Source organism: Siminovitchia sediminis (assembly GCF_042680885.1).
GTDB classification, from domain to species: Bacteria; Bacillota; Bacilli; order Bacillales; family Bacillaceae_C; genus Siminovitchia; species Siminovitchia sediminis.
Genome location: NZ_JBHUEO010000013.1, coordinates 57,672 through 115,342, shown reverse-complemented (window position 1 = coordinate 115,342; position 57,671 = coordinate 57,672). Strand labels below are relative to the sequence as shown.

The following is a 57,671-nucleotide window of genomic DNA, read 5'->3' as shown; positions in this document are numbered from 1 at the left end:
GTGGCGTGTCAGGGGGACCGAGGGTTGCGGAGTGGTTGTTATTCGAAGAGGCCGTCAAAACTACGTGTAGTATTTCGTCCTTTCTTTTTTCAGAAAAAGGGTTACATCCGTGTCCACTTGCAGACAGGTTCAGCGCGGGAGCTGAACCTTGTATGCTTGGATCTATACTCTGCCACGGGAGTATTGCTAGACCGAAGGCAGGATTTCAGAATTCAAATCTTAACAGTATTCCCACCGTGATCAGTATTGCTATGCCAGTGGGCAGTATTTCGACAATCCGGAAAGTATTTCCCTTTCTGCGGACAGTATTTCGGGAATCTGAATAGTATTCCCTTCTGTGGACAGTATTTCAAAATTCCAGACAGTATTCTCGAAAGTTGGACAGTAGGCGCCGCCGCTTGGACAGTATTATAAAATGGCGGACAGTGTTTTAAATTCTTGACAGAATTTCCCTATCGCAATAAGTATTGGTATACCAGAGGTCAGTCTTTCGTAAATAAGGACAGTGTTTTATAAAGGTGGACAATTCCTAGGAATTGGACTGCAAACGTTACAGCTCCGACAGTATCCCCCAGTATTTCGTCAGCTCGGACAGTAGGCATCCCTCGTGGTATAGTATCCGTTAGTTTTTTAATCGTAAGAGATCCGCATCCCACTAAATCCTCCGCGCCTTCAGCACTCCATTCGCCTTATTGATCGTTTCCTTATACTCCAGTTCCACTTTTGAATCCTGAACAATTCCTGCACCTGCCTGCAGGTAGGCACGCCCATCTTTTATCACCAGCGAACGGATGGCCAAGGCGAAGTCGACGTCTCCATTGGCGTTGATGTAGCCCAGTGCGCCGGAGTAAACGCCGCGCTTGACGTCCTCGAGCTCGTTGATGATTTGCATGGCACGCTCTTTCGGTGCACCGGAAACCGTACCTGCCGGGAGGCACGCAATCAAAGCATCCAGCCCGGTTTTTCCTTCCGCCAAGGTTCCCTCCAATTCAGAGACAATGTGCATGACATGCCGGAAGTATTCAATGTTCATATTTTTGATCAGCCGGATCGTGTCCGGGTCGCAGACTTTTGCCATATCCTCAAGGCTGAGATCAATCAGCATCCGATGTTCGGACAGTTCTTTTTCATCTGCCAAAAGCTCTTCGGCCAGCGCCCTGTCTTCTTCTTCCGTACGGCCCCTTCGTCGTGTGCCTGCGATCGGATTGGTATTGACTTGCCTTCCGTTCGACTTAATAAAGCTTTCCGGTGATGCACCGAGCACAACGTATTCTCCAAAATCGACGTAGAACATGTACGGTGATGGATTGGAGTTTCTCAGCACTCTGTAAAAATGAAACGGATCACTCTTCACTTCCCCGCTCATACGCTGTGACAGGACGACCTGCTCCACCTCGCCTGCATCTACGTAATCTTTTGCTTTTTGAATGCGCGTCATGAACTCTTTTTTCTCTAAATGAGGTTTAAAGTCAATCTCACAATCCGGCAGGCTTTCATCCACTTGGCCTTGAAAAATTTGTCCTTCAATCTCTGCTGCTCTATTTTCCAGCTGTTCTTCTGAGCGGCTGCCGTCCAGATCAATTGCCAAAATATAGATGGACTGCGCCAAATGGTCAAAAATAATAACATCTTCGCAGAGTAAAAAATGAATGTCCGGCATGCCGATTTCGTCTTCCGGAATAGTACCGATATCCGCATATGGACGAATGGCGTCATAGCCGACATATCCGACGGCACCGCCGTAAAAGGGAAAAGGAAGATTTGCTTCGATTTTTGGGAGCACTTGATCTAATATTTGAAGAGGCAACCCGGACTCCTCCTGCAGTATGTCTCCATCTGCGGAAATAATGGTTGTCAACCTCCCCTGCCCTTTCACTTCCTTCACCGGGTTGGCCCCTATAAAGGAGTAACGCCCCTGCTCATCATGCTTCAACGAGCTTTCCAACAGAAATTTTTTTACACCTTGAAGCCGTAAAAACACTGTAATCGGCGTTAACACGTCTCCATTTAATTTGGTCATTTTGATGTTTGTCGTTTTTGTAGTCATGATCCTATTCCTTTCTATATTTTTTAAGGGCGGGCCCTGCTGCCACGTCCGTTATACACGCTGCCTGGACCTTATTGTTGGGCAGCGGACAGTATTCGGTTCGTGCTTGGACAGTAAGTTTGATTTGTGGACAGTATCGCACGGGGGTTGGAAAGTATTTATGAATCTTGGACAGCACCACTCAACCCCCGGACAGTACTCTCGAAGCTCGGACAGTATGAGATGGAGAGCCGACAAATATTCTTGATTCCCGGGTACGAACCGTATCCTTGAATCCTGGGCACAGTATCCACTGACTCGAACAGTATTCTCGCTGCTTATTGGAAGAAATCAATCTATCTACTTTATATGATATAACTCTTTATCTAAGACAGTACCACTCAACCCACGGACAGTATTCTCGAATCTTTGACAGTACCACTCAACCCACGGACAGTACTCCCGCACGCTCGGACAGTATCAGCCGGGGAGCAGACAATATTCTTGAATCCCGACAGTACGGGCAGTTCTTCGAATTTTGGGCAGTATCCAACGCCCCCGGACAGTAATACGCGACTCCAGCAGTATCCCCGCACGCTTGTATATCCTGACAGTTTTACAGCCCTTCTTCACCACATTGCCTCAATGAAAAAACCCCCGAACAAGCAGATTTTGCCTGTTCGAGGGCGATCGTAACCGCGGTGCCACCTCGTATTGGAGAATGAATTCTCTCCATCTTATTCTGACACAGGAAAATTGCCCATCCTTTTTCCGATGTCCTATCCAGTTAACGTTGGAATCCCCGTATTTCCCTACTTTCTTCAGGAAACAGCTCGCAAGCCCATTCCGCCCGGCTTTTCGCACCGGATTTCCACCAACACCGGTTCTCTGCAGCGAAAAGATTCGAACGTACTCCTCTTGCTCATCACGATTGCTGTATGAAATTTTTCATGAGAGTATGTAACTTTTTTCCCTGTCATCCTCCACAGCAAGAACTCTCCCTCTCATCTGCTGTTTTGGATCTGAACGCTATTCTCGCAAGCTTCTTCGCCAGGCCTCCATCTGGCAGGTCAGCATACGACAAATAATTTTTTTCCGGCTGGCAGATGAAGCTTTAGGCCGGCTGCCCGAAACATCATGTTTTTCGATAGAAAAACCAAAAAGGCCCCCCATCCGGAAAAGGACGAGGGACCGCGGTGCCACCTTTTTTAGCTAAAAGCTCTCTCTAAACGCACGAAATTGCCATGCGTATTCCCTTTGTAACGGCGGGAGGTGTCCGTCAAAGCCTACTGCCGGGATTCCCGGGTTCGGTTTGATAGCTCGGAAGCCCATTCCCCTGCCGATCCACACTGGTTCGCACCAACCACCAGCTCTCTTTCGTTTCACGACGGGTACTCTTCTTCGTCAGCGCCAAAGTTTCATATTGTTAAACTTGATAATATGAAAAATCGGCGGCGCTGTCAATATTTTTTTACAAAATCCATTATTCTTTCTCGGGAATGTCGCAGCTCCCGTCTGCACAGGCTGCTCCGTTGTCCGTGCCAAGATCCTGCAGTTTCGGCTCAGCCTGTTCTTCTTCCCACACTTTTTGAAGTGCTGCCAAGAAAGTTTCCGTTGGCTGCGCGCCGGATACTCCGTATTTTCGATTCAGCACGAAGAACGGAACGCCCCTGACGCCCATGAGCTGGGAGGCCTGTTCATCGTTGCGAACTTCATCCGCAAACGCATTTTCATCAGCCAACACAGCCAAAACTTCATCGCGGTCCAAGCCGGCTTCTGCGGCAATGTCTGCCAATGTTTCATGGTCACCCAAGTGCCTGGACTCCGTAAAATAAGCATGCAGCAGTTTTTCATGAACGTCTTTTGCTTTATTTTTGGTTTTGGCAAAATGCGCCAGGCGGTGCGCATCAAATGTGTTGGTCGGAATCATCGTATCAAAATTAAACGTCAAGCCGGCTTCCGCTGCCTGCTGGCGAACGCCATCGTTCATTTTCTTTGCTTCCTCCACACTCATGCCATATTTGCCTGCGAGCTGTTCATACATGCTCTTGTCCGTATCGCGCGGAGCATCCGGCTCCAGTTCAAATGCTTTGTATTCCACCTCTACCTGATCGCGGTGATCAAACTTCTTTAAAGCTTCCTCCAAGCGGCGCTTGCCGATATAACAAAACGGGCAGGCATAATCTGACCAAATTTCAATTTTCATAAGGGACACCTCTTTTTTATTATTTCCGTGGCGAAACAATCTTCTATGTAAAGGGTAACTTAAGTACTGGGAACCTACAATTTTTTCGTACTGAACAGCAGAAGGAAAATTTTACAGGTGGGGTGTTATTTCGACAAAGAATGAAAGCAAATTCCATGAGGTCCTTTGATAGGGATGGAGTCGAAGTTGGCAGGTAAGATTTACAGGAAATTTTCTACAAGGATTCCTTGGGAGATTAGGTCCCTCTCCATTTTTTAAAAAAATTAATACCTTCATATGGGATACAGCGCTTTCCGCCCATTTCAAAAACAAAAAAGGGCCCAGTAACGGAACCCTTTTTACCTTTTATAATTTTGTCTCATCAAAGCTGCCAAGTACACGCACGTCGTGTCCATACGTTCGCAAGATGGAGACGGCTTTTTGCATGTTGACTTCCTGGATGCCCATTTCCGCCTGGACGAAAAAGCGGTACGTACCGAGTTTTTTCTTTGTTGGACGGGATTCGATCCAGGTCAGGTTAATATCCAGCGATGAAAAGATGTTCAAGATGATCGCAAGCAAACCCGGGCGATCTTCGCCGGGTGTAATGAGCAGCATCGATTTCGATGCCTGAATGACTTCCGGCTTTTCATTGGTTACAATGAGGAACCGGGTGGAATTGCCTTCGAAATCCTGAATGTTTCTTTTCGCAATTTCGAGTCCAAATGTTTTGGCTGCCAGTTCTGACGCAATGGCACCCGCGTTTTTATTATTTGATTTTACGAGTGATTCAGCGGCGTTTGCCGTACTGCTGTAATGCTTCGTTTTCACTTGCAGTTTTCTAGTAAAATCGCGGCATTGAGCGAGTGCAGGCCCGATGGACCAAACCTCACGGATATGGTCTGCCTCCGCACCTTCGACTGTCAAGAGATGCAGGGCGATGGGCAGCACCGCCTCCCCTTCCACCCACACATCATAGTTGATCAAGCCGTCCGTTGTCATCGTGATCGTGCCTTCGATTGCATTTTCGATCGGCACAATCCCTTTATTCACTTCTCGTTCGGCGACCGCCTCGAGCACATCAACGATTCCGTCGTACATCACAAGCTCTCTGTTTTCCGGCGGGAAAAAGCGCAGCGCTGCTTCTTCGGAAAACGTACCCTTTGGTCCTAAATACGCAACTTTCAAAATGACATACTCCTTTAAATAAAATTGAGGACTCTCTTTCTAAGTTTGACTCTGCTGAAACCGTGTTATCTTGGCTAATGATTAAAATACTGGTCCGCTATATTTAACTGGCCAAAATACTTGCCGTTTTTGAGGATATAATCCAGGGCGCGGAACTGGCCGGCTCCGGGGAAAAACTAGCCAATGTTTTCAAATCCTTGCTGAGCCGGCACTAATTCGAGCCCATTTTTTCAGATACTCGCCAAACCGGAGCTAATACTAGCCAATTTTCTTTAATACTCGCCAGCGAGGAACTATTACTAGCCAATTTTTCCATTTACTCGTCAAGCCAGTGCTAATACTAGCCAATTTTCCAAAATTCTGTCCGGCACCGGCGCCAACACACTGGCCAAGGCTTTTTCGACATAATTCGGGGCGTGCCAGGCACCTGTCGAAATGCACCCCAAAAGGAAGTTCCGGCCCACGGCCGGAACTTTCCGCTTCCCCTTATTTGCTTAGGGCTTCTGTCAGGCTGGGGACGATTTGCTTTTTACGGGAGACGACGCCTTTAAGCACACATTGGTTTTGGTTCAAAGATACGTTAAAGGCACGCTCGACGCTTTCAGCCGCTTTTCCGTGAGCAATCGCCGTAGAGTCGTTTGTTAGGATATCTGTGATGACAAAGAGGAAAAGGTCTAACCCTTTTTCTTCCACAGCACGGGCCAATGCAGCTTCGATTTCCTCTTTACGCGCAAGAATATCGTCGACACCGATGGCGTTCACCTGCGCAATTTCCACTTTAGCCTGTCCCATTTCAAATGGCTTGGCATCGAGTTTGATCAACTCATCCGCAGTTTTATCGCTGACATCCGCTCCGGCTTTCAGCATGTTCATTCCGTATTCTTCCGCATCCACCCCGGCAATTTCCGCAAGCTCACGGGCCGCCTGGACATCGCGGTCTGTGCAAGTCGGCGATTTAAATAAAAGCGAATCAGAAATAATCGCTGACAAGGCAAGCCCCGCGATTTCTTTTTCCATTTCCACGCCGCTTTCTTCGTACATTTTTTTCAAAATCGTCGCTGTGCAGCCGACAGGTTCCGCGCGGAAATACAGCGGATCACTTGTTTCAAAGTTGGCGATGCGGTGATGGTCAATCACTTCCACCACTTGGACTTTCTCAATATCATCCGCGCTTTGCTGACGTTCGTTATGGTCTACCAAAATGACTTTGTCCGCTTCATTCGCGACCGTGCTCACTTGGCGCGGCGCTTCAATGTTAAAATGTTTGAGTGCGTATTCTGTTTCTCTGTTGATTTCCCCCAGGCGGACAGCTTCTACGTTTTCACCCAATTTTGTTTTTAAATCAGTATAGATCAGTGCCGAACAAATTGAATCGGTATCAGGGTTTTTATGACCAAAAATGAGAACTTTTTCCATGATCCTACTCCTTGTTATCTGATGATTTTTTATGATAACTATTTTAACATAACCACTGGCTCTAATGATACAATGACAGGATAAGGGGGATGTTACATGAAAAAATGGATCGGATGGCTGAGCGTGCTGCTGATTGCTGTTGTGGCCGCCGGCTGCAGCAATCAGCCTGCACCTGAAGAGCGTTTCACTGCTTATGTAAAAGAGTGGAATGAACGGAATTTCGATGAAATGTACAAGTATCTGTCCAAAGAGGCACAGGAAAAAGTGTCGAAGGATGAATTTACTGAACGCTACGAAAAAATTTATAATGATTTAGAAGTTAAAAATTTAAAAGTGGATTTTACAACGCCTGAAGAAACGGAAGAAAAAGAAGGTTCCATCGAGCTGCCATTCAGCGTAACCATGGATACCATCGCAGGCGAAATTACCTTTGATCATACGGCCGTTTTACAGGAAGAAGAACGGGAAGAAGCAAAAAACTGGTTTGTCAGCTGGGATACGACATATATTTTTCCAGAGCTTGAAGAAGGAGATACCATCGGCATTTCAACTGCACCGGCCAAGCGCGGTGATATTCTCGACCAACATGGAAAGCCGCTGGCGACCATGGGCAAAGTGACCGAAATCGGGATCATCCCCGCTGAAATGGGCGAGGATAAAGAAAAAATCATCAAGCAGGTTTCAGAGGTGCTCGGACTGAGCGAGGAGCAGATCGAAAATGCATTGTCGGCTTCCTGGGTACAGCCGGAACACTTTGTTCCGATTAAAAAAATTCCGGGCGATACAAACGACGTGCTCGAACAAGCGACAGAGATCCCCTCTGTGAACAACCGAACGGTCGAATCGAGAGTCTACCCTCTCGGTGAAGCGGCGGCGCACCTGATCGGTTACGTCGGACCGATTACAGCTGAGGAGTTGGAAAAAGCCGGAGGCGGATACCAAAGTTCGGACGTGATCGGAAAAAGAGGTCTGGAGCAAGTGTTTGAAGAGAAATTAAAAGGCCAAAACGGTGTTAAAATTGTCATCAACAAAAAAGACGGCACTGAGAAAGTCCTTGCGGAAACAGCTGTCAAGGACGGCGAAAACGTTCAATTAACGATTGATGCAGGTATTCAAAATGAAGTGTTTAATGAATTAAAAGACGAGGCGGGTACAGCAGCAGCGATCCACCCGGTGAGCGGCGAAACCCTTGCACTCGTAAGCAGTCCAAGCTTTGACCCGAACGTTTTATCCTTGGGAGCGACAGCAAAAGATTGGGAACAGCTGGAAAGTGACAAGAAAGAACCGCTGGTGACCAGGTTTAAAAACGGCTATGCACCGGGGTCGGTGATCAAACCGATTACGGCAGCGGCTGCACTGGAAGCCGGTGCGATAGATTGGAAGAAAACGTACGATATCCAGGGTTTGTCCTGGAAAAAAGATTCATCCTGGGGCGGCTATTCCGTTACGAGGGTAACAGAGAAGAACGGGCCGATTGACTTGGAAACTGCGCTTGTGCTTTCGGATAATATTTATTTCGCTCAAGCAGCGCTCGACCTTGGCAAGGATGAGTTTGTGAAGGGATTGAAAGCCTTCGGATTCGAAGAAGACATGCCTGATTTTGCTTACCCGCTGGATCAGTCGACGATCGGCGAGATTGACTCGGATATTGCGTTGGCGGACTCCGCCTACGGACAGGGGCAGGTCCAGATGAACATCGTCCATTTGGCAGCAACCTACACACCTTTAATAAATAAAGGAAACATGATTCAGCCTGTGTTGGTAAGTGGTGAAGATACAGGCAACGTTTGGAAAGAAGGCGTCATGAGCGAAAAAACAGCGGCGGATCTCGAGAAGGCTTTGTTAAAAGTTGTGGAAGATCCGAGTGGAACTGCGCGCAGTGCCCGGATCGAGGGCAAGCGTGTTGCCGGTAAAACCGGAACAGCAGAGTTGAAAGCAAGGCAAGGAGAAAAAGGAAAAGAGAACGGCTTTTTCGTCGGCTATGATACGGAAAATCCGGAGCTGCTTGTGGCCATGATGATTGAAGACGTCCAGGGACGCGGAGGATCGGAGTTGGCCGTTGAGAAAGTTAGAAACATACTGGAATAAGAGAAGGCAGTCCCGGGCGGACTGCTTTCCTTGGCCCATAAATTCCTGAAGGTGGCGGGCATCCGCCAGCTGCTTTCAGGGAGAAAACCCGCAAATACAAAATCAGGAGGAGAAAAACGATTCGATTTTCTCCTCCTGATTTATTTTAGGAGCTTTTTAGACAGCCCCTTTTATGTGCCGGGGTGCTATGGATTCCACTGCTTGCGGATCATAGATCCGGCGCATACCGACTAGACACGGCCAAGCGACAGCCTTTAAAGGTTGGGAGAGCGGATCCAGTGGCCACTTTAGAAAACGCGTACTCGGATTACCTCCAGGACGTTTCATTGTGAAAACATAAAGTTGCAATAAATACACACTTTTACAGTTAGCTTACTTTTTCGGTATACACATGAACTCTTTCTTAGACTCATCCTTGCGAATGAACACCATGTTTTTCGGGCAGCTAAATCCGTCCTCAATAAGCACGGCACCCGGCCTTTTTTAGGACAACTCCAACATCCGATTCAGCGCTAGTTTGGCATACTCGGCAGTCTGGTCGTCAACGGAAATCACATTATGCTCTTCGCCTTTAGCGATGGTTACGAGGCACCACACGAGATGCGGAAGATCAATCCGGTTCATCGTCAAGCACGGACACATATGCGGGTTCAGTGAAATGATGTGCTTGTCCGGGTGTTGTTGAATCAGACGGTTGACCAGATTCATTTCTGTTCCAATCGCCCAAGCCGATCCCGGCTCTGCTTTTTCGATGACATCAATGATATAACTGGTTGAGCCGGCCAGATCGGATTGTGCCACGACTTCACGCGAACATTCCGGATGAACGAGCACTTTCATATTTGGATACTGGCTGCGCACATCTTCAATATTTTTTACAGTAAAATTTTCATGAACAGAGCAATGCCCTTTCCAGAGCAGGACTTTCACTTTTTCAACCGGGCCCTCAAACTCTAATTCATCCGTAATAGGGTTCCAGACGGCCATTTCATCGAGCCCTACGCCCAAATTAAAGGCGGTATTTCTTCCTAAATGCTGATCCGGCAAAAATAGAATGCGTTCCTTTTGTTCGAACGCCCACTGAACCATTTTTTCAGCATTGGACGAAGTGACTGTAGCTCCGCCGTTTTCTCCAACGAAAGACTTAATCGCAGCCGTCGAGTTGACGTAGGTGAGCGGGAGGATCGTGTCTCCGAAGATGGACGTCAGCTTCTCCCAGGCACGCTCCGTCTGATAAATGTCAGCCATATCGGCCATCGAACAGCCCGCCCTCATGTCCGGCAAGTAGACTTTTTGCTCCTTTGTCGTCAAAATATCGGCAGTCTCTGCCATAAAATGGACGCCGCAAAAAACGATATGCTCCGCTTCCTCATTTTGTTCGCATAGCTGCGCAAGCTGCAGGGAATCTCCGGTCGCATCCGCAAATTGGATAATTTCATCCTTTTGGTAATGGTGGCCGGGAATAAAAAGCTTGTTCCCGAGCGCAGCTTTTACAGCACGCACTCTTTCTTCCAGCTCTTCTGCAGACATGTGGCGATACTGATCAGGCAGTACGTTTGTCTGCTTTTCCAACGTTTGAAAAATACTCATGTTCCTGAACTCCTCCCTAAATGAAAATGTTACAGGGCGGCGGCAGCCCTTTTTGTATCCGGCCTGCGGGGTCTAAGAAAGCTGCAGCGCCGCTCCGACAGTTACTTTTGCGCTAATATCCAGTGCAGAAACGGAATGCGTCAAACATCCCAATGAAATATAGTCGACTCCGGTATCCCGATAGGAAGCCAAGTTGTCCATCGTAATGCCGCCGGAAGCTTCCGTAATGATGCCCTCCGGTACGAGCTGGATCCATTCCCTGATTTCTTCAGGCTTCCGATTATCGAACATGATGACATCAGCTTTGGCAGCGACAGCTTCAAGGACCATGTCCTTCGTTTCTGTTTCAACTTCCACCTTGACCATATGCCCTGTATTCGCGCGAACCGCTGCCACCGCTTCGGCAATCGATCCGGCGAAAGCAATGTGATTGTCTTTCAGCATGACACCATCGTACAATCCATAGCGATGATTCAGCCCGCCCCCGCAGCGAACAGCATATTTTTCAAGCATCCGCAAACCCGGTGTTGTTTTTCTTGTATCGCAAATTTTTGTATGCCCGCTTCCCAGCGTCTCTACCGCCTGACGTGTTTTTGTCGCAATCGCACTCATTCTTTGCACGAGGTTTAAAATAACACGCTCCCCTTTCAACAGGCTGGCCACCGGCCCGCGGACGGTTGCAAGCGTCTGTCCTCTGTCAATGGTCTCTCCGTCATGGACAGCCATGTCACACCAAAGCTCAGGATCCAGAACGGCATACCCTGTCTGAATGATGTCTTCCCCGCAAAACACGCCGCTTTCTTTTGCGATAAAATGAACTTCACCGTATCGGCTGTTTCCAAATATCAGGCTGCTGACATCGCGGTCTCCGATGTCTTCCAGGAAAAATTGTTCAAGTTGCAGCCGCAGTTTCAATTTGTTCATCAATCTCATTCCTTTTATGGATAATATGCTTGCCCAACCAAAGGTTATTGTTTTCACAAGGATAGTCGCTTCGAAAGTGGCCTCCCCTGCTTTCGGTCCTTTTCCATGCCCCCTCTGTAATCAGCCGGGAGGTCATAAGCATAAACGCTCTTGTCATTTCCTCGAAGGTGAAAAAACCCATATCAGCCTGCAACAGATCATTGATTTGAAATTTTTCAAGCCATTGTTTTTGTGTAAATAATCCTTCTTCTGAACGGACAATTCCCACGTGATCCATCATTGTCTGCTGGATCTCCTTGATATCCGGCAATCGACATTCCCGCTGGTTTGTCCGGGTGAACCAATGGACTTCCTCCTGTTTTTCCACAGGTTGTTCTGCCCGGGTACCGGTGAATGAATGAACATCCTGTCTTTCATCCTCGACGATGGATTCCATGATCTGTTCCGCCAATTTTTTCCCCATAAAAAGTCCTTCCAGAAGCGAGTTGCTTGCCAAACGGTTAGCTCCATGGAGACCGGTGCAGGCGGTTTCCCCGATGGCATACAATCCTTTAATGCTTGTCCGCCCGGCCAGGTCGGTTTTCACACCGCCCATTAAAAAGTGGCTTCCGGGTGCAACAGGAATCCTGCGTCTCCAATCTACGTGATTTTTTTCACATAGAGCGGTAATAGTCGGGAACCGCTGATTAAAATTCTTTATCGCGGAGACATCCAAATATACTTGCGTTCCCTTGCTCAAGTAATCGTATATCGTCTGGGCTACAACATGACGCGGTGCCAGGTCGCCCAGCGGATGGATTCCATCCATGATCGGTTCACCTGCATCCGTAACAAGTCGGCCGCCATCTCCGCGAACGGCTTCCGAAATTAAGCCGTGGGTTTGGCCATTCAGATATAGAAGAGTCGGATGAAACTGGATAAACTCCATATCTGCGATTTCCGCGCCGGCTTTGTATGCGAGCGCAATCCCGTCGCCGGTGACCGTCTCTGCATTGGAGGTATGGCTGTACAGCCGGCCGCACCCGCCTGTAGCCAACACCACATGAACCGCGTAATAAGTGGTGATAGTTCCATCGGTGCTTTTCCCCTTAGCTCCGATGCATCGACCATTGAAATCCTTTATTAAATCAAAGATATACATATTTTCAATAACGGTACATGTGCTGGCTGCTATGGGTGCAAGATGCTCCATGAGCCGGCGTCCCGTCGCATCTCCCCCGCCATGGACGATGCGCTGTTCACTGTGTGCTCCTTCCATTCCGAGTAAAAGCCTGCCTTTTGCATCTGTGTCAAACTGACAACCTTCGGTCCACAGCTCCTCAATCAATCCGGGCGCTGCCCTTGTCACTTCCCGCACAATCTTGCGGTCATTGTGAAATCTGCCGGCTTCCAGCGTATCAGTGAAATGGCGGTCGGGGTGATCCTGCTCTCCGATTGCCGCGGCTACACCTCCCTGAGCCAAGTTTGAATTTCCATTTGCTATAAAAGACTTTGTGATAATAATCACATTCATATCGTCATGAAGACGCTTCGCCAATTGCAATGCGGCCACGCCGCTTCCAATGATTAGGACATCAGCTTTTTCCATGATGCGCCTCCTAGTGTTTACATCTGTCTTGACACTTATATTTACACACAATTAAACTTATGACAAGAGTTTTTTTAAAAATCACAGAAAGCAGGTTGGCCAAGTGAAATATTTTGATTATGCAGCCTCCTGTCCGCTCGACCGGGAAGCGGCGGAAGTTTATATACAAGCAGCGTCTTCTTATTACGGAAATGCAAGCAGCCTCCATGATGCCGGCGATCGGGCAAACGGGCTTTTAGCATACAGCCGGGAGCAGATGGCCGGTTTTATTGGTGTTTCAAAAGACGGTATATACTTTACAGGAAGTGGTTCCGAAGGAAATTATTTGGCCATTCAGGCGTTATTAACTGGCAGGAAAAAGAAGGGGAAGCATATAATTTCAGGAATGGCTGAACATTCCTCGGTTAGTAATACTATCGAAAAACTGCGTCAGGCCGGCTGGGACATTACATTGCTACCCTTTCATGAGGACGGTCGGATTGACTTGGAGGATTTCCAAAATGCCATTCGGGAAGACACGGTTCTTGCGAGCATTCAGCACACAAATCCGGAAATCGGAACATTGCAGCCCATTGAAGAAATAGGAAAGTTATGCCGGGAAAATCAAATTCTTTTGCACAGTGATTGTGTACAATCTTTTGGAAAAGTGGACATGTCGCCCATCGCTCCATTCGTGGACAGCCTAACGGTATCCGGACATAAATTTTACGGTCCAAAAGGGGTTGGCGCGGTTTACTTGAATCCGGAAGTACGGTGGGATCCTTATGTACCGGGCACCTCGCACGAACACGGATTCCGCGCCGGCACTGTAAATGTTCCCGGAATTGCAGCGATGGCTGTGGCTGCGGAAAAAGCAGTTCGCGGGTTAGAAGAAAACAAAAAGCAGTTCCGGTTGCTGCGGGAAATGTTTTTAACTTCCCTGGAGCCTATACGGGAAATGTGTACTGTGTACCGCGCTGACCTGCCGTCTACGATCGGCATGAGAATCCCGGGACTGGAGGGACAGCTCATCATGAACGAGGCCAACCGCTATGGATTCGCGATTTCCACAGGGAGCGCATGTCAGGTAAGCATGCAGGCTCCGTCGAAAACAATGGTGGCGCTTGGTGTAGAAGGAAAGACCGCGAAAGAATTCATTCGGATCACGCTTGGCCGTGAAACTCAGCCGGAGGATGTTCGAGAGCTTGGAAAGACATTAGTAAAAATTGCAAGGGAAAATCGCTATTAGTTGAAAGCAGGAATGGGGCGCGGGGAGAGCATTATAGATCTGAATGTTGGAACCAGGAGATTCCAGTAATTTTATTTCCCCTATTAGATTTTCTCCATTTATATTTAATGGGCCATCATCAGGTCCTTTATTTAAAATGTCATGGTGATGGTCTTTTTTTGACAAAATATATGGACTTTATACTCATGAAGGGCATGACCTTTGTTTTGGAATCTTGGACCACTCTTGAAGACCTTTCTCGTGACGTCCTCGCTTATTCGGGAGGATTGAATCATGCTAGGCGATCGATCCCAGAGCTGCAGCGCCTCATCGGGAGCATCGGGCCAACCCAGGAGACCTTTCTCCGGTGGCCCATGCATATTCGGGAGCCACGACAGCACCCAACAACCAAAATTCCAGTACTCTCCACTTGGTTAGGTTCATTCATCAAGCCATCCTGTTCCCTGTCGAATGTCCTCTCATAAAAACATCAAACCGGACGCCACGCGTCCGGCCCCACTCTAGGATTTTTTAATATAGACCTTCCAATCCACACCTGTACCGATTTTATATTTTTTCGCAAACGACTGCTGGTTGATCGCCACTGCGACGTTATCCAGTGAGTTGATGTAAATCAGGGTTTCTCCCTTTTCGGTGGCGGCGAAGGAACGTCCGTAAATCATTTCCCTTTCAAATACGATGGCTGCCTCGTGTTCGATGGTGACTTTGACAGAATCGCCGTATTGCACCTGAAGATCAAGCAGCTGGGAGCGGCTGATGTTGGTCCAGATGTTTCCATAGCGGATATCGAGTACATCGATGATCCCGTGCAGCATGTCTTCTTTCAGGGTGGCATCCATCGTTGGGAGCATGACGAGTTTTTCTGTATCGATTTTCGGTCCCACCTGTTCAAAAGAGATGATCCCCGCAGCCAGACGTGCACCCGTGTAAGCGTAAATATCCCGTCCGTGGAAAGTGTGGGATGCTCCCGAATTCGGCAGGCGGTTCACGGTTTCATCGATTTCTCTCATCTCTGCAATCCCGATGTCTTTGTTTACATGTGTCAGCGTTCCATTGTCAGGCGTCACAATGAAATGGTTGGAAACAGTCCGGGCGACGACACTCCGGCGGTCGGTACCCACTCCGGGATCCACGACAGAAACGAAGACCGATTGTTCCGGCCAGTAAGTGATCGTCTGCAGCAGGCGATAGGAGCCTTCCCAAATATCAAATGGAGGTATGTCATGGGTCAGGTTATAAATTTTAATGTCCGGATCCACTCCATTTGCCACCCCGTACATCGCGCTGACTGCCCCATCACTTAAGCCAAAATCCGATTGAAGTATTAAAGGGTTACCCACCGTCTTCTTCCTCTCTCTATTAAAAATTTTCACAAGACATTTTTACGAATAATACGCTATCTTAATATACCCCAAGCCCTTTGTCAAAACACTCTATTAGTTTTACCCGATTCCTTGCCGGGAAGAACATTGGTAAACAACAAGCTTGAGATGGTGACTTAGATGAAATATGGAATGTACCTCTTATTTATGATGATTGCCATGTTGTTTCCTTCTTCAGCTTCAGCTGAAACACAGATCGTGATTTCATTTGACGGGATGCGGCATGACTTTCTGCAGGAATATATGAAAAAAGGTTTCATGCCACACTTTGAAAAGGTCAGAAACAGGGGAATGTTTGCGAAACATATTGAGACGGTGAATCCCTCCCTAACGTCCACTTCTCATGCTGCCATCGCAACCGGTGCCCCCAGTTCCCAAACCGGGATGGTCAGCAACAACATCCATCAGCCCGACAAAAAATTGACCAACGGGGACATTGCGTTCTTTGAGCCGCTGGATGCCGAGCCTATATGGTCGAAGGCGCGCGAACAAGGAAAGACGACAGCCACCATTTTGTTTCCGGGGTCCAACCCCGCCTATGGTCATGAAGCCGATTATGCTGTCTACTACGGGAAAACCTGGGCAGAAAGCAACCTGGTTCCACTGGATTTAACGGATAAGAAAAGCAAATTCCCCTTGCTGAAAGATGTACATGTATATATCCGGGCAGCGGATTCACATACTTTTTATGCTGCCTTTCATCCGGATATGAAAGATGCAGTAAAAGTGGGATTGGGCGAATGGGAATCCCTTTCTTTTGAGACGGACAGCGGCGATGCCGTTGGTTTTTCTTTTATAATCAAAGCATCCCAGCCTGATCTTTCCGATGTCAGGCTGTACCACACCGCCGTAACATCGGCCATTATTCAAGGCCCCCCCGGTTTTAAGCAGGAGATAAATAAAAAGTTCGGATTTTTCCCCGTGCAGGATGATGACAGGGCCTTATCGAAACATTGGATTACCCGTAAAGAATATGAGGAAATCAGCGGGCGCTTTGCCCAGTGGACAACGGACGTGTCGCTGTTTATTAAAGAGCGGTATGCACCGGATGTATTGTTTTTCTATTATCCGCAAGCCGACCATGAGTCGCATAAATATTTGCTTGTTGATCCCCGGCAGCCCGGTTATTCAAAGGAAAGGTCCAAGCAATATATGAAATATGTACGCTGGTCTTATCAATTGGCCGATGACATGCTTGGACAAGTGCTGCAGCATGTGAAGGAAGATGACCGGCTCTTTTTGGTATCCGATCACGGCATGGAACCCGTGCATTCGCAGCTGTCTCCCAATGAAGAGCTGGAAAAGGCGGGATTGCTTGTAAAAGACGAGAAAGGCCGGGTCGATGAAAAAAACTCGCAGGCTTTTGCTGTAGCAAGCGGGTCAATCGCACATATCTATATCAATGTGCAAGGCCGGGAAAAAGGAGGGGTTGTCAGCAAAGCAAATTATAAGCCGATAAAACAGAAAATTGTCGAGACTTTTCATGCCGCAAAAGTTGAGAAAAAGCATGTTCCGAAAAAGGATTATATGTTTTACGGCTTTGCCAAGTGGTGGCATCACCTCATTCATCAAAAAGGAGATGTGTCTGGAGCAATAAAGGGAATGAAAAGTGCAATCCGCCTTGCCTTTGAAAAGTCGGAAAAACCATACGTTGAAGTCATTCCCACGAAACCCGGACAAGCCCATGAAAACGCCGGGGATGTTGTATTAGTTGCCAAAAAAGGCTACTACATGGCGCAGGAGGATCAAGACGAGGTCATGCAGTCCGATGTACTCGGAAACCACGGGGGCGACCCTTCCAGACCCGAACTTCATCCGATTTTTCTGGCAGCAGGCAATGGCATTCGAAAAGGAACCATCGACACTCAGATTTCCACTTTGGATATTGCACCAACTTTATATGGACTGCTCGAGATAGAGCCGCCTGACTTTGTCGAAGGACAGCCCATTCCTGGGGTGGTGGACACAGAATAGCAATTGAAGACGCAAATAATTTCTGTACAGCGTCTCACCGAGATAATATATGCGCCGCAGGATCTCTTTGAGTATCCCTTTTCAAATTTTTTCTTCTATGGTAGGGTAAGTATACAACTGCATATTCATATTTTCACTAGGGGAACCCTTGATAAGGGCTGAGAGAAAAGTAGTATACTTTGAAACCCTCATAACCTGAACAGGCTTGCACCTGCGTAGGGATGTGGCAGAGTTATTTTTTCATGGAATTGTTTAACCAAACCACTTTCCTGCTTGGGAGAGTGGTTATTTTTTTGTATAAACCTTCAGTGAGGTGATGATGTGTGAACAAGCAGTATGAAGCAGCAGTCATTGGCGGCGGGATTATTGGAAGTGCCATTGCCTATTATTTAGCAAAAGAGAAGATTGATACAGCCGTATTTGATGGAGGGCGGATAGGTGAAAAAACAACAAGTGCTGCTGCCGGGATGCTTGGCGCCCATTCGGAAAGCATTGGGGACTTCTCTGTCTTTTTCCCGTTTGCCCGAACCAGCCAGCGGGCTTATGCCGCATTAAAAGATGAGCTCTATGAGCAGAGCGGTGTGGATATCGGATACAAAAAAGGCGGGATTTTAAAGCTGGCTTACACAGAGGAGGATCAAAAAAACCTGGAACCTCTGCTTGTACAGCCCACCGTACAATGGCTGGAATCTGAAGATGTTATTTACATGGAAAAAGAAGTTTCACCGGACGCATTGGGTGCAGCGTATATCCCGGATGATGTCAGTGTCCTGCCGAATCGCACATGCGAAAGTTTTGCAAAAAGTGCTCAAGCTCTGGGTGCATCCATTTTTGAAAATCACCCTGTATACAGCATTGAAAAACAAGCCGGGAATTATATCATTCATACAGCTCAAGGCGATGTAGAAGCCAAGTATGTTGTGGTGGCGACAGGGGTTCTCAGCAACAGCCTATTTAAACATTTGGTACTCTCAGAAAGGCTCTCGCCGGTAAAAGGGGAAAGCTTAATTGTTCGGGCAGACAAGCCGTTGTTAAAGCATACACTGTTTCACGACAGCTGCTATATCGTGCCAAGAAACAACGGAACACTGGTGATCGGTGCCACCATGGTGGAGAATGACTGGAGTGATACTGTCAGCCTTGAAGGCATCCAGTTTTTAATTGAAAAGGCAAAAACAATGATGCCGGCTGCGGCGCAATTAACAATTGATCGTGTGATCGCCGGTTTACGGCCGGGAACCTTTGATGGGCGGCCTTTTATTGGAAGACACCCTGAGGATAAACATATACTGGTGGCTTGCGGCCATTACCGCAACGGCATTCTTCTTGCTCCGGCCACAGGGCAAATGATCCGTGATTTTATTCTTGAAAAAGACATCCCATCCGAATGGATTGAAGCCTTTCGAGTGGACCGCCGGCAGCTGGTGATGGCTTAACCGGTGAACAGCAAACGCCCCTGGCAAAAAGGGGCGCTGACTGTTTATGTGGGGAGCAGTCATTGGAATATGAGCTGTTGTGTTCCGAGCATGTGATCGGAAACCGGAGCAGTCCTCCTCTCAGGGGAGCCGTCGGTCTGTTTGAGATCTCAATAACCGCCAGAATATTGGGGGTAGCCGTGAAACCTATATTGATGGTTAAAACAAAGACGAACAATCGGATACATTACTCTAGGAAAATGCGGCGACCCCTGCGGGAAGAAAGGTATCGATGAGAACTCGGATTGCAACAGCATGAGGGCGACTAGTCGGGCATGAAGACCCAATTGCTTCACTTTGATTGATATCGGGCGCGCTGAGTCTTCCTTGGAGACCATTTTCTGAACTTTAGTCATTGTTCGGGCGACTTGATGGCTCCTTGACGACCATCTCTGATCTTTTTTCGTTCATGGGGCGACTTGGTCAACCTTGAAGACCCATTTTTCAGTTTGAGCATTTTTTGGTTGATTTGAATCCTTTGTGGCCATTCTCTAAGTTTAATCATTGTTCGGACGCGCTGAATCTCCCTTGGACACCATTTTTTTTCGTTCAACGGTCATTGGTCGCGTTGGATCACAAAGACCATATACAGCCATGGTTTACCCGTAACGCAGGATAAGGATAGGTGCCCTCTTCATCAGCAGCCATTCTGCCGATAAGAGGGACACGTCCAAAAAAATTTTTAACTTCTGGTTCCGCGTGCGTTCGATTTGCCTTTCTTTTGTTGCTGCTCCTCCGGACGCTTCTCTTTGCCATGTCTGGGTTCCCGGTGTGTTTCTGAGTCTTTTACCATTTTTGTCCCTCCAAAAGCTGAATTGATCAAGTTCTATCATGACCCAAAGCGGTTCAATTATGCGGGGTACCGGGATGTGATACAAGAGAGGTATGGCTGGTTGTTCGGTATTGTGTGCCGCGAAAACCAAATGGTTCCCTTTATAACAAAATTGGGGATTACTGATGTACAATTTATTCCTGAAGACAATTGGCTGCCGATAAAAAATCATCGGCGACATATGTGTAGTCCAACACTGCCCTGGCTTAACTCCCCCGCATGTTTTACACTTTCCGGCAAACGGAGCACACTTTTTAAAAAAGCAATTCTCCCAGGATTTCATTGAACTTTGCCTACGATACGGCACGATCACCTTTGTTCACTTTTTCACAAAAACTCTCACCAACTCTTCACACCTTTTCGCATCTTCTGCATCAGGACCAAGGTCCGCAATGACACAATCATCGACCAGAACAGCTCCCACTTCCTGAAAACGCGCAGCCATCGTATCCACTGCCTTCCCAAATTCCGGATAAAAGCTGTCACCCGAGCCGAACACAGCAACCCTTTTTCCAGTCAAGTCTATCTTAAGCAGGTCTTCGTAAAAATCCTCTACTTCCCATGGAAGGTCTCCATCATCATACGTGTAGGTCCCAAACATGATACCATCATACTCTGTCAGCTCTTCGGCCTGAATATTATCGGCATCAAAGCACTTTCTTGTTACCGGAATCCCCTGCTCCTCCAGATATTTTCCCGCGATGTTTGCCATCTCCTCCGTGTTTCCGGTCATGCTTGCATAGAGCAAAAGTATACGTTTCATACCCCCGCCTCCATCTGATCTCTTTGTTTTTATCATAAGGGAGGAAGGCTTTTCCTTACCTTGATGCTCATCAAGTTTAATGAAAAAAACGCCCGCCGGCGTTTTTAAATTGAAAATTTTTATATGTTTTAGACCAAAACGGCTGCGTCCACGTTTACCTTTGCACTAATATCAAGGGCGGAAACAGAGTGAGTCAAAAATCCGAGAGAAATGTAATCCACCCCGGTATCCCTGTATGTGGCCAGGTTTTTCATAGTGATCCCACCGGAAGCCTCCGTCACAATCCCTTCCGGCACAAAACGAATCCATTCCCTGATTTCCTCCGGTGTCCGATTGTCAAACATAATGACATCTGCTTTGGCAGCAACGGCTTCCAGTACTTGTTCTTTCGTTTCGGTTTCCACTTCCACCTTGACCATGTGCCCCACTTTTTCACGGACAGCTGCCACAGCGCCAGCTATGGATCCTGCGAACGCAATGTGGTTGTCCTTCAGCATAACACCGTCATACAATCCGTATCGATGATTACTGCCGCCGCCACATCGAACAGCATATTTTTCAAGCATCCGCAAACCTGGCGTCGTTTTGCGTGTATCACAAATTTTTGTATTTGTGCTGCCGAGCACTTCCACTGCTTCCCGCGTCTTTGTCGCAATCCCGCTCATCCGTTGGACGAGATTCAAAATAACCCGCTCACCTTTCAGAAGACTGGCCACTGCTCCCCGTACGGTGGCCAGCAATTTACCGGCTTCCACTTTTTCACCGTCACGGACGAAAAGATCGCAAGTGAGTGCAGGATCGAGAACCAGATAGCCCATTTGTATCATATCTGCCCCGCAAAATACGCCGCTTTCTTTGGCAATAAAATGGACTTCACCCTGCTGGCTGCTCCCAAAAATCTGGCTGCTGACATCACGGTCGCCAATGTCTTCAAGGAAAAATTGCTCCAGCTGCAGCCGGAGTTTCAATGTATTCATCTTTCTCATTCCTTTGTATAGATTTTCCTGTCGTGATTTATATCACAAGTTAAACGGATAATTCCTGCGAAACGTTGTTTCAATATTGCTTGTTAACTTTGTGATCAAAATCACATGGTATTCATCGCTTGCATAAGGTTACAGGTGTTTTGACACTAATATTTACATAGAATGTCGTTCATGACAAGCACTTTTTATAATTTACAGAAAAGTAGAAGCTGTGCTGCTCTCTGCCAGATTTCGATTTTAAGCCGTGGTTATATTTTTACTTATGGTGTGTAGGTTTGACGACGCGGCTTTCCGCTGAAACATACTCCTCACCTTATGTTGTTTTTGTGGCTTTGAAAATTGTCTTTAAGTCCTTTAGGGTAACATGCCCGGGTGGGAGCTTTACTGTTCAATTACAAAATTTAAAGTCCATGCCAACATTTACTGTCCATGTTTGAGCATAAATGGGCAGATTAAAAGAATTACGATCCTAGTCTGGACCTTTATTCAAGTACAGGATGGACTGTATCCAAGTCAAGTCCATAATATCGTTAAAAGTATTCGGCTTTTTGTTTCGGGCAGATGTGCTGTACTCTCCATCGAAGTACAGCTACAGCGGAGCTGCTTGGCATTGACCGCAGCGCGAATTCTGATTGACTCCTCCAACATGGGCACACGAGAAAGAAAGTCCCCCAAGTTCTTCCCTATCATGCGATAAATCCGTTCGTTCGGCAGGGTTTCGATTACAAATTCCACCGAGTATGGAGAAAGGGCAGTTGTTCGGGAAGATTCTGAAGAAAAATACCACCGAGTATAAAGAAAGGGCAGATGTTCAGGAGGAATACGCTTAGAAACAAAAACACTACCGTGTTTTCAGTTTGACGCTTTATTTAGGAGGATTTCCACGCCTAGCTTTTAAGTACTACTGTCCGGATGCGTACTTGTACTTTCAGGATTTACTATCCACGTCTGAACCTTTACAAAATAAAAGCCGCGGCCAGGCATTTGCTGCCCGAATCTCATAATGACTGTCCCCTCTAAGCAAGCAGCTGTCAAACTGTTCGACATTCTGTTATATATCACGTTTGCCATTGGGATCAACAGCGCTCTTTTCCAATAAAAATAATCTGCCTTTGCTTCATTGCGAAACAGGCAGATTATGGAGGGATTTCGTTCAGTTTTTTCAATGGTTTGTTACTCCTCTGTTTTGCTTAAACAGCGTTCACACTCGTTGAAATAGCACTCATGCATTTCGTGCATTTCCTCTCCGCATTCGCAGCATTGTTTACGGGGAATATTCCGGTAAAATTCAATTGGCATCATGGTGGATGGCCTCCTTTTGATTGTTTACTATATTGTATTATAACAGATTAATATTGTCAATAACTGTTATATATCTCTTTTATATATATTTCATTTAATAAATTAATATTTGTGTAAAACCTCCTATTCAGGAAGCTTCTGATCGAATATAATTGGAAGGTATTTTATAAATTTTCAGGGGGAATCGTATGTGAAACGTTTGTTGTCTGCTGTTCCTGCAGCGATCCTTGTTATTTGGATGCTGCCCTTATCCACTTTTGCAGCAGTAAATCCGCAAGATTCAGAGTTTCAACGTTTTTTACTGGATATTGGAATGAATGAAGAAGAGTTCATTACATATTTTGAGGGTTACCACGGTTATACGCTGGAGGATTTTGATTCTGTTCAGGAAATGATCAATTATTTGGGTGACACCATCAACGAACAAAACTTGAAGGCCTTGCTGGACGAATATGGCCTGACACAGGAAGAGCTTGAACAGCTTTTTGCAGAAAATGGCTTGTCTCTGGATGATTTTATTTTTATCGATGACCTGGATGTGGAAGTTTACTATTTAACATCTGATGATACGGTCAGTATGGATGAAGAGATTGCTCTGGCTCTGCTTAGCGAATTCGGGGTAACAGAGGAAGAAGGACAAAGACTGGCCGATCACCTGATGAAAGTGATGGAGAATGCTGATTCGGAAGCATTTTTGACGAAATTGCTTGACCTTGAAGCCCGGCTGTCTGCTTTCCCTGAATTTGACAGCTCCTCGGATCTCACACCAGCACAAATGGTGGAACTTCTTGATATATGGGAAGAGCTATTGGAACTTTTTGAAGTGAAGGTGGATTATTATTTAGTAAAGAATGGCGTTGAAACACCTGTTTCAATTTCTGCCTTACTTCAAATGGATACTGTGGACGAAGCCGATTTACTTATAAAAATTTATTCAAAAGACGGTCAATTTCTTGCTGATTTGCTGATCACCAAAGAAATGTTTGGGTCTGATTTCATCCATCATGCCGGTCAAAAAGCTGAAAAGGCCGTGAAGTCTGCTGCAGCAAATCCTGAAGCTGAAAACGGTGCAAAACCGGTTGTCAAAACTGTCAATGGGGGGAAGCTGCCGGATACAGCCGCAGGCTATCTTCCACAAGCAGCAGCAGGATTTGCACTGATTATTCTCGGAGCTTTTTTATTCCGTAAACATAAAGTAAAAGGTGCCTGATGAAACGCTATATTTTTCTGACAGCTTCCGTTGTCTTAATGGGGCTCGGCAGCTGGCTCGCCGCAACGAATGGTTTGAAGTTCGTGTCAGGTCATACGGTTTCTGCACCCCTCCCTACGGAGGAAAGATCCGATAAAGAGAAAATGGCACCGCCTGTCCCCGAGAAAACCGTTGTTTATGAAGAACGCCCAGTAGAAGGAGATATGATCGGTCAGTTGATCATTCCCAAGCTGGATGCGGTACTGCCCATCTATCATGGAACGGATGAAGATGAGCTGGAAAAAGGGGTGGGCCATTACGCCGGCAGTGTTCTCCCCGGAGAAAAAGACCATACCGTCCTATCCGGACACCGGGATACTGTATTCAGAAGGCTCGGTGAAGTCGGCAAAGGAGATATCTTGATCGTCACCACTTCAAAGGATGAATTCACTTATAAAATTCGGAAGGTCCGCATTGTGGATGCTGATGACCGTACGGTTATTGTTCCAAAGCCGCGCGCTGCGTTGTCTGTAACAACGTGCTATCCATTTACTTATATCGGAGATGCACCGGAACGCTACATTTTAACCGGGGATCTAATCAAAACCAAAATAATGACAGATTAAAAACAGCTGCCCTGGAAAGGTGTAAGAACTTTTCCGGCAGCTGTTTTTTATTTTGGATTGTGTCAAGCCAATTTGGGGTATATGTTTATGACTATTTCGTTGTCCCGGGGGCAAAATACATGTACTTTTTTAAATAAGAAGAGTTCATATATGGTTTCATCAAGGGATTTGAATAAAAACATGAAGATTGTTATGGTTAGGTATGTTGAAAACGGCCCTCCAATCAAGGAAGGAGAGAATAGATCTTGTTGGGTAAAGTTTCAAATGTCTTTTGGATTTCTGCCATCATTCTGCTGATTGCTGTTATGTTTGGTGTTGTTGCACCCAATCAGTTTGAAAAAGCTACTTCGAATATTGAGTCTCTGATAACTTCGGGCTTCGGCTGGTATTATTTAATTTTGGTAACCGTGATCGTTGCCTTTTGCCTGTTCATTATTTTTAGCCCGGTAGGAACGATCAAGCTGGGGAAACCCGATGACAAACCGGAATACTCCAAACCGTCGTGGTTCGCCATGCTGTTTTCAGCAGGGATGGGCATCGGCCTCGTGTTTTGGGGAACGGCCGAACCGATTTCCCATTATGCAGTTTCTCCGCCCATCTCGGAGCCGGGGACGGATGCCGCCATTAAAGAAGCGATGCGGTTTACATTCTTTCATTGGGGGATTCATGCCTGGTCCGTTTATGCCCTTGTCGGGCTTTGCCTCGCCTATTTCAATTTCCGAAAAGAACAGCCGGGATTGATCAGTGCTACACTCGGTCCATTGCTCGGAAAACATTCGAACGGGAAGCTGGCTTTGGTCGTCGATGTGATTGCTGTCACAGCCACCGTTGTCGGGATAGCTACAACCTTGGGATTTGGAGCCGCTCAAATTAATGGCGGCCTGGCCTTTCTGCTGGGAATTCCAAACAATTTTCTCATCCAACTCATGATTATTATCATCGCTACTGTTTTATTTTTAATGTCGGCTTGGTCAGGTTTAAGCAAAGGAATTAAATTTTTAAGCAATACCAATATGGTGCTGGCAGTTGTCTTATTGGTTCTTGTGTTCATTCTCGGCCCCAGTTTATTCATCTTGAATATGCTGACGGATACGATTGGAGCCTATGTGCAAAATATTATTCAGATGAGCTTCAGGATTGCACCCCTGGATGCCGGACAGCGGGAATGGATCAACGGTTGGACGATCTTTTACTGGGCCTGGTGGATTTCATGGTCGCCGTTTGTCGGAATTTTTATTGCCCGCGTATCAAAGGGAAGGACGATACGGGAATTTATGGTGGGCGTCCTCCTGCTTCCTGTGATCGTCAGCTTTATTTGGTTCGCTGTATTCGGATCAACTGCGATCAACATTCAGGCAACAGGTGCGGTGGACCTAACACAGTTTGTGACAGAGGAAGTCCTGTTTGCAGTATTTCATGAAATGCCATTTTCGGCAATTTTATCAGTAATTGCTGTACTGCTGACTTTAATATTCTTCGTCACCTCTGCGGATTCTGCTACATTCGTGCTCGGCATGCAGACATCCTACGGATCCCTGACACCTCCCAATAGCGGAAAAATTGTATGGGGAATCATTATTGCCGCCATGTCGGCCATCCTGCTGTACAGCGGCGGGCTGCCGGCCTTACAAAATGCACTTATCATAGCGGCCCTCCCATTCTCATTGATTATGATTATGATGATGGTGTCCATCTACAAGGCCCTTCGCCAGGAACGGCGTGAAATGGGACTTCAAAGAAGAAAACGCAAATGATCGGCAGCAGGCTTCTGAGAGCCGGTATAAGAGCGGGAACGGTCCCGCTCTTTTTTGTGTTCTAATGTATAAAATCACGATGGACAAGGACGTCCTCGTGCTGGATGTGGCGGCCAGGAAGTCCCTGGCGTCCTGAGCAGGCGTCTTCATTATTTCTGCACAGTTTGCAGGTTAAGTTTTTCTTGTAATTTGCGCATGTTTTTTCCATTTCCGTTCATATTAACGGTAAAGCAGGCAAGGCATGGGGGTGTGGAAAGTGAATCTCTTCAAAAATAAACGGAGAAAATTTGGCAAAAATATTATGCATGTACAGAAAGAGGAAAAGCAGGAGGAGCCGAAATCTCAGAATAATGACCAATTTTCAAAGGTAGCTGCTCATAATTTACAGCGTTTTGAAGAGTTGTTTCATTATCCCACAAATGATTCGTTAAAATCACGAAAGTTGTTCTCGCCTTCGATTAACCGTAGCGTCATCCTACTCTTTATCGGGGGTGCCGCCAATACGGATGTGATTCGCGAGAACATTATTAAGCCTTTGATAAAACGACAGAACCATACGGTCGATGAAAAAAACATCATCGACAAGGTCAGACAAAATATCCTCACCGTTGCCAGCGGAAAGATTGTATGCACGTTTGATATAGCCGTACAGGGATTGCTGAACGGAAATACACTTATTTTGATTGACGGAGAGCGCGATGCCCTTTTGGTCGATACGACCGGATTCGAGGAAAGAGCCATTTCTGAACCGACAGCGGAAACCGTTGTAAGGGGACCGAGATCCGCCTTCGTGGAATCTGCCGATGTCAACCTTTCTTTAATTCGGAGGCAGTTAAAAGACCATCAGTTGATCAAGGAACCGATTCATGTCGGATCCAGAGCCCCTCAGGAAGTATCTGTTTTATATTTGGCCGATGTCGCCGATGAGAAGTTAGTCAACAATGTCAAAGATCGACTGGCAAATGTAGATCATGAAGCTATCTTAACCTTAAATATACTGGAAGAGCTGATTGAAGAGCGCCCTTACTCCCTATTTCCGTCTTTATTGACAACAGAACGGCCGGACCGGACATGTTCCTTTTTAATGGAGGGCCATGTCGTCATGCTGATGGATAATTCACCAGATGCATTGGTTGCGCCCGTTACTTTTTGGCAGCTTTTTCATACGGCAGAAGATACTTTTTTGCGCTGGGCGTACGGGAATTTTTCCCGGATCACCCGCCTCCTTTGCTTGATTATTGCTATGCTCATGCCGTCTGTTTTTTTGGCGGTTACGACTTTTCATCCGGAAATGATACCGACGGATTTAATGCTGGCGATCAGCGGATCCAGGGAAAGAATTCCCTTTCCTACCTTATGGGAAATTCTTCTCATGGAGATCACCTTTGAGATTCTAAGGGAAGCAGGCATCCGTGTGCCCAATCCGCTCGGAGCCACCATCGGGATTGTAGGAGCTTTGATTCTCGGCCAGGCGGCGGTGGAAGCGAATCTCGTCAGTTCCATTATGATTATTATTGTCGCAATTACGGGGCTTGCCTCCTTTGCAATTCCGGATCTGGGCTTGAGTGTCATCGTCCGGATTTTGCGGTTTGGTTTCTTATTTGCGGCCAACTTCTTTGGATTTATCGGGATTGCTCTTGGTATGGCAGCGCTTTTGACCTATGCGGCTTCCCTAAAATCATTTGGGGTGCCTTTTTTCGCACCCTTGGCTCCTTACTATCCTTCCTCCCATGATATGTTTTGGAGAACGATTATCAAGAAAATGCGGGTTCGCCCATTATCGTTGCATCCCAAGCAGAAATATCGGATGGATAAGGGAGGAAAGAACTCTTGATACGGGTATCGGACCGAAAGATCGGTACCAGGGAAATGTTCGCCATTGTCTATATCAGTATTGGAATTAAAGTGACCGATTCTACTCCCAACCTCCTGTTAGAAGTGGGTTCAACAGCTTCTTGGTCCATGCCGCTTATTACGGGGACGGCACTGATCGTTCCCTTTTTCATCCTGCTTCCGTTCATCTTGTGGGGATTGGACCGTGTAAAAGGGAGGAAGAAAAAATGAGGGTTTTTATGGGAATGGTCTGGATTTTGATTCCCCTCATGCTGATATCCGGCTGCGGGCAAAAAGAAGAACTGGAAAGACAGGCATTTGTTGTAGCACTTGGTCTCGATAAAGGGGAGAAGGATCATATGATAGAAGTCACATTCCAAATTGCCAATCCCCAGGTTAATACTTCTCAATTGGCAGAGGCCCAGAATGAACCCCCTTCTGATATCGTGACTGTCACGGCGCCTGATATTTTATCTGCTAAAGAATTGGTGCACACCTCACATTCCAGACGAGTTCGTTTTTCACATTTGAAGACGATTATCATCGGTGAAGAGCTCGCAAGGTCGGAGGTTTTTTCCAATATTATCGAGTCAGCGATTGTTGACCCGGAAGTCAGGAGAGAATCGATGATGATTGTTTCCAAAGAAAAGGCGAGTGAGTTTATCCATAAAAATAAACCCATAATGGAAACCCGGCCGCATAAGTATTATGAATTTATGCAAAAAATATGGAAGCAGACCGGCTTGGTTCCCCCCTCTAACCTCAATACGCTTTTTCAAAGAATACAGGGAGAATTATTCTTAGTCATATATGCAACCGCTGAAAGGGAGGAAGTTGGGGAGCACCAAAATGAAGACACCTACTTGGCAGGACAAGTCCCCCAAAAAGCAGGAGATCCTGTCCAAATGATCGGATCAGCCGTTTTGAGAAATAGAAAGATGATCGGTACACTGACTGGCGAAGAAACGAGGATAGCTATGCTGTTGCGGGAAGAGCCGGTATTTGATGCCATCATCACTTCTTTCCCGGATCCCGTTAAAGAGGGTTCCCGTATTTCCGTCCGATTAATAGAAACCAGCCCTACTAGAGTCAAGGTGGACACAAAGCAGGAGCCTGCAAAAGTGAACGTACAGGTGCCGGTCGTACTGCAAATCCACTCAAATCCCGCCAATGTCAGTTATACGACAAACCAGCATAATCAGAACCTGCTGAAAAAATCTATTAAAAAGCGCCTGGAAGAGAGATCTGCCCGCTTAGTTGAGAAAATGCAGAACGAATTCAAAGGCGAAGCGTTCGTCTGGTATGTACCCGCACGCAAGCAGTTTTGGACTGTCAAGCAATACGAGGATTATAACTGGGAAAAGAAGTTCCAACAGGCAGATGTTGATATCAATTATGAGGTCAAAATTGAAAACTTCGGTGAGCAAATCAAGCCCCCTTCAAATAAGGATTAGAGGAAGGACTGCTGATACGTGAAAACCTATCTAGTGATCGCCCTTGCCGCTTATTTAACATGGTATACTGGACGGCTGACATGGGATATTTGGAAAGATGACAGACGAATGGCTGCTGTCATTGTTGGAATAATGGCAGCTGCCTTCCCTGTTCTGGCATATTGGATTGAAAAGGTAAACCCGTAGATGATCATGGAATGGGACATCAGTCCATTTGGCTGCCGATTCTGGAATGGAAGCTGGGATGTGCAGCAAACCTTTCGTTCAGGTAATTTCCATCGCCCTGAAGGGATAGGAACAAACTGTCAAGAGGATAAGCGGACAGAACCGGCGCCCTAATCGAAAAAGAATTTGCAAAAGCGGCATACAGGCTTCGAACACTTACAAACATAAACCGCTTCAGAAAATTTTTAGCAAAGCCAGGCACAGACAGACCGAAAGGAGGAAGACCATTTCGTGATACGGGTAGAAGACCGGAAGATCGGCACAAGGGAAATGTTTGCCATCATCTACTTGGGAATCGGCATTAATATAACAGATGCCACGCCCAATCTTCTTTTTGATATCGGATCGACCGCCACCTGGATGATGCCCATCTTTTCCGGAATAGCAATGGGAGTTCCTTTCCTCCTCTTACTCCCTCTATTGAAAAAATATAATATCGGTCTGATTGAGATTTCACAACAGCTGACCGGAAAATTTCTGAGCGGCATTTTAACATTTGTTATGTTTGCATCCGTTTTTGTCTCTATGGTTATCAATAGCCGAACTTACGTAGATATTGTCATTACGATGTATTATCCGAATTCTCCAACCCCTGCTCTCATGTTCGTATTTATTGTAGTAACTGTCTTATATATTGCGCGGCAGGGCCTCGATATCATCAGCAGAGCGGGATGGATTTTTTCTCCGATCATGTTGTCTCTGTCTATTCTGCTGATTATTTTGGTTGCAAGCGCCCTGAACCCCAGCCTGATCTTTCCCTTTGCAGGGCCCGGGATGCTCCCCGTTTTGAAAGGGAGCATTGGGTATAGCTCCTTTTTCAGCGATGTCATTTTGGTTTGTGCCCTATTTTCTTATGTTCGTTCCTATGAAAGTTTTCGAACCGGTGTTTTATTGGGATTCGGCTTATCCATTATAAAAATGTCCGTATATATAGCTGCTTTTATCATGATGTTTGATTATTCCTCAGTGGAAAATATCGCCTTCCCTTATCATCATTTTACGAGGATGGCTATGCTGACCACACTGGCCAATCATATTGAAGCGGTTTTCTTAGCCGCATGGTTTATGGGGGCTGCCTTTCATTTTGGAATATATTTGTTTGTCACAGCCTTCTTACTGGGAAGGCTCATTCAAATTAAAAACTTTGAGCGGCTGCTGCTTCCCCTGGCAGGGCTCACCATGTTTCTGGGCCTTTTGCAAGAAAATCTCTACCAGGAAATCCTGGCCCGAGAAATCTTTCTTCAATCGATCTCTGGCTTCTTTATCTTATATCCGTTCGTTCTTTGGGGCGTAGACCTGGTGAAAAGCAGGAAGAAAAAGAAGAAGTAAGCGGTGAGCCGGGCGGCGGGTGAATACGTTTTTAGACGGAACATGAGTGATACCGGGCATTGCAGTCTGCGGCAATTTTACGCGGGGAGAGTTGGAGCGATTATACGATAGTTGAAGCGATTATACGATAGTTGGAGCGATTATACGATAGTTGGAGCGATTATACGATAGTTGGAGCGATTATACGATAGTTGGAGCGATTATACGATAGTTGGAGCGATTATACGATAGTTGGAGCGATTATACGATAGTTGGAGCGCGCCGGCGACCCCAAGGTCCGGCGCGCTCCGACCGGCTTATTTTTTATAGCGTGTATGAATGTTGTTTTGCTTATAGGTTGGTCTTGAAAATTCTTCGATTTCCATGGACAAAGCGAGGGTTCTTTTTTCATAGAGGTCGGCGAAATGCTCCTTCACCACTTCGAACAGTTTGTCGCACGCCTGTTTCAGATCCTCCTCTGACCGGCCGGCGCCGATTTTCAAAGCAACATGGACAAATGCGTCATCTTCGGTCCCATCTGCAACGACATAATCGTTCAGTTCAATGGCTCTGGAACGAATCCCCCCTACCGGAAAGACGCCGTTGCTGTCGATCATCGACTCGTTGATTTTTTTCAAGAGGCTCTTAATCCTGGCTTCCTTCTTAATATTATCAGTGTATTCCACGATCACGTGAGGCACCGGAATGCCACCTCCTATGTGTAGGCCGCGCTTTTTTCTTTTATGGAAAATACCCGGTCGCCCACGACGGTATTTTTTAATTGGCCGATTCCCTCAATTTCAGTGATCACTTCATCGCCTTCGACAACGCCTACAGTTCCTTTCGGTGTTCCGGTTAAAAGGATGTCATTTTCGTCCAGCGTCATGAAGCTGCTCAGATATTCGATCAGGTACGGGATGTCGAATATCATATCTTGCGTTGTCCCTTCCTGCTTCAATTCACCGTTCACGTAGGTACGGAGCTTCAGGTTCATCGGATCCTCGATGTCCGCTGCATCAACGATCCACGGTCCGATCGGTGTGCTCGTATCGCGGTTCTTTACTCTCAGATTTGGACGGTAATAGTTTTCAAGATAATCGCGGAACGCATAGTCATTTGCAATGGTATAGCCTTTTACATAGTCGTACGCATGTTCCCGAGGGACATTCTTTGCCTTTTTACCGATCACAACCGCCAGCTCGCACTCATAGTGCATGTATGTAACGTCAGATGGCCGGCGGGTTTGGGCGTTATGTCCAATAAATGTATTCGGCCCTTTTAAAAAGACCAAAGGCTCTTCCGGTGCCTGAAAAGCCAGCTCCCCCGCATGATCCGAATAATTCAGTGCCAGGACGAATGCAGTCCGCGGCTCGATGGGCGGGAGCCATATAACTTCATCCCCGGAAACGGCACGGCCGTCCAAAAGCTCGAGTCTCCCCTCTTTCTCCACTGCCTCGTGAACAGAACCGAAGCAAGCCACTCGTGCGCGTTTCATTATGCGATCCCTCCTTCGGAAAGCTTTTCCTCTGACACGACTGGATTGACTAAAACACCGATTCCGTCAATTTCAATTCGCACTTCATCTCCATCCCTGGCTTTCGGAGGCTCCTCGGGAATACCGACAAGCAGGACATCGCCTCGGCGGAGCGTCATAAAATCTGTTACGTCTTCCAGTAAGGCGGGAATGGAGCGAATCAGGTTTTCCGTATTATTTTTTTGCTTTAATTCGCCATTTATAAAGACCCGGGTTTCCAATTGACTGGGATTGGCCACTTCTTTCCAGGGGATGATCCATGGTCCAATGGGGCAAAATCCGTCACGCGCCTTTTGTTTAATGGCCGGCCGGTAATAGCTTTCGTGCGGGATACTGACATCATTTGCAATTGTATAGCCCTCAATGTAATCATAGGCTTCTCTCGCCTTCACACGTGCAGCGGTTTTTCCAACCACCACGGCAAGCGCGGCTCCCATTTCCAATTTTTCCTCCCCTTTTGGGAGCGGGATAGGCTGGTTGCACCCGGTTAAGGTGTTGGCCGGTTTGATATACAGAACAGGCGCTTTTGGCGGTTGTTTATAGGGCGGTTCATTCATCTGGTCTTTTAATTTGTCAAAGGCTCCTTGATAGTTTAAAAGAACCCCGTACACCGCGCCGTTGACAGGAGGATTCCAGGTTACTTCTGAAACAGGCTGCTGCTTGCCTTGTATCTCCACTCTGCCTTGGGACGTATCAGCTCTCACTTCGTCTAGCATACCCAGCCCGCGAAGACTTGCTTTCACTAGACTCATGCGCTCTCTCCTCCATTCTTATTTTTTATAAAATTTAGTCCAAGATTTGGAACTGTCGGCCCATTGAGGACTTTATTATCCATGCTCTTGGAATACTGTCCAGCTCGAGCCAGTGACTTTTCTTGTTTCTGAAATACCGGCCGTTTTTCTAAGTACTATCGGGGCACCATGTACCGGCCAACTTAGACCTGTTCCTGTCCGTATTTCATGAAATACTGCCCGAGAAATGGAATTACCCGCCGACTCAGACCATCACAGCCATTTTTCTAAGAAACTGTCCCGAGATCCAGATTACCTATCCAACGCAGACCCTTTCTGCCCGTTTTACTGAAATAACTTATCAAAGAAATGAATTACTATCTAATTCAGACCTGTTACTCTCCACTTTCCTGAATTACTCGCCAAGGAAATGAATTACTATCCAACTTGGACTTGTTACTCTTCATTTTGCAGAATTACTCGCCAAAAAAATACTGGCCGACTCTGAATTTACTGTCCACTCTCTCGCAATACTGTCCATTGAAGCGAAATTACTACCCAATACTCTCCACTTTCCTGAATTACTGTAGAGAAACAGAAATACCGGCCAATATAGAAATTTACTGTCCGCCTGCTTACAACACATCCCGTCCGCCCGGCGGACGGGCAGGATCGTGGGGCTATACCACTTTTTTATATTTGCCTTCAAAGAATCCAAGAGGTTCTCCGTCCTGGACACGGAGGTCGGTAACTTCTCCGATATACAAGGTATGGTCGCCGGCGATGACGGCATCGTGTACGTTGCACGTCAGGTTGACCAAGGCATCTTTGATGACCGGCATGTGATTGAATGTATCAAATTTAACGTCTCGTTCCTCTTTAATCTGTCCTGCAAAATAGGCGGACAGGTCCTGCTGGCTTTCGTTCAAGACGCTGACCGCAAATTTGCCGGATTGCTTGATGAGCCGGTTCATGTTCGCTTTTTCTCCGATGGAAATGAGGACAAGTTTCGGGTTCAGCGATACGGACATAAACGCGTTCGCCGTCATGCCGTGGACGTTTCCCCCCACTTTGGTGGTGATGACAGTGACTCCCGTTGCAAATTTACCCATAGCAGTTCTGAACAGACGGTCCTCCATGGTCGTCTCTCCCTTCATCAAAAGCTTAAATCATAAACTCCGGCTTGCGTTTTGCCAGCTTCGGTTCTTTCGTTTCCACTTCTTTGCCGCTGGTAACATCCAACACAGTGGATGCTTCGTTGAACCAGCTGTCCGGCGCTTCATGTCCCCAGAATGTCTGGCGCATCGGGTCATCAAGAACCCAGCGAATCGGCTTAAAGTCCGGATCGCTCGTCAAGTAGTCGCCGCTGTAGAACTCAAGGCGGTGTCCGTCCGGATCCCTGACATATAGGAAAAAGGCGTTGGATAATCCGTGGCGGCCCGGTCCCCTTTCAATGCTCTTTCCGTATCCTGAAGCTGCAAGAACGTCGCACGTATGGATCAGCGCGAGCGGATCCGGCAGCCAAAATCCGATATGATGCAGACGCGGTCCTACCCCGTTCATGAAAGCCTGATCATGAACCGTTTGCTTCCGGTGGAGCCACGTAGCCCATACGTCGCCTTCTTTCGTATCCGTATATTCGGAGCAGGCAAATCCAAGAGCTTTCATATAAAATTCCTGTGCTTTTTCCACATCTTGGACCATGCAGTTAAAATGGTCGATTCTTTGGACACGCGCGCCCCTATAGAGGTCATAACGCTGGAGAAGGCGTTCTGCATGCTCCATTTTTGCATAAAATTCGAGCGGCAGCCCCGAAACATCCTGTACGCGGAGGGCCCGCCCCATGGCATGCTGCTCTCCTTCTTTGATCCACTTCGTTTGATAACCTTTTGCAGTAAAAAATTGTTCCAAGGCATCCAGGTCAGCCTCTGATGATACTTTATAGCCAAGCGCTTCAACGACCGGCTTTTTTCCTTTCTTTAAATGGAGGCTGTGGTGGTTATGCTCTTCCAGTCCTCTCAGGTACAAGTTCTCTGCATCTGATTCTGTTTCAATAAAACCAAGTGTATCTACATAAAACTTTCTGGACGCTTCCAAATTGGTTACATGCAGCACGGTTCGTGCACAGCGGATAATGTTAAATTCCATCCGATTTCCCCCCTATGCTTTCATAAAATCCGGCTTGGATGACGTTTCATTTTTCAGAAACTCCGATACGAATTCTTTGTATGTGTCTTTTTCATATCCATTGAAATAGGTCATACCCATGCGGATCGGATCGCCGAAGAAGTAATATTCATAGTGCGTCTGTCTGGCACCAAATGAACTGAGAGTCATATCCCAAGCCAATCTGAACAGCTGGACACGCTCGTAGCCGTTCAAGTTCTTGCCTTGAAGGCCGCGCTCGAGGATAGGTCCGATTTCTTCATGGGCAAAGTCGTCGTGTGTCGGGATTCCCATCAGGCCGGATGCTCCCAGGATACGGATGATTTCAGACAGGCGGGGATAGATGCGCGGGTACCAGTTGCGCGCTGCGTCCAGCGCTGTGAAATCCGGGGTCATGACGCCCCATCGATCGATTTTTGCGTTATGTTCAGCCCGGTACATATGCGAACGCATCGTTTCAAGGACAAGCATAATTTCAGCGCCTTTATCCTGTACGTGCTGGAATTGATCTATGCCGATTGCTTCCATAATGCTTAAAGCCACGCCAAGGACAAATTCAGTTTTCACTATATTTTTCGATACGACTTGATGTGACATATGAACAACCGCGTTTGTTTCTTTAAACGTGCGGTTGCAGATCGACGCATTCCCGCAGACAAACACGCGCTCCCACGGGACAAATACATTGTCGAACGATACGATCGCGTCCCCTTCTTCGAAGCGGGAAGCAAGCGGATGATCCCAAGTGGATTTGCCGTAGTCGAACGATTCACGGCTGAGGAATTTCAGCCCTTTTGTATTGTTTGGAATAGCAAAGGCCAATGAATACGGATCATCTTTTGTATCAGATTTGTTCACCGTGGACGGAAAGACGATGAGTTCATCTGTAATGCCGCCCTGCGTCGCCAGCAATCGAACACCGTCCACAATAATTCCGTCGCTTCTTTTTTCAACAAGGTGAAGTGCCACATTGGCATCTTTCTGCTCTGCCTGTGCCTTTGCGCGGTTCACCTGCGGATGAATCAGTGTGTGGGTCAAGCTCAGGTCATTTTCACGTGCAAACTCGTAATACTTTCTCGCGTTTTCGGCGAAACTGGGATCCGCTTCGGCAAAGAAGTCAGCGGCTGCTCCAGTGGCCATCACTTCCGCATTCATGTAGTCCGGCGCCCGCCCCATCATTCCTCCGGATGTACGTGCCCACTCCTGGATAGCTTCACGGCGCGCAATCAAGTCGTCAATGGTTTCCGGGATCTTATACGTCATGCCGACCGGGTCTCCACTGGCAGGAGAGGTATAAAGCATTTTTTCCGGCTTTTCATATTGCAGATCATACAAGCGGGCCATGGATTTTGTAACCCCTTTGAAAGCCGGATGCTCAGTGACGTCATCCACTCTTTTACCATGAATATACACATTGTTGTTCGCCTTTTTCAAACGTTCCAAGTATTCTTTTCCTGTCTTGGCTGGCATCGTTTTTCACTCTCCTTTAAATTATTTTCCGAATTGCGGAATAAGGTGGTCTCCAATGGCGACATGGATCACTTTTGGCTCTGTATAAAATTCCATGATGGCGTAATGTCCGCCTTCCCGTCCGATTCCGCTTGCCTTCATTCCGCCAAACGGAATTCTGAGATCCCGCACGTTCTGGGCATTGATCCACAGCATTCCTGCTTCGACAGCCTGTGCCACGCGGTGGCCGCGTTTAATGTCATTCGTCCATACGAAACCTGCCAGGCCATATTTCACATCGTTGGCGGCTTTAACAACCTCTTCTTCTGATTCAAACTCAATGACCGCCATCACCGGTCCGAAGATCTCTTCCTGGCACACCCTCATGTCGTTTGTTGCATTTAACAGCAAGGTCGGAGGGACATAGTTTCCTGCTTTGAACTGTTCAGGAACCGTACCCTGTACCACTTCGCACCCTTCTTCCTTTGCCAGTTCAATATAGCCTGATACTTTTTCAAAATGCTCCAGGCTGATGAGCGGTCCCAATTGTGTCGAAGCATCCATCGGGTCGCCAATCTTAATTTTTTGGACCCTTTCTTTTAAGGCTTGAACAAATTGGTCCTTAATGTTTTTGTGTAAAAATACTCTCGAGTTGGAAGTGCAGCGTTCACCGTTAAAGGAAAATATCCCCCAGACAGCCGCATCAAGCGCGCGGTCAAGGTCCGCATCATCAAACACAATGAGGGGTGATTTTCCACCCAGTTCCATAGAAGTCTTTTTCAGCGTATCGGCTGAATTTTTTATAATGATCGATCCCGTTACCGTCTCGCCTGTAAATGAGATCGCTTCTACATCGGGGTGAGCAACAAGCGCTGCACCTGCGGTTTCCCCGTATCCGTGTACAATGTTGAACACACCTTCGGGAAGTTCAGCCTTTTGAATAATTTCTGCCAGTTTGTTGGCTGTAAGCGGTGACAACTCAGCCGGTTTTAATACCACCGTGTTTCCGGTTGCCAGTGCAGGCGCTATTTTCCAGGTGGTCAGCATGAACGGTGCGTTCCATGGCGTAATCAGCCCTACCACCCCAAGCGGGCTGTACACTGTGTAGTTGACAAACTCGCTGTCTTGCAAGTATGCTTCTCCGTGCATTCTTGTCTGCACCATGCGGGAATAGAAGCGGAAGTTTTCCGCTGCACGTGCTGCCATGTTTCTTGTCTGCGCGATGGGCAGTCCGGTATCCAAGGATTCCAGATACGACAATTCTTCTGCCTCTTCGTCGATTAAATCTGCAATTCTTTCAATATACTTCATTCGCTCGGACACTTTCATTGTGCCCCAAGACCCTTCTTTAAAAGCTCGTTTGGCAGCCTGAACAGATTTGTCAATATCTGCTTTGCGCCCTTCTGCTACGCGGTTAATCACTTCATTTGTAAATGGGCTGCGATTATCGAAATAGACTCCGCTCGCGGGTTCTATAAACTGGCCGTTAATATACAATTTGATATCCGATTGCTTTTCGTGTTTCCGCAACTGTGTTTGTGCTGCTGTTTTTTGTGACAAAAAAATCACCTTCCCTTGTAAGGAGACGGTTCAAGGGAGAACCCCCTCCCTTTTTTTAAAAAAAATATTAGTTCTTTACTTGATCTTTTAATTCAATCCCATAATTGATCAATACTTGGCGAAGCTCCTTTTGCAGTTCTTCTGAAGGAATGTCCATTGGTTTACGCAATACCGGCTTAATTTTGCCCATCATGCCCAGCGCTGCTTTTGCGACGGCAGGATTTGTATCCTTAAATAAAATGTCATTCAGTTCCATCATTTCAAAGTGCATATCCTGCGCACGCTTTACATCGCCTTCTGCCCACGCATTATAAATTTCAGCAACAGGCGCAGGCGCAACGTTGGATGTTGCACTGATATGACCTGCTCCGCCGATCGCAAGCATCGGATAGCAGAGAAGCTCAATACCGGAATACAGATTGAAATCACGGCCTGTTTTTAACAGTACGCGGTTGACATGTTCGAAGTCTTTATTGGATTCCTTGATTCCGATAATGTTCGGGCAATCCTCCGCAAGACGTGCAATCGTTTCCACTTCCAGGTTGACAGCCGTTCTTCCGGGGATATTATAGAGAATGATCGGAATATCGACCGCATCGGCAATCGTTTTAAAATGTTTGTACAATGCATGCTGGTTTGGCTTATTGTAATAAGGAACGATCACCATGGCTCCGTCTGCACCCATTTCCTGTGCAGCTTTTGTCAGTCTCATCGCTTCGTTATGGTTCACAGATCCGGTCCCGGGAAGGAACGGAACACGCCCGGCAACCGCTTTCATTGCAGTCTCCATGACAATCTCTCTTTCTTCAACTGTCAGCGAGCTGGGCTCACCGCTCGTACCGGTAACGGAGATCCCATGGCTTCCGCTTTCAATCTGCCAATCAATCAGTCTTTTAAATGTCTCCAGGTCAAGGCTTTCGTCTTCATGGAAAGGAGTGACTACCGGAGCAATAGACCCTCTGAATCTTTCCTTTGCTTCTTTATAAGATGGCATCAAATCTTCAACCTCCTACATTTTTTAAGGTGGGTTAATTTTCTGAACAGTTAAATCATATATGATTACATATATAATGTCAAACGTTTTTATAAATTTTTAGGTAATCGCTTACAACACTTTTTTTATCTCCTGATCAATACACATTTATTTTTATAAAAAAAGAAAGAAACAGGATGATCTATTCTGTTTCTTAGCTCTCGACAGTCGTACCGGCATTCAAGGAACGGCGTCTTTCGAAATCTTCTGCTGTACGGAATTTATGCAGGCGCACCACTTCTTCTACCGTTTGCGGATCTGCTTTTTTCTCAAGAAGCGAGATAATCTCCTCATGTTCTTTAATGGACTCTTTTACCCTTCCTGAATACAAGGTAGATCCGATTCCCCTGATGGCGTGCAGACGTTTCCATATGGTTTTAATGGTTTCAATGAGGATCTTATTCGTATTTTCTTCATAAATGATGTAATGAAATTCCTCATTCAGCTTCGCAAAAGCGATAAAATCAAAGTCTTCCAATGCCTCCTTCATCTGTTTATTTTTCTCTTTCAGCTTTAAAATTTTGGCAGCAGGGAAATTGCGGGCACAGGAAGCAACCGCATACCCTTCAAGGACAGCCAGCAATTGAAGGTTCTCGTAATATTCCGACTCATTGATGGGTGCTACCACGGGACCGATATTCCGCTTGTACTCAATAAGCCCTTCTGCCTCCAACTGCCGGATCGCTTCCCTGATCGGAATCGAACTCGTCTGCAATTCTTTTGCCAGCTGGTCAATGACAATCCTCTGGTCAGGTGCATACACCTTTTCAACAATCCGTGACTTAATAATCCGATAGGCTCTCTGTTGTTTATTCTCTTTCATCATATGTTTATCATATTTGAAATCATATATGATGTCAATGGTTCAAGAGCTTATAAATACAGGAGGGAAAGGATTGAAAATGGCCGGATTAAATAAGGAATAGTGCTGATTAGATGGAGGTGCATTGGGTTTGGGGCCATTAAATGAGACATGGCTGCCAATTAGATGGCGGTATTTGGTATTGGATAGGACGGGTTGAATAACCGAATGACTACATGCAAACCGGGCACAATCTGCGCTTCGAATGGGGGGCGGTCCGAACAAGCGATGAACAACAGGGGGAAGTGCTAAGAGCCCAAAAAAGTGGCAATTCCATGGGATTGGGCGCATTGAATAGTTCCTGACTACCTAATACATGGTGTTGCCTTGAAATTGGGCGCCTGGAGCCGTCCAGGACTGCCAAACAAGCTGCGGTCTGCTGGAATTGGGCGCTTAGAATTTCAATGACTTCCGTGCAGGCCGACCTGAACTGAAAATGGCCGCCGCATGAATCATGACCCATGCAAACCGCGACACTCCGAAAACCGCCTTTTAAATAGAGATGGCTGCCCAACAAACATTGAACCATCAAGGCCGGGCACCAAGAGGAATGGATTTGAAATAACAAAAAGACGGAGGTTTCCCTCCGCCCAGTTTATATAGCTCCTTCTTCGCTTTGCTGCTCCACAGCTTGATCTTTTTTCAACTGGCACACTTCCACGAACTGGATTTGATGGCCGTCCAATTCAGTAATTTTAAATTCAAAGCCGTCGGCGTGAAGAGATTCACCTTCCGTTACATCAAACTTTTCGGATAATACCCATCCGCCCAGTGTATCCACGTCATCATCTGACAGATCGGTCCCAAGGAGATCGTTTACATCTGAAATGAGTACTTTCCCGCTAAATTTGTAGTGGCTTTCCCCTATTTTCGTAATATCAGGAATTTCATCCGTATCGAACTCGTCCTTAATTTCACCGACGATTTCCTCAACGATGTCTTCCACAGTGACAAGACCAGATGTTCCACCGTATTCATCCAGAAGAATCGCCATGTGAGTTTGGTCCTTCTGCATTTTTAGCAGCAAATCTCGGATGGGTACTGTTTCAATCACATGAATCACCGGTTTGATATAATTTGAAACGTCGAATCCGCGATCATCATCTGTATTTTGGATTTGCTCCAATAGAATATCTTTTATATTAATCAGACCAATGATATTGTCCTTATCCCCTTCATAGATCGGGTAGCGGGTAAATTTGACGTCTTTAATGACATCTACCCAATCTTCAATGGACTCCTCTGTCGAGAAAGAGATCATCTCGGTTCGGGGTACCATGATTTCCTTTGCCACCCTGTCATCAAATTTAAAAATATTTGTTACGTATGTCAATTCAGACTGGTTGATCTCCCCACTTTTAAAACTTTCAGACAGTATAATCCTCAGTTCCTCTTCAGAGTGGGATACCTCGCTCTCCGATACAGAGTGCATCCCAAACATCTTGACCAAGAGACGGGCGGATCCATTCAGCAGCCAGATAAAAGGGAACATGATACGGTAGAACCAGATGAGCGGCTTTGCTGTCCACATGGACACTGCCTCTGCTTTTTGGATGGCAACCGTCTTTGGTGCCAGCTCACCCACCACTACGTGTAAAAATGTAATGACCACAAAAGCAAGGACAATCGACAAAATATGGGAAACAGCTGGTCCAGCTCCCATTTTTATCAGCAAAGGATCCAACAATGACTTGATGGCAGGTTCGCCGAGCCACCCTATTCCGAGCGCTGTAATCGTGATCCCCAGCTGACAGGCAGATAAATATTCATCTAAATGCGTAGTAATATGTTTTACCGCCTTGGCTGAAGGTTTTCCTTCCTCAATCAGCTGGTCAACGCGGCTGCTCCTAATTTTTACAATTGCAAATTCCGCTGCTACAAAGAAAGCGGTTAAAGCAATTAAAATGACAATTACGATTAAACTGGCAACGTCCAAATAGTTCGCCTTTCAAAGAAAGGCGTACACCTCCTATATTTTTCAGGATATCTGTACGATTTATGAGCCGAACAGAATAGTTCTTATAAATTATTATACTATATGCTTTTCCCATTTCATAACATAAAATTAGTCCGCCTTCAAAAAATGTGTAGTACTTGGTAAAGATTGTACGTTATTATGTAATAATGGACAAGTCTGATAAACTCCATTCTTTTCATTCAAAATGAGAGCATCATTGGAAAGTGAGGATATAGAAAGAATGAGTATTTGGGAATTCATTGTTGCGTTACTGCTGGGGCTTGTAGAAGGGCTGACCGAGTTTGCTCCCGTTTCTTCTACAGGACATATGATTATCGTGGATGATATTTTATTAAAATCGGCAGAACTGCTGAACTCGCAGGAAATTGCCAATACATTTAAAGTCGTTATTCAGCTTGGGTCCGTCATGGCCGCAGCCATTGTCTTCTGGCCGCGCATGTTAAGCCTGATCGGAATCCGTACCAAGAATTCTCCCGTTCCGGAAGAAGGACACCGCCTTCGATTAATTCATGTGATTGTAGGGCTCATTCCAGCCGCTATTTTGGGATTGACCTTGGAAGATTTCATTGATACCTACTTATTTTCAGTTGAGACCGTATTGATCGGACTCGTTGCCGGTGCCATCCTCATGGCAGCAGCAGACTGGAAGGCGCGGTCGGAAGGTGCACTGGAGCAGCGAACGAGCCTCGACGACATTTCGATCAAGCAGGCCTTTCTTATTGGCCTGTTCCAATGTATCGCCTTATGGCCCGGCTTCTCCCGTTCTGGCTCCACGATCTCCGGAGGCGTATTGCTCGGACTACAATACCGGGCAGCAGCCGATTTTACTTTTATTATGGCTGTCCCTATCATGTTTGGGGCAAGTGCCGTCTCCTTATATAAAAAGATGGACGTCATGACGGCGGATGTCATTCCGTTTTTCGTCGTCGGATTTATCAGTGCCTTTATCTTTGCCTGGCTGTCCATCCGATTTTTCCTGGCTTTAATCAGCAGGATCAAATTAATGCCTTTTGCCATCTACAGAGTCGTATTGGCTGCGGTAATCTTAATCGTTTATATTAATATTCAATAAATTTTTCGACAAGTGCCTGTCACGCCCCGAAACTGCCCGAAATTTGTCGAAGAGAAAGACATAGTTTGAGCTGTGCTGGTTTAGATCAACAATCAATAAAAGAAAGCACAGCTCCGGTTGCTGTGCTTTTTTAGGTTTTCGACAAGTGCCTGTCACCACCCGAATACGCTCGAATCCTGTCGAAATAAAAAGAATTCCGCTAGGTCTCCCGGGATGCCAAGGGACAAGCAGCACACTTCTTCTTTTCTCTATTTCTCAGCATGAACGAAAGACAGCAGGTAACCCGACCCTTTTTCGATAGCTGGAAAAATGATGTTAAGGGATTATGCACCGTTCCAAACAGCTTTCCAGGAGCTTCAAGAAAAATGTATTGGCGGTCTTTCGCAGCCTGCTCCCCAAGCTGATGATTTTCCTCGATTTCTTTAAAAATCCAATGTACATAGACCGCAATGTTTTCCCACATGACTTCTTCTTTAAGTCTTGTCTGTTCCTTTAACAAGTAAATCAGCGGAGTCAGGCCATCCGCAAATACCTCACGGATAATGCTGTCACGCCAATGATCTCTGTTCTCTCCCGGATCTTCGGCCTCCAAGGGGTTCATGAAAAAACCAGGAAGCCACAGGTCATCTTGAGCGCTGTCAATCAATTTCAGCTTTGAAGGTTCCGTTTTCAGCTTTTTACCCAGCGCCGTCATGGCATATATATGAATCACTGCATAAAAGGCCATTCTTTTGATAAGGATAGAGCTTGTTACACAGGCGTTTGGGGCACCAATTCTTCCCGTCAGCATTAAAAGCGTTTCAGGCAGCTTCTTTAAGTCAAGCAGTGACGAATAATCCAAAGATTCGCTGTCGGCGGTATCGGCAAGCCGGTACTTTTTCAGTTGTTGAACATCGCAGTCACTTAGCTTGTTTAACCACATGCATATCCCCGCCTTTAATTATCCGCCGTCCCTTTCCGTATGGAATACACAGAGGCGTCCCAAATAATGGATCTGCTGTCACTTCACAATCCATGTTAAACACTTCCCGTACCAAAAGAGCATTGACAATATTCTCCGGCTTTCCCTGGGCATACACTTTTTGATCACGAATGGCAATAATTTGATGGGCATACCGGCAGGCGAGGTTCAAATCATGCAAAACCATCACAATCGTCCTGCCTTCTTGTTCATTCAGCTCAAACAACAGATCTAAAATGTCAATTTGATGGGTCATATCCAAATAGGTCGTCGGCTCATCCAACAACAGGATATCTGTATCCTGGGCAAGTGTCATAGCTATCCAGGCTCTTTGTCTTTGGCCTCCAGACAGCTCATCAACCGGACGGTCCGCATAATCTGATAAACCGGTAGCCTTCAGTGCTTTTTTTACAGCGGCCTCGTCTTCCGCTGACCACTGTCTGATCCATGTCTGATAAGGATACCGGCCCTGCTTAACAAGCTGCATTACAGTAAGCCCCTCCGGGGCAGTGGAGGACTGCGGAAGAATAGCCATCTGCTTTGCAATTTCCTTGGTTGGAAGCTTTGATAAGTCCTGCCCTGATAATAGAACGGATCCTCCTTGAGGCTTAAGCAGTCTCGCGATAGAACGCAGCAAGGTTGATTTTCCGCATCCATTGGCTCCAATAAAGACAGAAATTTTCCCCTTGGGGATCGTTAAATCAAGTTCATCTATTATGATTCTATCACCATACGCAAGCTTCAGAGAGTCAGTCTGAATCACATCCATTTTCAGGATCCGCTCCTTTATAAAGAATTTCTGGTTTTAAATAAAAGATATATAAAATACGGTGCTCCTATCGCTGCGGTAAACACCCCTGCAGGAACTTCCAGCGGCAGAAATAAGGTCCTGCCAATAACATCTGCCAGAAGGACAATCAATCCTCCGATTAAAGCGGAAACCGGAAGCAAAGCGCCATATGCGGAACCAACGATCCTTCTCGCCATATGGGGGGCCATTAATCCGACGAAGCCGACGCCGCCTGCAAAAGCAACAGCTGCCCCTACTAAAGCTGTGCTGATGACCAGCAGAACAAAACGCTGCCTCTGTATCCTGCTGCCCAAACCTGTGGCCAGGTCATCACCCAGCTCCAGAACATTAATTCTTCCGGCTGAAATAAAGGCTGCCATTAACAGCAGTACTACCCATGGGACAATGACTTGTACATTAAACCAATTCGATCCATTTACACTTCCGGTAATCCAAATATTGGCCTGTGCCGCTTGGTGAATCGGCCCCATTATCATTAAAAAGGTAATGATTGCCTGCATCAGTGCAGCGATGCCAATCCCAATCAATACGAGTCTGACCGGAGATACTCCACCTTGCCACGATAATAAATATACGAGCAAAGCAGTGGTGAATGCCCCAATAAAAGCTGCCAGCGGAAGCCAGTCTATGCTGACGGTCAACACGTTGTCCTGATTGCTGAATAAAGTAAGGAAGCCGACAACCGCTGCACCAGCACCGCCGGTAATTCCGATGATATCCGGAGAAGCAAGCGGATTTCGAATCATGCCCTGCAGGATACCGCCTGCTGTTGCCAGCGCCATTCCGACAAAAACGGCAATAATCGTTCTCGGCAGACGAAACTCCATCACTACCAGGCGGTCCAGGTCTGATCCGGCTCCTGAAAAAACCTGCAGTACGCCCCAGGGGGTCATTTTTACATCACCGAGACCAGTGCTCGCAATAACAGCTGCTGCCAAAAGCATCAATAATAGTAAAATAGCGGAGACCGCTTTACGATCTGCTAAAAATGACAACTTATTGTTAAATAGTCGGAAGCTTCGATACTTACTCATGATGGATTGAACCCCTTTCTGGCGATATAAATGAAAAAGGGTGTTCCAATCACAGCAGTCATCACCCCGACAGGAACCTCCTGCGGCATGATAATATATCTTGCGCCGATATCTGCAGCCGTCAACAGCATCCCTCCCATGATTCCTGAAAAAGGAATGAGCCAGCGATGGTCAATGCCGATGAGTTTCCTGGACAAATGAGGAATGACAATACCGATAAACCCGATGGGGCCGGCTACAGCTACTGCGCTTCCTGCCAAGATAATGACGGCCAGGCCGGCTGCCAGTTTCACGATAGCCGTTCTCAATCCCAAACCTTTGGCCACGTCTTCTCCCATTAACAATATGTTCAACTTGGGGGCCAACAGCAGAGCAAGCACGATTCCAAGCGTCATATAGGGAAGAACTGAAAATAATATTTCCATCTTTCTTCCGGCTACCGACCCGGCCAGCCAGAACATCACCTGTTCCAATGCTGCCTCATTCATCACAAGAAGGCCCTGGGTGCAAGAAGCAAAAAGTGCTGCCATGGCAGCACCCGCCAATGTCAATTTCATCGGCGAGAGCCCTTCCCTGCCGATGGACCCGATCGCATACACACTGAAAGCGGCGATTGCCGCTCCCAAAAAGGAAATCCAAGCAAATGCCTGAAGACTTGAAATGTTAAATATAGTAACCGCCATCACAACTGCAAATCCTGCGCCCGAGTTAATTCCCAATATGCTGGGAGAAGCAAGCGGATTTTTTGTCAGTGTTTGCGCCAACACCCCTGCTATAGCCAAACTAGCACCTACTGCGGCAGCAATGAGAGCCCTGGGCAGCCGAACGGACTGAATCACAATATGTTCGTTGGACCCGTCAAAATTTTTAAATGCCCGGACTGCCACTTGTATGGAAGTATCTGTATATCCGTATACGATGCTCATGCCCATCAGTAAGACCAGCAGCAGTATGCCAACAATAATATAAAGGAATTTCACCCCATTAGACGTTTGCATCCTATTAAAATACTCCTCTAAAAGACTTCTTGCTTCCAAGTTTATTGAATGTTTAGGAAGAAGTCAATGACTTTGATAATCATTCTCAATTATTTCTTGACAAAGTAACCGCTCTCTTTTAAGATAAAGAAGACCTAATTGATAATCATTTTCATTAAGTAGGAGGAAAGCGATGAAGCTACATAAAGGAGTGTTGCTCGCAGGCACCCTGTTCATTATGCTCATTCTGGGAGCTTGCGGGAACAGCAATCAGGAGGAAGCGGAAAAAGGAAGTAATGGACAAAGCGAAAGCAGCACGGGCTATAAGGTGGAGCATGCCATGGGCGTGACAGAAATTCCCGATACACCGAAGCGGGTGGTCATTTTAACAAATGAAGGAACAGAAGCCCTTCTTGCTCTTGGAGTGAAACCGGTCGGAGCGGTCAAGTCATGGGTCGGTGATCCGTGGTATGAACATATTACTGATGAAATGGAAGGCGTGGAAGTAGTTGGTGAGGAGAGCCAGGTAAATGTTGAGGCAGTTGCCAAGCTGAAGCCGGATCTCATTATTGGGAATAAAATGAGGCAGGAAGACATTTATCCTCAACTAAGCGCCATTGCACCAACTGTATTTGCTGAAACGCTCCGGGGAGACTGGAAAGAGAATTTCAAACTGTATGCGGAAGCTGTCAATCAAGAAGCAAAGGGAGAAACTATTCTAAACGACTTTGATGAGCGCATTGATGAGCTGAAAAAAACATTCGGAAACAAATTGGAAAAAGAAATCTCACTCGTCCGCTTTATGGCAGGTGACGTACGCATCTACCACAAAGACACCTTTGCAGGTGTCATTTTGGAGCAGCTTGGGTTTGCACGCCCCGAAAGCCAGGATGTTGACGACTTTGCCGAGAAAAATGTATCTCCAGAACGGATTCCTGCCATGGATGGGGATATCATCTTTTACTTTACGTATGAAACCGGCGACGGAGAAGCCCAGGCATTGGAAGAGGAATGGTTGAACAACCCCCTTTTCAAAAATCTGGATGCCGTCAAATCCGGAAATATTTATAAAGTAAATGATTCAATCTGGAACACAGCAGGTGGAGTGATTGCTGCCAACCTCATGCTCGATGATTTGGAGCAATTCATGAAAGAAATAGAATAATCGTAAGGGTTCGGACCTGCTTTGTATGGAGCAGGCCCGAACCCTTTTTGCTTAATCAGACATTGGGCCACTGTCTCTTTATCCCCCGCCGGATAACATGTATCCAGGATTTCCATAATCAAATGATTGATTAAGAAAAATTCTTAACTAAACAAATGATTGATTAAAAATGATTTCTTAAAAATAGAGTATAGGCCCAGACTCTGTGGTACCCGATCCTTAACAATTTAATCAAATGTTTCATTAATGAAATGTTTCATCTTATTCAAATGAATGATTACAGTTTGACCCAAAAGGCTTTTACAGTGGCAATCAAACCATTGCCTGCTGCCCCCTGCCCTATGCTTAACCGTCTTTTATTGGGCAGCCATCCGCCCAAGGGGGCCGTTTTCATCAATGATATCCCATACATCATAGACGGAGATCGGAAACATAGGAAAACCGAAAACATACGGTGTAATCTCATAAAGTTGAAAGTAGAGAACAATCGTTTTGTCTGCTATATAGAATGCCTGTTCATTCAGTTTTGGAGGAAGGTCGTTCAAAAGCTGGATGTTCCGCTGCTTGATTTGTTCTCTGATCAAAGACAGCAATGCTGCGGAATAGTCGCTTCCCGGCTTAAACAAATCATTCAGTTGGCACAGCTTTCCTTGTTCAAGGTCAAACGTCAAAGCTCGTAAGTAAGTCATCCCATGAGCTGCGTGGTAATGGTATGCATAATTCGACAAAGACAGACTCAAAACTCGGCGCTGATTATTTTTTATTTCATAGGATGCAATCATCTCTATCAGTGTCGATGGGCTATCTTGAATCTGTTGATGGATCAGCTGCCGGGTAGCAGAAACGATTACCCGATTGATGAGATGTTCAAGGGTTTGATTTGCCAAACCTTTTACCCTTGGATATACAATCGTCTTTCCCTGTCCGTCACTCATCCGAACCGTTTTGATGGAAACCGGCAAGTCTATAGGCATCATGTTCATCCTTTTTTCCTTTTATCCTATTCCCGGGAGTGACAGACGTGCACCAGTCGGGGGATAGCGACACTATAACTATAAAATTAACCCGCTCCTCCATAGATAAAAAAATTCAATCATCCGGGATCAAAATGGTTCCAAAGACGGAATGACAGGTTTATGATGATAGAGAGTGAAGTTCCGGACCGTCACATAAGGATGGTATCTTTCGTCAGGTGCCTGAGTATAATCAAGTGTTTGATTCATTTCCTGCCCTGTTTTGCTGAAACTTTGAATCACGGGATTACAACAAATCTATTTTTTTATAAAAATAACCCCATCCGGATTTCCATGAACGCGGATTCATTGTTCATCATTTATAAAGAAGGTGTACGGTATGGCAAACATTCTCATGCATAGCAGCCGGGTGTTGTTAGGAGTGATTTTTTTGGCTGCAGGCATCAACGGGTATTTTGTCTTTTTCGGCCTGGAACCATTTGTCGCAACAAGTCCGGAGGCGATGGCTTTATTTGAATTTGATTATTTGCTCATCGCCGAAAAAACGCTTGAGATCTTTTGCGGCGTTTTGCTTCTGTGCAATCAATATATGCCGCTGACTCTTGCTGTTCTTTCCCCCATCATTGCCAATATCTTTCTGCTTCATTTATTCCTGGACCTTTCATTGCTTCCATTGGCCATCATCCTTGTGATCTCCCATAGTTTTCTATTGTACTGGTACAGAAAAAGCTTTCTCAGTTTGTTGGAAAGAAAACCAAATCCTTGATCTTAATTCTTGCATCCGCTCCTACCGCATACATTAATCATATGACTTGTATGTAAGGGAGGATATCTATGATTATTCATGTTGTCAGAAGCGGGGAAACTTTATCAACGATTGCCCGCCGATATGGCAGCAATGTGTCTCAAATTGCTGCAGCCAATGAGCTGCCGGACCCGAACCGCCTGATCGTCGGACAGGCGCTCGTCATTCCCATTGCCGCCCGCCAGCATATTGTCAGGAGCGGGGAGACCCTTTGGCAAATTGCCCAAAGGTATGGTGTTTCACTGGATGCGCTGATTCGGGTGAACCAGCTGGCCAATCCGAACATGTTACAAATTGGAAGTGTGCTGGTAATCCCCGCCCGCCTTCATACCGTTCAATCCGGAGAAACGCTTTGGCAGATCTCCCAGCGTTACGGTACGACAGTCCAGGAAATTGTAAAATTAAACAGAATTCAAAACCCGAATGTCATTCAGGCGGGCACTTCCCTCGTGATTCCTTTTCCAAAGCCTGTCATTGATGTCAATGCGTATGTGATTAATTTGGGGGAAACCGGCGCAAGAGAAGTACGGGAAGTCGGCAGGCTCCTTACGTACGCCACTCCTTTTGTTTATACAATGAGAGAAGACGGTACGCTTACTTCGATTCAAGACGAGCCGATTATCCGGGCAGCGCAGGAACAACATGTTGTTCCAATGATGAGCATTACCAACTTTACCTTCCAAGATCCCGGAACAGAGCTGGCACATACCATTCTTGCAAGTCCCGAACTGCAAAACCGCCTGTTGACCAATATTGTGAATATCATGAATGAGAAAGGATACCACCTGCTGAATATCGACTTTGAGAATGTAAGACAAACTGACCGGGAATTGTATAATCAGTTTCTCCAGCGGGCGGTCGACCGTTTGCATCCTTTGGGATTTTTTGTCTCCACTGCCCTTGCTCCCAAAACAAGCAGCCAGCAGCAGGGACTGTTATACGAAGCACACGATTACGAGGCGCATGGCAGGATCGCCGACTTCGTCATATTGATGACGTACGAGTGGGGATACCGCCTCGGACCTCCGCAGGCCATCTCGCCGATCAACCAAATTCGCAGAGTCATTGAATATGCCCTCTCCGTCATGCCGAGAGAAAAAATTGTCATGGGATTCCAAATCTATGCCCGGGATTGGCTCCTCCCCCATGTTCAGGGCCAGGAAGCCGAAACCTTTGATATGCAGGAGGCCCTGCGCCGCGCCCTAAGATATGGTGCGACGATCCAATACGACGAAAGGGCGCAGTCCCCATTTTTCCGCTATACCGATGAACAGGGGCGCCAGCATGAAGTCTGGTTTGAGGATGCCCGCAGCGCGCAGGCAAAATTTAATTTGGTAAAAGAATTGGGATTGCGAGGTATCAGCTATTGGGTCCTCGGCTATCCATTTCCGCAGAACTGGCTGCTGCTGGAGGATAATTTTATTATTAGAAAAATGTAATATTCGAACCGGACGGAGTCATTCGTCCTTTTTTCGCTTCCTGACAGGACGCAGTACACCGCCCCTTGGAATCCCTTATTGCAGTTCCATAGGGGATTTTGTTTTAATTACCGGCGTATACCGCGGGAGTTCGTCCCTCCCGACTGCTCTATTCGGCTGACTGACGAGAGGGTTTGGAATACCTTACGATTTGATCAGCTTTAAGTCAAAGTTATTTTTTCAAAATAGGAGGCCTCCTCATGCAAGTGAAGGGAAACCGCCATGTATCTGAAATGCTGTAAATGCTGAGAAGAACTTGAACTTTTATACCGAGACATTGGGAATGCGCCAGGTAAAAAAGACAGTGAATCAGGATGTCCCATCAATGTACCACCTTTTTTATGGGATACAAAGGGAAACCCCGGCACTGAGCTGACGTTCCTCCATCGAAGGCCAGCCTGACATTCTCGTCTTTGAAACTATAAAAGGCGGAACAGGGACGGAAGTTCATGTGGAGGAACAAAAGGATTTGAGCCGGAAAGGCTTGGACGGGGTGGCGTCCACCATGAGGCTTTCCGTGTGGAAGATGAAGAGGAGCTAAAAAATTGGATAGAACGGATCACCGATGAAGAATTCCAGCATTCAGGATTCGTCAACCGGCATTATTTCCGTTCCCTATATTTCTCCAAGCCGAATGGAATTTTATTTGAGCTCGCCACGGACGGCCGGGGATTTGAGACAGATGAGCCGCTGGAGCATCTAGGCGAATCTCTTTCACTACCTCCGTTTTTAGAGCCGAGACGTTCGGAGATCGAGGGTAAGCTGAAACCCCTTTAAAAAGGATTTTCAAAAAGTCTTAACCAAGATTTAAATGCTTCTATTAGAATTCGACTTAGTTCAGCCTTTTTCTTTTATAATTCTCTGGGTTGAGCTCTTTAGTAAGGTCCCACTTTGCATTTTTCGGGAGCAGGCATGTCTACCCATGTTTATGATCGTCATCTTCCGCCGTCTGAAAATCATAGTAGTGGACATGCATGCCGTTGCCGACCGGAATCGCCGGACCAGTGTATGCCTGTCCAGCCAAAAAACATAACCCTCCGTGTAATTACATGACTTCCATTCCGTGTCGGAATGGCAGGTGATGTCACATCATGGTATTGGTGAACACATGGCCATCGTTCAGGCTGGTATAATCTATAGTTCGATGGTTATGCCCCGGAACATAGCCCGGGGTGAAATCATCTTTCCCTACTTTTTTTACGCTATTTATCACTCCTTTTTTCATTTGAACATATGATTCATCCGGTAAAATATGCTGAAGTGTGTCCAGGCAAATGCTATAACGACATCTGAGTATCCTTTTTCGAGACCAATTCAGCATTTCTTTTAAAAATCATTCCTACCATCATAGAGGCTGTCGTGATGAAACCTGTCATCAATAAAGGATAAACAGCCAAATAGATCATGATTTCAAAAACCACCGAAAACGTACCCAATCCACAGGTAATGCCGTTTAGAATAAACAGCCGTTGAATCAAATTCCCCCTCTTTTCTTTCATAAAAACAGGTGACATAAAAAACGAGGCCAGCCCCAAAAATAAAGTCCAGCCAAGAAGGTTGATTGAATAAAAGGCAGATGTCGGATTCCATTGAACGAATTGTTCCAGCCCCTCCAGCTGACCGTTACCAATGCTTAGCCTGACTGCGGTAAATTGGACGAAGTAATTCATACTTGAGAAAGCAGCGCAAACATGATTCCAAAACAAATGGAAATCCTCGTTAATATCCTTTTTTCAGGAGAGGTATATTCATGTGCACAGCAAATCATCACCACAAAAAGAGGAGCTGAGATAAAGGCCATCGTTTGGCATAGGCTGTAATAGGTGACATATGACGTATCGAACCCTGCAACTGTGTCCGTGATTCCCCGCCATTCGGGAACGGGGAAGGCAATGAGCAGAGCAACCATGCCTGCTGCATAACCGATCCCCGTCAAAGCAAACAAAATGGATGACCAATACCCGATTTTACATGCCAGTTGATAAACTGGACTCACTGGTGGCGGCATACTATCCCTCGCTCCTCTGAAAATACTTCACATTATTTGATTATCATGGTTTGGTCCGTAATCGGTTTTTCCAACACCTTGGTATTTTTAGCTTGCGGATCTCCCTCTGCTTTTTTAAAAAGAGTGACAGCCACCCATACGGTGACAAGCCAAATAACGATCAGGCTGACTGCGAGAATCGGCAGCAGGGTAAATTCGAATACGGTACGGCCCAGCACAGTTTGGACCCCGATCAGAATAATGGACGCAATCCAAGCGATGCTGCCGCTATGGATCAATCTTTTTTTCAAGCGATCCCTCCCATGAACTTTTTCCAAAAGCCATCCGGAAAGAACCAGCGTTTGCAAAGCGTGAAAGCCCATGCCGTGCAATACGATAAAATTCCCGTCATTTCCAAGGAACCGGCTTTGAAGAACAATCATGGCAACTCCTGCCAGATTAGCTGCAAATACCGATATAAAAGCATAGCGCACGCCCAATATAAGAGGGCTTGCCGACACTTTGAAAAACTTAAACATGAGTATGAAACACAATGTAACAATAAGCAGCGACTGGATGCCAAAGATCATCCCGGCAATCATGTCAATGACGGATCCTTCACGTGAAAACCGCGGATTGAAACCACGGAAATGTTGAATCGTTTCAATGGCATAAGCATGCAAGACAGCGTTCATAAACAACCACCTGACTGCCTTTCTCCTCTTGATACTAAATCCTGCTAACGGCAAAACGGCAGCAATGGAAAGCGTAAATATTCCGATAGCCGCGTTAAAAGAAAATGCATTTCCCAGATTGCCCTCAGGCAGCACTACAGGGCCGCGTACTAGAATAAACAACCCCACCACTGCCGCTAGTAAAAAACCCAACAATCCCGTCATAACCAACCCTTTTTCCCCTTTGAACACCGAACCTCATCCTTTCCATTTTATTTATTAATCAATAAATATTTGACTTTAAAAGAAGAAAGCTGCTTTGCTTTCTCTTTTAAGAATCTCCTTTAATCATTTCCGGCAAATCCAAAACTTCTGCTACGGTAATCAGCAAACCTGTTCCAATAAAATGTGCTGCTGTCTTTTTAGCTTTCGGAATACCAGCTTTTTCAAATTTTTGCGTCAATGTCTCAAACATCGTTTTGTGCAAATGCCGGACGTACTCCCTAATCCCTTCTTCTGCTATAGAATGCGCCTGCATCACCAGTAATATCTCCTCCCGATGAGTTTTAATGATTTCAGAAAAAGCACGGCCCATCGTTTCGATCAATTGATCAGCCGGCGCATCCACTTTCGAAAACGTATGATATAGACGGCTGAACGCGCGATCAATTACTGTTTTGAACAATTCTTCCTTATTTTTAAAAAAATGAAACACATACGGCTGTGTAACGCCCGTTGCCTTCGCTACCATCCCAGTCGTCGTTTTATAGTAGCCCATCTCAGCAAAAATCTTTACGGCATTTTCAATGATCATCTCTTTTTTATCTTCTTTAGCCATTTGTTCTCCTTTTTTATTTATTGATAAATAAATAATATGATAAAAATTCTTATATGTCAACATCTGATCCGGTCCAATTACGGTGGGGAGAAATTTCTCTTTATTTCTGACTCAATTTGCTTAATCGGCAGTGAATACAGGGTTCATCAACTATGCTCACTGGAATGGGATTGATCCATCTTTGCGTAACCATTCAGGGGGAATTCTATCGTTCGGAAACGAATACGTCACTTGCGTGACCATTCAACCGAGATTACCCCTGATTTGGAAACAATACTATGGTATTTTCAATTGTAAAAAAACTGATTGAGTTTCCATTACCAAAATAGGCGTGGGTTCAGACCCAATTTAGTAAACGCATCGCCGTCACCTTTTTTTTCAGTGATTACTTCAATATGCGCTGCTTTTTGTCCGCGGCTAGAATTTACCTGTCCAATATGCGCTATTTGCTATCAAGGGCAGCGGTTTTCCTGTTCAACATGTACTAAGGAACAATACTAATGCATCCAGTCGACACCTTCTTAACGGTGTCCTCCTTCAAATAATCTTCCTTTCTTCCGGAATGCTGATCTGCGAACTAAGCGTCCTGATCGTTATCCTTAACGCCGTCCGCCTGGTTCGTTATAATAGTAAAAATAAAACCACCGTACAGCTTACAATTGGGAGAAAAAAGCCGAAGCTGCTTGAACCAGTCATCCCGGGAATTTACCGTGTTTGCTTATTTTAAAGGAAAGGGCGTGTAATCAATGAAAGATTGTGGACATCTTCAGCCAAATATTAAAGAAATGCAGAATCTCTGCGTCTCATTAGTGCCCATTTTCAACCACTTGCACTATACGGAAATGCAGGAGATCGTCAAAGCGACAAGAGCGGTCACTTATGAAAAAGGACAGGAAATTTATGGAGCCGGTGACCATTCTGCCCAATTGTACATTGTTCACCGCGGCCGTGTAAAAATTTTTCGTCTGTCCGAATCCGGAAAAGAACAGCTCATCCGAATCCTGGAACCGGGTGACTTTATGGGGGAACTTTCCTTATTTTCAGGATCTCCCTTCGACCACTACGCCATGGCCATGGAAAAAACTGAATTATGCGTCATGAGGCGCAGCGATTTGAAAGTGTTTTTAAAAAAATATCCCAACATTACTTTAAACATCATGGAAGAAATCAGCCGCCGTCTGGAGCGGGCCGAGCGTCTCATCAGCAGCTTGACTTCGGAAGATACCGAAAAGCGGATTGCCGCCTATCTTGTGGAGCTGGTCCATGATCACAAGTCTACTACTATCACGCTTCCCATGCCGAAAAAAGATATTGCATCTTATTTGGGAACAACTCCAGAAACCGTGAGCCGAAAACTGGCTGAATTTCAGGAAAACGGCTGGATCGATCAAACGGGACAAAGGAGGCTGACTATTCTGGACTTGGATGCATTAGAAAGTCGATAATAGGACAGAAATAAGTACATTGGACGTAAGAGGAGGCACAAGATTGATAGCGGCTATTGACAAAAAGGGGGAACAGGATACCGCCCGATGAAGCTGAAAAAAAACTAAAGGAATCAGTTTCTCAATGATTCATTGAGAAACTGATACTGCTTTTATTGGGCAGTAAAGAGAATGTGCACGCAGGCGGCAGGACTTTAATAATAATTCACACTAATTTAAACAGCCAACGTGAGCAGTTGCGTGTGCTAAGATATAGATAGATATTACTATTCTATAAAAGCAGTACCTTGGCATGATTAATGTGACTATTTTTTGAAGGAGAGACAACAGTATGACTAGACCCCTTTCATTTTCGGCTTTTCTGATGAATACACCCAATCACAATTTACACGGATTGTGGCGCGAGGAAGAAGGTTATCAGAGAAATTTTAACGATATAGATCTTTGGGTTTCCTTGGCCAAGCGGCTGGACGAAGGCGGCTTCGATTCGATTTTTTTCGCAGACGTTGTCGGACTATATGGCAACCACCGCGGCGGATGGGAATATCATATTGAAAAGGGATTGCAAGTACCCAGCAATGATCCTTCGATGCTATTATCTGCTTTGGCGGTTAACACGAAACATCTCGGATTGGCTTTTACGGCTTCTCCGCTGCAAGAACCTCCTTTTAACTTTGCACGCCGGATATCGACGCTTGATCATATCTCAAATGGCAGAGTTGCATGGAACATGACCACAGGGTTTTTGGAGAATGCTTATCGAAATTATGGCTATGAGGGTTTGGCCTCGCACGAGGAACG

General features: G+C 46.2%; 49 protein-coding genes, 2 pseudogenes, 1 riboswitch and 2 other annotated features (1 of these 54 only partly in view). Of the genes and pseudogenes, 20 read left to right on the top strand and 31 right to left on the bottom strand.

The window, feature by feature from the left end:
• Positions 1-655: 655 nt before the first annotated feature.
• From trpE to ACFSCZ_RS06915, 4 genes are all read right to left on the bottom strand, one after another.
• Entirely contained in the window at positions 656-2,047 is a 1,392-nt protein-coding gene (trpE, locus tag ACFSCZ_RS06930; protein WP_380773093.1) for an anthranilate synthase component I, read from the bottom strand.
• Positions 2,048-2,705: 658 nt separating this feature from the next.
• Positions 2,706-2,961: a binding site (T-box leader), on the bottom strand.
• Between the two features lie 241 nt (positions 2,962-3,202).
• Positions 3,203-3,443 (bottom strand) — a binding site (T-box leader).
• A gap of 66 nt (positions 3,444-3,509) precedes the next feature.
• On the bottom strand, positions 3,510-4,232 hold the full coding sequence (locus tag ACFSCZ_RS06925; RefSeq protein WP_380773092.1) for a DsbA family oxidoreductase: 723 nt from the start codon (positions 4,230-4,232) through the stop codon (positions 3,510-3,512).
• Positions 4,233-4,577: 345 nt separating this feature from the next.
• Positions 4,578-5,399 (bottom strand): prephenate dehydratase, encoded by an 822-nt coding sequence (gene pheA, locus ACFSCZ_RS06920; protein ID WP_380773091.1) that lies wholly within the window; start codon positions 5,397-5,399, stop codon positions 4,578-4,580.
• A 486-nt stretch (positions 5,400-5,885) separates the two neighbouring features.
• Positions 5,886-6,815 carry a manganese-dependent inorganic pyrophosphatase gene (locus ACFSCZ_RS06915; RefSeq protein WP_380773090.1) on the bottom strand — a complete coding sequence of 310 codons (930 nt, stop codon included), beginning with the start codon at positions 6,813-6,815 and terminating at the stop codon, positions 5,886-5,888.
• A gap of 96 nt (positions 6,816-6,911) precedes the next feature.
• Here ACFSCZ_RS06915 and ACFSCZ_RS06910 point away from each other — a divergent pair, with 96 nt between their 5' ends.
• The gene (locus tag ACFSCZ_RS06910; RefSeq protein WP_380773089.1) at positions 6,912-8,903 is read left to right on the top strand and encodes a penicillin-binding transpeptidase domain-containing protein; all 1,992 of its coding nucleotides are present in this window, start codon (positions 6,912-6,914) and stop codon (positions 8,901-8,903) included.
• Between the two features lie 483 nt (positions 8,904-9,386).
• On the opposite strand, the gene nadA is transcribed toward ACFSCZ_RS06910, so the two are convergent.
• The 3 genes from nadA to nadB all read right to left on the bottom strand — a co-directional run bounded on the left by nadA (position 9,387) and on the right by nadB (position 13,005).
• Complete coding sequence (gene nadA / locus ACFSCZ_RS06905) at positions 9,387-10,493, bottom strand: quinolinate synthase NadA (protein WP_380773088.1); 1,107 nt, start codon at positions 10,491-10,493, stop codon at positions 9,387-9,389.
• Positions 10,494-10,565: 72 nt separating this feature from the next.
• Complete coding sequence (gene nadC / locus ACFSCZ_RS06900; RefSeq protein ID WP_380773087.1) at positions 10,566-11,417, bottom strand: carboxylating nicotinate-nucleotide diphosphorylase; 852 nt, start codon at positions 11,415-11,417, stop codon at positions 10,566-10,568.
• The gene (gene nadB / locus ACFSCZ_RS06895) at positions 11,386-13,005 is read right to left on the bottom strand and encodes an L-aspartate oxidase (RefSeq protein WP_380773085.1); all 1,620 of its coding nucleotides are present in this window, start codon (positions 13,003-13,005) and stop codon (positions 11,386-11,388) included. The genes nadC (ACFSCZ_RS06900) and nadB overlap by 32 nt, the downstream gene beginning before the upstream one ends.
• A gap of 103 nt (positions 13,006-13,108) precedes the next feature.
• On the opposite strand from nadB, the gene ACFSCZ_RS06890 reads away from it, so the two are divergent.
• Complete coding sequence (locus ACFSCZ_RS06890; RefSeq protein WP_380773084.1) at positions 13,109-14,233, top strand: IscS subfamily cysteine desulfurase; 1,125 nt, start codon at positions 13,109-13,111, stop codon at positions 14,231-14,233.
• 500 nt (positions 14,234-14,733) lie between these two features.
• Here the strand turns inward: ACFSCZ_RS06890 and ACFSCZ_RS06885 are convergent, their stop codons facing one another.
• On the bottom strand, positions 14,734-15,573 hold the full coding sequence (locus tag ACFSCZ_RS06885) for an SAM hydrolase/SAM-dependent halogenase family protein (protein ID WP_380773083.1): 840 nt from the start codon (positions 15,571-15,573) through the stop codon (positions 14,734-14,736).
• Between the two features lie 162 nt (positions 15,574-15,735).
• On the opposite strand from ACFSCZ_RS06885, the gene ACFSCZ_RS06880 reads away from it, so the two are divergent.
• Positions 15,736-17,589 carry an alkaline phosphatase family protein gene (locus ACFSCZ_RS06880; RefSeq protein WP_380773082.1) on the top strand — a complete coding sequence of 618 codons (1,854 nt, stop codon included), beginning with the start codon at positions 15,736-15,738 and terminating at the stop codon, positions 17,587-17,589.
• A 128-nt stretch (positions 17,590-17,717) separates the two neighbouring features.
• Positions 17,718-17,828: riboswitch (TPP riboswitch) on the top strand.
• A gap of 84 nt (positions 17,829-17,912) precedes the next feature.
• Positions 17,913-19,025, top strand: coding sequence for a glycine oxidase ThiO (thiO, locus tag ACFSCZ_RS06875; RefSeq protein WP_380773081.1), 1,113 nt, complete (start codon positions 17,913-17,915; stop codon positions 19,023-19,025).
• Between the two features lie 1,190 nt (positions 19,026-20,215).
• On the opposite strand, the gene ACFSCZ_RS06870 is transcribed toward thiO, so the two are convergent.
• The 3 genes from ACFSCZ_RS06870 to yhfH form a co-directional block, all read right to left on the bottom strand.
• Entirely contained in the window at positions 20,216-20,659 is a 444-nt protein-coding gene (locus tag ACFSCZ_RS06870; protein ID WP_380773080.1) for a flavodoxin, read from the bottom strand.
• A 128-nt stretch (positions 20,660-20,787) separates the two neighbouring features.
• On the bottom strand, positions 20,788-21,636 hold the full coding sequence (nadC, locus tag ACFSCZ_RS06865) for a carboxylating nicotinate-nucleotide diphosphorylase (RefSeq protein WP_380773079.1): 849 nt from the start codon (positions 21,634-21,636) through the stop codon (positions 20,788-20,790).
• A 1,182-nt stretch (positions 21,637-22,818) separates the two neighbouring features.
• Positions 22,819-22,947, bottom strand: a complete 129-nt coding sequence (gene yhfH / locus ACFSCZ_RS06860) for a protein YhfH (protein WP_380773078.1) — start codon at positions 22,945-22,947, stop codon at positions 22,819-22,821.
• A gap of 190 nt (positions 22,948-23,137) precedes the next feature.
• Here yhfH and ACFSCZ_RS06855 point away from each other — a divergent pair, with 190 nt between their 5' ends.
• The 8 genes from ACFSCZ_RS06855 to ACFSCZ_RS06820 all read left to right on the top strand — a co-directional run bounded on the left by ACFSCZ_RS06855 (position 23,138) and on the right by ACFSCZ_RS06820 (position 31,357).
• Entirely contained in the window at positions 23,138-24,157 is a 1,020-nt protein-coding gene (locus tag ACFSCZ_RS06855; protein ID WP_380773077.1) for a processed acidic surface protein, read from the top strand.
• Positions 24,157-24,762 carry a class D sortase gene (locus ACFSCZ_RS06850; RefSeq protein ID WP_380773076.1) on the top strand — a complete coding sequence of 202 codons (606 nt, stop codon included), beginning with the start codon at positions 24,157-24,159 and terminating at the stop codon, positions 24,760-24,762. The genes ACFSCZ_RS06855 and ACFSCZ_RS06850 overlap by 1 nt, the downstream gene beginning before the upstream one ends.
• 248 nt (positions 24,763-25,010) lie before the next feature.
• Complete coding sequence (locus tag ACFSCZ_RS06845) at positions 25,011-26,516, top strand: glycine betaine uptake BCCT transporter (RefSeq protein WP_380773113.1); 1,506 nt, start codon at positions 25,011-25,013, stop codon at positions 26,514-26,516.
• Between the two features lie 256 nt (positions 26,517-26,772).
• A complete protein-coding gene (locus ACFSCZ_RS06840; RefSeq protein ID WP_380773075.1) occupies positions 26,773-28,350 on the top strand; it encodes a spore germination protein in 1,578 nt (525 codons plus the stop codon).
• Positions 28,347-28,580, top strand: coding sequence for a hypothetical protein (locus ACFSCZ_RS06835; RefSeq protein ID WP_380773074.1), 234 nt, complete (start codon positions 28,347-28,349; stop codon positions 28,578-28,580). Before ACFSCZ_RS06840 ends, ACFSCZ_RS06835 begins: the two co-directional genes overlap by 4 nt.
• Positions 28,577-29,803, top strand: coding sequence for a Ger(x)C family spore germination protein (locus ACFSCZ_RS06830; RefSeq protein WP_380773073.1), 1,227 nt, complete (start codon positions 28,577-28,579; stop codon positions 29,801-29,803). Before ACFSCZ_RS06835 ends, ACFSCZ_RS06830 begins: the two co-directional genes overlap by 4 nt.
• Positions 29,804-29,821: 18 nt before the next feature.
• On the top strand, positions 29,822-29,989 hold the full coding sequence (locus tag ACFSCZ_RS06825; RefSeq protein ID WP_380773072.1) for a hypothetical protein: 168 nt from the start codon (positions 29,822-29,824) through the stop codon (positions 29,987-29,989).
• Between the two features lie 270 nt (positions 29,990-30,259).
• A complete protein-coding gene (locus ACFSCZ_RS06820) occupies positions 30,260-31,357 on the top strand; it encodes a GerAB/ArcD/ProY family transporter (RefSeq protein ID WP_380773070.1) in 1,098 nt (365 codons plus the stop codon).
• A gap of 296 nt (positions 31,358-31,653) precedes the next feature.
• Here the strand turns inward: ACFSCZ_RS06820 and ACFSCZ_RS06815 are convergent, their stop codons facing one another.
• The 10 genes from ACFSCZ_RS06815 to ACFSCZ_RS06770 form a co-directional block, all read right to left on the bottom strand.
• A complete protein-coding gene (locus ACFSCZ_RS06815) occupies positions 31,654-32,037 on the bottom strand; it encodes a 5-carboxymethyl-2-hydroxymuconate Delta-isomerase (RefSeq protein ID WP_380773069.1) in 384 nt (127 codons plus the stop codon).
• A 14-nt stretch (positions 32,038-32,051) separates the two neighbouring features.
• Positions 32,052-32,831, bottom strand: coding sequence for a fumarylacetoacetate hydrolase family protein (locus ACFSCZ_RS06810; RefSeq protein ID WP_380773068.1), 780 nt, complete (start codon positions 32,829-32,831; stop codon positions 32,052-32,054).
• Positions 32,831-33,622, bottom strand: coding sequence for a fumarylacetoacetate hydrolase family protein (locus ACFSCZ_RS06805; RefSeq protein ID WP_380773067.1), 792 nt, complete (start codon positions 33,620-33,622; stop codon positions 32,831-32,833). The genes ACFSCZ_RS06810 and ACFSCZ_RS06805 overlap by 1 nt, the downstream gene beginning before the upstream one ends.
• Before the next feature lie 659 nt (positions 33,623-34,281).
• Entirely contained in the window at positions 34,282-34,740 is a 459-nt protein-coding gene (locus ACFSCZ_RS06800) for a flavin reductase family protein (protein WP_380773066.1), read from the bottom strand.
• Between the two features lie 25 nt (positions 34,741-34,765).
• Positions 34,766-35,749, bottom strand: a complete 984-nt coding sequence (gene hpaD / locus ACFSCZ_RS06795) for a 3,4-dihydroxyphenylacetate 2,3-dioxygenase (protein ID WP_380773065.1) — start codon at positions 35,747-35,749, stop codon at positions 34,766-34,768.
• Between the two features lie 12 nt (positions 35,750-35,761).
• Positions 35,762-37,237 (bottom strand): 4-hydroxyphenylacetate 3-monooxygenase, oxygenase component, encoded by a 1,476-nt coding sequence (hpaB, locus tag ACFSCZ_RS06790; RefSeq protein WP_380773064.1) that lies wholly within the window; start codon positions 37,235-37,237, stop codon positions 35,762-35,764.
• Between the two features lie 21 nt (positions 37,238-37,258).
• Positions 37,259-38,746 carry a 5-carboxymethyl-2-hydroxymuconate semialdehyde dehydrogenase gene (gene hpaE, locus ACFSCZ_RS06785; RefSeq protein ID WP_380773112.1) on the bottom strand — a complete coding sequence of 496 codons (1,488 nt, stop codon included), beginning with the start codon at positions 38,744-38,746 and terminating at the stop codon, positions 37,259-37,261.
• 97 nt (positions 38,747-38,843) lie between these two features.
• Positions 38,844-39,770: a 2,4-dihydroxyhept-2-ene-1,7-dioic acid aldolase gene (gene hpaI / locus ACFSCZ_RS06780; protein ID WP_380773111.1), complete on the bottom strand. Its 927-nt coding sequence runs from the start codon at positions 39,768-39,770 to the stop codon at positions 38,844-38,846.
• 193 nt (positions 39,771-39,963) lie between these two features.
• Complete coding sequence (locus ACFSCZ_RS06775; RefSeq protein ID WP_380773063.1) at positions 39,964-40,635, bottom strand: GntR family transcriptional regulator; 672 nt, start codon at positions 40,633-40,635, stop codon at positions 39,964-39,966.
• 631 nt (positions 40,636-41,266) lie between these two features.
• On the bottom strand, positions 41,267-42,607 hold the full coding sequence (locus ACFSCZ_RS06770) for a hemolysin family protein (protein ID WP_380773061.1): 1,341 nt from the start codon (positions 42,605-42,607) through the stop codon (positions 41,267-41,269).
• Between the two features lie 262 nt (positions 42,608-42,869).
• Between ACFSCZ_RS06770 and ACFSCZ_RS06765 the strand changes: the two genes are divergently transcribed.
• Complete coding sequence (locus tag ACFSCZ_RS06765) at positions 42,870-43,721, top strand: undecaprenyl-diphosphate phosphatase (protein ID WP_380773060.1); 852 nt, start codon at positions 42,870-42,872, stop codon at positions 43,719-43,721.
• Positions 43,722-43,920: 199 nt separating this feature from the next.
• Here the strand turns inward: ACFSCZ_RS06765 and ACFSCZ_RS06760 are convergent, their stop codons facing one another.
• From ACFSCZ_RS06760 to ACFSCZ_RS06745, 4 genes are read right to left on the bottom strand one after another with little or no spacing between them, the layout of a single operon-like run.
• Positions 43,921-44,643: an IucA/IucC family C-terminal-domain containing protein gene (locus ACFSCZ_RS06760; RefSeq protein WP_380773059.1), complete on the bottom strand. Its 723-nt coding sequence runs from the start codon at positions 44,641-44,643 to the stop codon at positions 43,921-43,923.
• Entirely contained in the window at positions 44,621-45,451 is an 831-nt protein-coding gene (locus ACFSCZ_RS06755; protein WP_380773058.1) for an ABC transporter ATP-binding protein, read from the bottom strand. The genes ACFSCZ_RS06760 and ACFSCZ_RS06755 overlap by 23 nt, the downstream gene beginning before the upstream one ends.
• Before the next feature lie 17 nt (positions 45,452-45,468).
• Positions 45,469-46,527, bottom strand: coding sequence for a FecCD family ABC transporter permease (locus tag ACFSCZ_RS06750; protein WP_380773057.1), 1,059 nt, complete (start codon positions 46,525-46,527; stop codon positions 45,469-45,471).
• Positions 46,524-47,525: a FecCD family ABC transporter permease gene (locus tag ACFSCZ_RS06745; RefSeq protein WP_380773056.1), complete on the bottom strand. Its 1,002-nt coding sequence runs from the start codon at positions 47,523-47,525 to the stop codon at positions 46,524-46,526. Before ACFSCZ_RS06745 ends, ACFSCZ_RS06750 begins: the two co-directional genes overlap by 4 nt.
• 172 nt (positions 47,526-47,697) lie before the next feature.
• On the opposite strand from ACFSCZ_RS06745, the gene ACFSCZ_RS06740 reads away from it, so the two are divergent.
• Positions 47,698-48,669 (top strand): ABC transporter substrate-binding protein, encoded by a 972-nt coding sequence (locus ACFSCZ_RS06740; RefSeq protein WP_380773055.1) that lies wholly within the window; start codon positions 47,698-47,700, stop codon positions 48,667-48,669.
• Between the two features lie 356 nt (positions 48,670-49,025).
• Here the strand turns inward: ACFSCZ_RS06740 and ACFSCZ_RS06735 are convergent, their stop codons facing one another.
• The gene (locus ACFSCZ_RS06735) at positions 49,026-49,643 is read right to left on the bottom strand and encodes a DUF3298 and DUF4163 domain-containing protein (protein ID WP_380773109.1); all 618 of its coding nucleotides are present in this window, start codon (positions 49,641-49,643) and stop codon (positions 49,026-49,028) included.
• Positions 49,644-50,022: 379 nt separating this feature from the next.
• On the opposite strand from ACFSCZ_RS06735, the gene ACFSCZ_RS06730 reads away from it, so the two are divergent.
• From ACFSCZ_RS06730 to ACFSCZ_RS06715, 4 genes and pseudogenes are all read left to right on the top strand, one after another.
• A complete protein-coding gene (locus ACFSCZ_RS06730) occupies positions 50,023-50,409 on the top strand; it encodes a hypothetical protein (protein ID WP_380773054.1) in 387 nt (128 codons plus the stop codon).
• 68 nt (positions 50,410-50,477) lie between these two features.
• A complete protein-coding gene (locus ACFSCZ_RS06725; protein ID WP_380773053.1) occupies positions 50,478-51,887 on the top strand; it encodes a glycoside hydrolase family 18 protein in 1,410 nt (469 codons plus the stop codon).
• A gap of 295 nt (positions 51,888-52,182) precedes the next feature.
• Entirely contained in the window at positions 52,183-52,302 is a 120-nt protein-coding gene (locus ACFSCZ_RS06720; RefSeq protein WP_380773052.1) for a VOC family protein, read from the top strand.
• 3 nt (positions 52,303-52,305) lie between these two features.
• Positions 52,306-52,703: pseudogene (locus ACFSCZ_RS06715) on the top strand (VOC family protein); the annotation flags it as partial.
• Positions 52,704-52,842: 139 nt separating this feature from the next.
• On the opposite strand, the pseudogene ACFSCZ_RS06710 reads toward ACFSCZ_RS06715, so the two are convergent.
• From ACFSCZ_RS06710 to ACFSCZ_RS06690, 5 genes and pseudogenes are all read right to left on the bottom strand, one after another.
• Positions 52,843-53,151: pseudogene (locus ACFSCZ_RS06710) on the bottom strand (YmaF family protein).
• A gap of 52 nt (positions 53,152-53,203) precedes the next feature.
• Entirely contained in the window at positions 53,204-53,632 is a 429-nt protein-coding gene (locus ACFSCZ_RS06705; protein ID WP_380773051.1) for a hypothetical protein, read from the bottom strand.
• On the bottom strand, positions 53,593-53,934 hold the full coding sequence (locus ACFSCZ_RS06700; RefSeq protein WP_380773050.1) for a hypothetical protein: 342 nt from the start codon (positions 53,932-53,934) through the stop codon (positions 53,593-53,595). Before ACFSCZ_RS06700 ends, ACFSCZ_RS06705 begins: the two co-directional genes overlap by 40 nt.
• 32 nt (positions 53,935-53,966) lie before the next feature.
• On the bottom strand, positions 53,967-54,839 hold the full coding sequence (locus ACFSCZ_RS06695; RefSeq protein ID WP_380773049.1) for a hypothetical protein: 873 nt from the start codon (positions 54,837-54,839) through the stop codon (positions 53,967-53,969).
• Between the two features lie 79 nt (positions 54,840-54,918).
• On the bottom strand, positions 54,919-55,425 hold the full coding sequence (locus ACFSCZ_RS06690; RefSeq protein ID WP_380773048.1) for a TetR/AcrR family transcriptional regulator: 507 nt from the start codon (positions 55,423-55,425) through the stop codon (positions 54,919-54,921).
• Between the two features lie 746 nt (positions 55,426-56,171).
• Here ACFSCZ_RS06690 and ACFSCZ_RS06685 point away from each other — a divergent pair.
• Entirely contained in the window at positions 56,172-56,870 is a 699-nt protein-coding gene (locus ACFSCZ_RS06685; RefSeq protein ID WP_380773047.1) for a Crp/Fnr family transcriptional regulator, read from the top strand.
• Positions 56,871-57,201: 331 nt separating this feature from the next.
• Positions 57,202-57,671 carry the beginning of an LLM class flavin-dependent oxidoreductase gene (locus ACFSCZ_RS06680; protein ID WP_380773046.1) on the top strand. It continues 904 nt past the right edge of the window, so 470 of the gene's 1,374 nt are visible here — the first part of the coding sequence; its start codon is at positions 57,202-57,204; its stop codon lies off the right edge, out of view.

What these genes read in the sequence shown, in the direction of transcription:
- ACFSCZ_RS06880 (WP_380773082.1), top strand. Translation starts at nt 15,736, where the DNA reads ATGAAATATGGAATGTACCTCTTATTTATGATGATTGCCATGTTGTTT.
- ACFSCZ_RS06910 (WP_380773089.1), top strand. Translation starts at nt 6,912, where the DNA reads ATGAAAAAATGGATCGGATGGCTGAGCGTGCTGCTGATTGCTGTTGTG.
- ACFSCZ_RS06740 (WP_380773055.1), top strand. Translation starts at nt 47,698, where the DNA reads ATGAAGCTACATAAAGGAGTGTTGCTCGCAGGCACCCTGTTCATTATG.
- trpE (WP_380773093.1), bottom strand. Translation starts at nt 2,047, where the DNA reads ATGACTACAAAAACGACAAACATCAAAATGACCAAATTAAATGGAGAC.
- ACFSCZ_RS06755 (WP_380773058.1), bottom strand. Translation starts at nt 45,451, where the DNA reads ATGGATGTGATTCAGACTGACTCTCTGAAGCTTGCGTATGGTGATAGA.
- ACFSCZ_RS06700 (WP_380773050.1), bottom strand. Translation starts at nt 53,934, where the DNA reads ATGCCGCCACCAGTGAGTCCAGTTTATCAACTGGCATGTAAAATCGGG.
- ACFSCZ_RS06765 (WP_380773060.1), top strand. Translation starts at nt 42,870, where the DNA reads ATGAGTATTTGGGAATTCATTGTTGCGTTACTGCTGGGGCTTGTAGAA.
- ACFSCZ_RS06775 (WP_380773063.1), bottom strand. Translation starts at nt 40,635, where the DNA reads ATGATGAAAGAGAATAAACAACAGAGAGCCTATCGGATTATTAAGTCA.
- hpaD (WP_380773065.1), bottom strand. Translation starts at nt 35,749, where the DNA reads ATGGAATTTAACATTATCCGCTGTGCACGAACCGTGCTGCATGTAACC.
- ACFSCZ_RS06915 (WP_380773090.1), bottom strand. Translation starts at nt 6,815, where the DNA reads ATGGAAAAAGTTCTCATTTTTGGTCATAAAAACCCTGATACCGATTCA.
- ACFSCZ_RS06730 (WP_380773054.1), top strand. Translation starts at nt 50,023, where the DNA reads ATGGCAAACATTCTCATGCATAGCAGCCGGGTGTTGTTAGGAGTGATT.
- ACFSCZ_RS06870 (WP_380773080.1), bottom strand. Translation starts at nt 20,659, where the DNA reads ATGAAACGTATACTTTTGCTCTATGCAAGCATGACCGGAAACACGGAG.
- yhfH (WP_380773078.1), bottom strand. Translation starts at nt 22,947, where the DNA reads ATGATGCCAATTGAATTTTACCGGAATATTCCCCGTAAACAATGCTGC.
- nadB (WP_380773085.1), bottom strand. Translation starts at nt 13,005, where the DNA reads ATGGAAAAAGCTGATGTCCTAATCATTGGAAGCGGCGTGGCCGCATTG.
- hpaI (WP_380773111.1), bottom strand. Translation starts at nt 39,770, where the DNA reads ATGCCATCTTATAAAGAAGCAAAGGAAAGATTCAGAGGGTCTATTGCT.
- ACFSCZ_RS06725 (WP_380773053.1), top strand. Translation starts at nt 50,478, where the DNA reads ATGATTATTCATGTTGTCAGAAGCGGGGAAACTTTATCAACGATTGCC.
- ACFSCZ_RS06760 (WP_380773059.1), bottom strand. Translation starts at nt 44,643, where the DNA reads ATGTGGTTAAACAAGCTAAGTGACTGCGATGTTCAACAACTGAAAAAG.
- ACFSCZ_RS06735 (WP_380773109.1), bottom strand. Translation starts at nt 49,643, where the DNA reads ATGCCTATAGACTTGCCGGTTTCCATCAAAACGGTTCGGATGAGTGAC.
- ACFSCZ_RS06800 (WP_380773066.1), bottom strand. Translation starts at nt 34,740, where the DNA reads ATGGAGGACCGTCTGTTCAGAACTGCTATGGGTAAATTTGCAACGGGA.
- ACFSCZ_RS06805 (WP_380773067.1), bottom strand. Translation starts at nt 33,622, where the DNA reads ATGAGTCTAGTGAAAGCAAGTCTTCGCGGGCTGGGTATGCTAGACGAA.
- ACFSCZ_RS06750 (WP_380773057.1), bottom strand. Translation starts at nt 46,527, where the DNA reads ATGAGTAAGTATCGAAGCTTCCGACTATTTAACAATAAGTTGTCATTT.
- hpaB (WP_380773064.1), bottom strand. Translation starts at nt 37,237, where the DNA reads ATGCCAGCCAAGACAGGAAAAGAATACTTGGAACGTTTGAAAAAGGCG.
- nadC (WP_380773087.1), bottom strand. Translation starts at nt 11,417, where the DNA reads ATGAACAAATTGAAACTGCGGCTGCAACTTGAACAATTTTTCCTGGAA.
- ACFSCZ_RS06830 (WP_380773073.1), top strand. Translation starts at nt 28,577, where the DNA reads ATGAGGGTTTTTATGGGAATGGTCTGGATTTTGATTCCCCTCATGCTG.
- nadC (WP_380773079.1), bottom strand. Translation starts at nt 21,636, where the DNA reads ATGAATACATTGAAACTCCGGCTGCAGCTGGAGCAATTTTTCCTTGAA.
- ACFSCZ_RS06810 (WP_380773068.1), bottom strand. Translation starts at nt 32,831, where the DNA reads ATGAAACGCGCACGAGTGGCTTGCTTCGGTTCTGTTCACGAGGCAGTG.
- ACFSCZ_RS06925 (WP_380773092.1), bottom strand. Translation starts at nt 4,232, where the DNA reads ATGAAAATTGAAATTTGGTCAGATTATGCCTGCCCGTTTTGTTATATC.
- ACFSCZ_RS06745 (WP_380773056.1), bottom strand. Translation starts at nt 47,525, where the DNA reads ATGCAAACGTCTAATGGGGTGAAATTCCTTTATATTATTGTTGGCATA.
- ACFSCZ_RS06685 (WP_380773047.1), top strand. Translation starts at nt 56,172, where the DNA reads ATGAAAGATTGTGGACATCTTCAGCCAAATATTAAAGAAATGCAGAAT.
- nadA (WP_380773088.1), bottom strand. Translation starts at nt 10,493, where the DNA reads ATGAGTATTTTTCAAACGTTGGAAAAGCAGACAAACGTACTGCCTGAT.
- ACFSCZ_RS06690 (WP_380773048.1), bottom strand. Translation starts at nt 55,425, where the DNA reads ATGGCTAAAGAAGATAAAAAAGAGATGATCATTGAAAATGCCGTAAAG.
- ACFSCZ_RS06850 (WP_380773076.1), top strand. Translation starts at nt 24,157, where the DNA reads ATGAAACGCTATATTTTTCTGACAGCTTCCGTTGTCTTAATGGGGCTC.